We start from the raw sequence: 57004 nt of genomic DNA on the forward strand, positions 1-57004 counted from the left end.
CACCCTGTTCGGCGGCAGCTTGCTGCGCTGGATCGACGAAGAAGCGGCGATCTACGCCATCGTCCAGCTGGGCAACCAGCGTGTGGTGACCAAGTACATCTCCGAAATCAATTTTGTCAGCGCCTCGCGCCAGGGCGACATCATCGAACTGGGCATCACCGCCACCGAGTTCGGTCGCACCTCCATCACCCTGACCTGTGAAGTGCGCAACAAGATCACCCGCAAAAGCATCCTCACCGTGGAAAAAATGGTCTTCGTCAACCTCGGCGAAGACGGGCTGCCCGCACCCCACGGCCGTACCGAGATCAAGTACGTGAAGGACCAGTTCAAGGAAGGCAAAGCTCCCGAGTAACCCCGCAACGGTGTGATTTGCTTTACCAAATCATTCCGCAAGGATCTTTCCGAGGTTCTCTCATCACTCAGGCCTACAACCTGTAGAGAGAGCCTCGTGTATGAAAGTATCCAGTCCCGTTGTACAGAATCAGCCTGCATCGCCGCAAAGCGCCGGCCAGGACGTGAAGACGCCGCTGGTCAAGGACGTGGGCGCGCGCCACTTGAGCCTCTACCGTCACAGCAATGGGCGCGTGGACGTGGTGCTGTCCCCGCCGGCGGCGTCCCACCTCGTACTCAGCGGCGGCGGGGCCAAGGGCATTGCCTTTCCGGGGATGGTGCAGTCACTTGAAGACGCCGGCAAACTCAACGGCATCCAAATGATTTCCGGTTCTTCCGCCGGTGCGATCTCCGCCACGTTGCTCGCCAGTGGCATGGGCGCCAAGGCCTTTGGTGCGCTGTCCAACCGCATCGACCTGCCCAGCCTGCTCAACAGCAAAGACCCGCTGACGGCATGGCTGCAAACCGCCAGCACCAAACTGGGCCAGCTCGCCGGACGACTGCCTGGGCCGGCCGGCAATATTTCCCAGCTGTTGCTGACCATGATGCCGCGCCTGCAAACCGAGGCCCATCCGCTGGAGGAGATGATGCGCAACGAATCGCGCAAATCGATTCTTGCCCACATCGCCGATACGCCCAGGGCCACCCGGCCTGCCGAGGTCATGAACATCGCCGACCGGCTCAGCGCCGGCGGGGCGCCGACCTTTCGTGATCTGGAGGTGTTGAGCCGCCACATCCCGGCGATCAAGCAGCTCAATATCACCGGCACCGGCATGTTCGACGGTCGCCCACAGTTGGTGGTATTCAACGCCAGCCTGACCCCGGACATGGACATCGCCCGCGCCGCGCGGATTTCCGGTTCGTTGCCTGTGTTGTTCAAGAGCCCGACCGAGCAAGGCCATGGGTTCCAGGCGGCCGGCGAGGGCACGGCGTTCCAGGACGGTGGACTGCTGCTCAACACCCCGGCGCCCGGTGTCATTCAACGAACGTTTCCCGAAAGCCCCTTGAGCAAGGACGAGTCGCTGATCGTCAAGTTCGAGTCCGAGGACGCTGCGGCGCCGACTCAGCGCGGCAGTGTTTCCACTCATCTGGGCGACACCCTCACCGGCACGCCGCATACCGCTGCCGGCGCCTATCAGGATGAGCGGCTCAAAGCGTTCGCCGAACAGACGGTCACCTTGCCGCTGAAAACCGATAAGGGCGACTTTCGTGGCCTGCTCAACGGCACCGTCAACTTCACCATGACCCCCGAGCAGAAGCAGCATCTGCAGGCCCAGGCCCGCCAGGCGGTGTCGACGCACCTGGAGACACGCGGCAAGACCCGTGAGCAGCACGGGTTCGCCTCGTTGGATGAGGCGGTGCTGGCGATGGACGACCAGCTGTTGGCAGGCGTGGCGGCTGAACTGAAGAAGGACCCGGCGGCTGCGCAGGTGCTGATGTTTCGCAAGAGCGCGCAACAGGCGCTGCACACCTTGGACGTGGCGATTGCCGAGGCCAATCAGGCCGGCAAGGCGCTGATGATCACGCCGAAAATCGCCTCTGCGCTGCGTAATCTGGATGCACTGGCGCGCAAGCCGGAACACATCGAATGGCTGGGGCGACGGCTTAATGCTTCGGGTCAGCGCAACTTCCAGCAACTGCTGCAAGTGGCCGCCAAGCCGGCATCGGGCACGGCCGCGCCGCTGTCCAAAGTCATGGCCAGCGGCGTGGCGCAGATGCAGCGGCACGACATCGCAGTGAAGGCCGACAACTTTACCCGCGAGGTGATTTACCCGTCGCTGTACCGTCCGGGCCAGCCGGCGGCGAATGTCGAGTTGTTGCAACGCGCGGCACGTGACTTGGGCCAGGCGACGACTCCGAACGAGTTCAACCGGGTGCTCGACGGCATCATCGAGCACTACAAGGCGCGCAATAAACCCTGGAGCAAACCGGGCAGCTCCACCACCGTGGACATGGCCAAGGCCTGGCGCATCAAGGTTTAGTTGGCGGCGTACTGAACAGCCACTGTCGCGGCGTGTCGTAGCTACAGGCACCCCTTGGACTCTGGTACATCATGGCCACACACGAAGACGGCAAGACTCCCAACCTGTCGCGGGAAGAGCAAAAGGATGTGGACGACAACCAGCCACCCCGGGCGGCGGTGCTCCACGAAATCATCCGCACCCAGGGCGACCAGGAACTGGAGCGCAGCGTCGCCGCCCTGTGGTGGTCGGCGCTGGCGGCCGGGTTGACCATGGGCCTGTCGCTGATGGCGATGGGTTTGCTCAATTCGCGCCTGCCGGACGGCGAGGCTTTCAAAGTGATCGCCAGCTTTGGCTACTGCGCGGGCTTTTTGGCGGTGATCCTCGCGCGCCAGCAACTGTTCACGGAAAACACCCTCACCGCCGTATTGCCGGTGATGAGCAAACCTACATGGGCCAATGTCGGGCGGCTGTTGAGGTTGTGGAGCGTGGTGCTGGTGGGCAACCTCTGCGGCACGCTGCTGGTGGCCTACGTGATGCTGCACCTGCCGATCTTCGACACCAAGACCGACCATGCCTTCCTTGAGATCGGCCGCAAGATCATGGAGAACTCCCCCGGCCAGATGTTCGCCAAAGGCATCGTTTCCGGCTGGATGATCGCCACCATGGTGTGGATGATCCCGTCGATGGAAAGCGCCAAGATGTGGATCATCATCCTCATCACCTACCTGATGGCGCTGGGGGACTTCACCCACATCGTCGTCGGCTCCGCGGAAGTGTCGTACCTAGTGTTTGCCGGCGAGTTGCCGTGGAAGGATTTCTGGCTGGTGTTCGCCGGCCCGACCCTGGCGGGCAACATCGTCGGCGGCAGCTTTATCTTTGCGCTGATCAGCCATGCGCAGATCCGCAGTGAGAGCAGCTTGCCCATCGACAGCGATAAACGATGAGCAGAGCGGCTAGGCAAATGAAGGCGGCTTGGCGTTTTTAGTGCTAAACCTCTAACCGCTGTTTAAAACGACAAAAGGAATGAATGATGACGGCCGCTTTCTGGTGTGTATTGATCGCGATTTTTCTGCCTTACCTGTGCACAGGCGTGGCCAAGTTCAGCGGTGGCAAGTTCGGTCCACGGCAGAACCACGACCCTCGTGCCTTCCTCGAAACCCTCGAAGGCTTCGCCAAGCGTGCCCATAACGCGCAGCTCAACAGTTTTGAAGTCACCCCGGCGTTTGCAGCGGCGGTGATCATTGCGCACGTGGCGGGTACCGCCTCGCTGGTGACCATCAACGTGCTGGCCGTGCTGTTTATCACCAGTCGCCTGCTGTACATCATCTGCTACCTGGCCGACTGGGCGATCCTGCGCTCCCTGGTGTGGGCGGTGGGCATGGCGTTGATCGCGAGTTTCTTCTTCGTCTCGATCTGAGGCCATGCACAAACCCCTTGTGGGAGGGCGCAAGTCCCTCCCAGCATTTCATCTAGAGCGTCTCCGGCACCTGGGGCAACGCCGCGCCTTTGGGCCATAACATCCAGATTTGCCCCTGCTGCTTCATGTTCCCGGCCAGTTCGCCGGCCGCCTCGCCGGTGCCCCAGAACAGGTCCGCGCGCACTTCACCGGTGATTGCGCCGCCGGTGTCCTGCGCCGCTACCGGACGCGTAATCGGCGAGCCATCGGGCTTGGTCGTGGACAGCCACAACAGGCTGCCCAGCGGGATCACCTTGCGGTCCACCGCCACGCTGTAGCCGGCGGTCAATGGCACGTTCAGCGAGCCGCGCGGGCCTTCGTTGCTGTCGGGGCGGGCGCTGAAAAATACATAGCTGGGGTTGCTCGCCAGCAGCTCCGGGATGCGTTGCGGGTGTGCCTTGGCCCAGGCGCTGATGGCGCCCATGGTCACGTCTTCCTTTTTCAACTCGCCTTGCTCCACCAGCCAGCGGCCGATCGGGCGATAGGGGTAGCCGTTCTGGTCGCCATAACCGATGCGCAGTTGCCGGCCACCGGCCAGTTGGATGCGGCCCGAGCCCTGGATTTGCAGGAATTGCAGGTCCATCGGGTCTGTCAGCCAGGCAATCGGCGTGGCGCTGGAACCCTGGCCGTTGATGGTGCTGGCGTCGTCATACGGCTTGAGCACGCGCCCTTCGAGGCGACCGCGCAGGCGCTTGCCCTTGAGTTCGGGGTAGATGCTTTCCAGGTTGACGATGATCAGGTCGTCCGGCACGCCATACACCGGCACATGGGCGGTGGCGGTTTTGGTCAGGCTGCCGGGGTAGACCGGTTCGTAGTAGCCGGTGATCAGGCCGTTGGGGGTGTTGTCGGCCGAGCGCAGGCCGAACACATCCAGGCGCTCCTTGAGAAAGCCGCGAACCGCCACGGCATCGCCCGGCACGCCGGTTGCCGCGGCACAGGTCGCGCCCCATATGGGATCGGCCTTCAGGCGTTGGCAGGCACTGCGCCAGGATTCAAAACCGGCCAGCAGGTCGCTGTCGGACACCGCTGGCAAGGCTTCCCACGGTGCGCTCGCATACGTGGCGACGGCGTGGGGTTTCAAAGTTTCATCTTTGCCGGTGTCTTTGCCCGCATCGCAGCCGGCCAGGAGCGCGATCATCGGCAGAGCCCACGCCAGTCGGCGGTTCCAGGCGTTCAAAAGGATTTTCATAGACATCATTCCTGAAGCGATTGCCCGGGATTCAACCCATCCTGGCAACCCTTATTGTTAATAGGGCTATTGGTGTTTACGGGCGGGGCGAGGATACTGGCCGCCGTTTCCCGTGACCCTGAGCCACCATGACTTTTAAAAAATTGACGGTTGTATTGCTGGCCTGCCTGGCCTTGTCCGCCTGCGGCGGTGTCGATCCGAATTCCCCGCTGGGTCAGCGCAAGGCGATCTTCAAACAGATGCTCAAGACCGGCGAAGACCTGGGCGGCATGCTGCGTGGGCGTATCCCGTTCGACGGGGCGAAGTTCGCCGAAGGCGCGGTCAAGCTCGATGCGCTGTCCCATGAACCGTGGAAGCATTTCCCGAGCGTGCGTGAAGAAGATCACACCAGCGCCAAGGACGACGTGTGGCAGAAACAGGCGCAATTCCAGGCGCTGGCCCGCGATCTTGAAGCGGCCACCGGTGAATTGGTGATCGCCAGCCAAGTCCAGCCCTACAAGGTCAGCAACCTGGGGCCTGCGGTGCAGAAAGTCGAAGATGCGTGCAGCGCCTGCCATAAGCAGTTCCGGGACCACTGACGGTTATTACTGGTCGAGTTCTTCTACGGCGTCCTGCAGCTCTTTGCGCGCTTCGGCGAGTTTGTCCTTGCGCTTGTTGATCTTGTCCGCGTCGCCCTTTTTCATCGCCTTGTCGAGGTCGGCCTGACGGCGGCTGACTTCGTGCTTGGCGTCGAGCACCCTGTTTTCCCGCTGCTTTTTCAGGGAGGCGTCGGTGCAATTGGCGGTGACTTCGCTCAGGGCTTTTTCCAGGCCGGCCTGTTGTTCGCTGTTGCCATGGGCCTTGGCCTGTTCGATCTGGGTGCTGATGGCCTGGCGCTTGGCGGCGCAGCCGGTGAGTGGAGCGGCTTCTTCGGCCGCCAACAGCGGCAGGGTCATGAAGCTTGCGACGGTAAACAGGGCAAAAGGGGCGAGAAATTTCATGTGGAACTCCAAGGTCGCAATCTGACGGCAGGATGAATTCTGCCGTTGTTCAAAGGTGGCCGGCTCGGCTTCAAAACCCGTCGATTCCGGCCACGCGTAGTGTTTCAGCCAACGCCTGTACTTGCGGGTCGCGAAAGAAAGCGCTCAGTTGCGCCGCGCGGCCCGGGCCGATGCCATCGGTGGCCAGCCAGTCTTGGGTGTCTTTGGCGACCAGCGTCTGCCAGTTGCCTTGCAGGTTGTTGCGCGCCGCGGGCGGTATGCCCAGGGCCTTGAGCCATTGTGCGAAAGGCCGTTGCCGCGCGCTGTGCAGGCTGTCGAGCAGGCGTTCGCGGCTGCGAGCGCCGAAGCCGTCAATGTTAGCAAGCTCTGCCGCATCGAGGGTCAACCAATCGAGCAAGCCTGCGATTAGACCGGCCTGGATCAATACGTTCCAGGTCTCGCGACCGATGTGCGGCAAGGCCAGGCCCTGGTTGCCGCTGAGCCAGGTGAGGCGGGCCAGCAACTGTTCCTCGCAGCCGGGGTCCAGTTGCCAGCAACTCAAGGCGTGGAAGTCCCGGGGGTTGGGGACAGGCAGTTGCACCCGCGTGCGGTTGCGCAGGATCACGTCATCCAGGCGCGGAATCACCTGGCCCGCCAGGCTGATGGACACTTGGTCGCCAGGGCGGATATCCAGCGCTTGCCAGCGTTTCAAGGAACCGGCGCTGACGCGGCTGATCCGCCGGTCGTCGAGCCGCACCGGCTCCAGTTCCAGCAGAGGCGTGATGCGCCCGGTGCGCCCGATCTTGAAGTGCACGTCGCGCACCCATGCCAGGGCCTTGGTGGCCGGGTATTTCCAGGCGACTGCCCAGTACGGCGAGCCGACCTGCCAACGATCGGCGGGCGCGCGTTGCGCCTGGTGCAGCACCACGCCATCGGTGGCGAAGGGCAGCGGCTGGTTGTACCAATAAGTGCGCCAGTGCGCGGCCTCGGCAATGCCTTGAATGGGCTGGCTGTAGCGCTGGCTGTCGCTGAAGCCCCAGCGTGCCAGGCTGGCCAGGCGCTCGCTGAATGCCTGGGGCCCCTCGGGCCAGGCCCACACGAACAGGCCGATGCCGGCGGCTTCGGTGTCGCTCAACCGGTGACGGTTCATCAGCCCCGCCACCTTGCTGCGCGCATTGAGCCCGCCATGGGCCGACTGCACATGGCCGTCGAGGCGCCAATAGAGTTCGCCTTGCAGTATCAGGTCGATAGGCTCCGGTAGACGCTGGACGATGCCGGGGATTTTACGCGCGCTGGCCGTCCAGTCCTGGCCGAGCCTGCCGTCGCCACGGCTGATGAGCTGGTGCAATGCGCCCTGGCGATACACCAGGGTCACCGCCACACCGTCGACCTTGGGTTGTATCCAGACATTCTGGCGCGTGCCCAGCCAGGTCGCGACGGCCTGCTCATCCAGGCGTTTTTCCAGGCCGGTATGGACGATCGGATGGGACAGGTTGCCGCGTGCGCTGGCCAGCGGGTTGTCAGGCACGGCCGCTGCCTGGGGGAAGCACTGGCGCCAGTGCGCCAGGCGTTGGCGCGCCTGGTCGTAAAGTTCATCGCTGACTGGGGATTGGCCCAGCCGATGGTAGCTGTCGTCCCATAGGGCGATTTGCTCGGCCAGCGTATGGAGTTGCGATCTGGCTGGCTCGGGGCAGTCCTCGGCCCCTGCGAAACCCATTGAAACACTGAGTAGACCCGCGACGAGTAAACGCATCATGAGCTTCCTTGCTCGAAAAGGACGCCCAGCCTAAATGATCCGCTCGGCCACAAAAAAGCCCCGACAGTGCGGGGCTTTTTACGCGGTGTTTCCAGGGGCTCGGACGGCCTGCCCAAGTCCCTGGATACCTTAGGCGATTACAGACCGGCGGCAGTACGCAGGTCGTTGGCGCGGTCGGTTTTTTCCCAGGTGAAGGTGGTGAAGGTGTCGTCGCCGACGGTCTTCTGCCCAGGGGTACGCCCGAAGTGGCCGTAGGCGGCGGTTTCCTGGTACATCGGGTGCAGCAGGTCAAGCATGGTGGTGATCGCGTAGGGGCGCAGGTCGAAGATTTCGCGCACCAGTTTGACGATTTTCTCGTCGCTGATCTTGCCGGTGCCGAAGGTGTTCAGCGAGATCGACGTAGGCTGGGCCACACCGATGGCGTAGGACACTTGAATCTCGCAGCGCTCGGCCAGGCCGGCCGCGACGATGTTCTTGGCCACGTAGCGACCGGCGTAGGCCGCCGAACGGTCGACCTTGGACGGATCTTTACCGGAGAACGCGCCGCCGCCGTGACGGGCCATGCCGCCGTAGCTGTCGACGATGATCTTGCGACCGGTCAGGCCGCAGTCGCCCACCGGGCCGCCGATGATGAACTGGCCGGTCGGGTTGATGTGGAACTGGGTGTCCTTGCTCAGCAGTTCGGCAGGCAGCACGTGCTTGACGATCAGCTCCATCACGCCTTCGCGCAGGTCGGCGTAGGACACGTCCGGGTTGTGCTGGGTCGACAGCACGACCGCGTCGATGCCGACGACTTTGCCGCCTTCATAGCGGCAGGTCACCTGGGACTTGGCGTCCGGGCGCAGCCACGGCAACAGCCCGGATTTACGCGCTTCGGCCTGGCGCTGTACCAGTTGGTGCGAGAAGGTGATCGGCGCTGGCATCAGCACGTCGGTTTCGTTGCTGGCGTAGCCGAACATCAGGCCCTGGTCGCCGGCGCCCTGGTCTTCCGGCTTGGCACGGTCGACGCCCTGGTTGATGTCGGGCGACTGCTTGCCGATGATGTTCATCACGCCGCAGGTCGCGCCGTCGAAGCCCACGTTGGAGCTGTTGTAGCCGATGTCGGTGATCACATCACGGACGATCTGCTCCAGGTCAACCCAGGCGGTGGTGGTCACTTCGCCCGCGATGATCGCTACACCGGTTTTCACCAGGGTCTCGCACGCCACACGGGCGAACTTGTCTTTAGCAATGATGGCGTCCAGCACCGCGTCAGAAATCTGGTCGGCGATTTTGTCCGGATGCCCTTCAGACACGGACTCGGAGGTGAAAAGGGAGTATTCGCTCATCTCGATGTTTTCCTGATATTTACCGATGGTGAGTGTCGCCAGCCGGCCGCTGAAAATGGCGGACCTGGATCTGGAAACCATTACGTAAACCTACATAGAGGCTTTCCCCGGGAACGAGTCCCGCAGCGGTGGCCCAACGGGCCAGATCGTCCTGTTCGAACCCCAACCAGAGATCACCGCAGGCCTCCCTGGCCCAATTCTGGTTGTGGCTGCATAAATCCGTAACCAGCAGGCTACCGCCGGGGTGCAGCAACCCGGCCATGTGCTTGAGCGCGTCGGCGGGTGCGGCGAAATGGTGCAAGACCATGTTCAGCACCACGCAGTCGGCCTTGAGCGTCGGGGTGTTCAGCGCGTCGGCCAATTGCAGGGTGACATTGCCCAACGCCTCGCGCTCGCAGAGCTGGCGCGCCAGGTCGAGCATCGCCGGGCTGTTGTCCAGGGCCGTGACCTGCCTGAACCTGCGCGCCAGGTCCGGCAGGAAACCGCCATCCCCAGGCCCGATTTCCATCGCCGTGGCCTTATCACTGAAGCTCAGCTTGTCGAGCAGCGCCAGTACGCTGTCGCGGTATTGGGGCAAGCCCGCGATCAGGTCCTGTTGGGCGCGAAACTTCTCGGCGACCCGTGCGAAAAAGTCCTGGCTGGCGGCGGCGCGTTGCCCATGGACTTGACCGATGCGCGATTGCACCTCGTGCGGCAGGTTCAGGCTGTCCACTTCTTCGAGCAGCGCGGCGTGCAGCTTGCCGCCCAGCAGGTCGGTGTGGGGCAGGGCGCGGCGATAGAAAATCGCGTTGCCTTCGCGGCGGGTGGCCACCAGGTCGGCCTGGGACAGCACTTTCAAGTGGTGGCTCATGCCCGACTGGCCGATGGCGAAAATCTGCGCCAGCTCCAGTACGCCGAAAGAATCGTTGGCCAGTGCGCGCAATACGTTCAGGCGCAACGGGTCGCCAGCAGCCTTGCATAAGGCAGCCAGGTCATCGCCATCGTCAGGACGCAGGGAGGGCACGGGTAGGTTCATAAGGCCAGCAGTCTAGAGACGGGTGGAAATCCCTGCAAGGCCAATATCAAAAAGTTTTGATATTGATCGATAAGTGGCGGTTATAAGCCGTCGCTATAACTTCCAGGCGAACCCGTGAAAGGTTTCTGCGGATGAATGCCGTGCAAACCACAGGAAAAACACCGCCAAGTGACTATCTGTCATTGCCCGCAGGCGGTGGCTGAGGGAAAATGCCGGTCCTTTTTTCCGTTTCTTTTATTCAGCCCCCAGGAGAACAGCGATGCCCAGCCGTCGTGAGCGTGCCAACGCCATTCGTGCCCTCAGCATGGATGCCGTGCAAAAAGCCAACAGCGGCCATCCCGGTGCCCCGATGGGCATGGCGGATATCGCCGAGGTACTCTGGCGCGACTACCTGAAACACAACCCGACCAACCCGTCTTTCGCCGACCGTGACCGCTTCGTACTGTCCAACGGCCACGGCTCGATGCTGATCTACTCGCTGCTGCACCTGACCGGCTACGATCTCACCATCGACGATCTGAAAAGCTTCCGCCAACTGCACAGCCGCACCCCCGGCCACCCTGAATTCGGCTACACCCCAGGCGTCGAGACCACCACCGGTCCCCTGGGCCAAGGCCTGGCCAACGCAGTCGGTTTCGCGCTGGCGGAAAAAGTCCTGGGCGCGCAGTTCAACCGCCCTGGCCACGACATCGTCGACCACCACACCTACGTGTTCCTGGGTGATGGCTGCATGATGGAAGGCATTTCCCACGAAGTCGCTTCCCTGGCCGGTACCCTGGGCCTGGGCAAGCTGATCGCGTTCTACGATGACAACGGTATCTCCATCGACGGCGAAGTCGAAGGCTGGTTCACCGACGACACCCCTAAGCGTTTCGAAGCCTACAACTGGCAGGTGATCCGCAATGTCGACGGCCACGACCCGGAAGAGATCAAGACCGCCATCGATACCGCCCGCAAGAGCGAGCGTCCGACCCTGATCTGCTGCAAGACCACCATCGGCTTCGGCTCGCCGAACAAGCAAGGTAAAGAAGACTGCCACGGCGCCCCACTGGGTGACGCGGAAATCGCCCTGACCCGTGAAGCCCTGAAGTGGAACTACGGCCCGTTCGAAATCCCGGCCGACATCTACGCCGAATGGGATGCGAAGGAAAAAGGCCTGGCCACCGAAGCCGAGTGGGACCAGCGTTTCGCCGCCTACTCCGCCGAGTTCCCTGAGCTTGCCAATGAACTGGTACGCCGCCTGGCCGGTGACCTGCCTGCCGACTTCGCGGAAAAAGCCTCGGCCTACATCGCCGAAGTCGCGGCCAAGGGCGAAACCATCGCCAGCCGTAAAGCCAGCCAGAACACCCTCAACGCCTTCGGTCCGCTGCTGCCTGAGTTCCTCGGCGGTTCGGCCGACCTGGCCGGTTCCAACCTGACCCTGTGGAAAGGTTGCAAAGGTGTCTCGGCCGAAGACGCCAGCGGCAACTACATGTACTACGGCGTGCGCGAGTTCGGCATGAGCGCCATCATGAACGGCGTGTCCCTGCACGGCGGCCTGGTGCCTTACGGCGCGACCTTCCTGATGTTCATGGAATATGCGCGCAACGCAGTGCGCATGGCCGCGCTGATGAAGAAGCGTGTGATCCATGTCTACACCCACGACTCCATCGGCCTGGGCGAAGACGGCCCGACCCACCAGCCGGTCGAGCAACTGACCAGCCTGCGCACCACGCCGAACCTGGACTGCTGGCGCCCAGCCGACGCGGTCGAATCCGCCGTGGCCTGGAAGCATGCCATCGAGCGCAAGGACGGCCCTTCGGCGCTGATCTTCTCGCGCCAGAACCTGCAACATCAGGTGCGCACCGATGCACAGATCGCCGACATCAGCCGTGGTGGCTACGTGCTCAGGGACTGCGTCGGCGAGCCGGAACTGATCCTGATCTCCACCGGTTCCGAAGTCGGCCTGACCGTTCAGGCCTACGACAAGCTGACCGAGCAAGGCCGCAACGTGCGCGTTGTGTCCATGCCCTGCACCAGCGTGTTCGAAGCCCAGGACGCCGGCTACAAGCAATCGGTCCTGCCGTTGCAGGTCAGCGCACGTATCGCCATCGAAGCGGCGCACGCCGACTACTGGTACAAGTACGTGGGCCTGGAAGGTCGCGTGATCGGCATGACCACCTACGGTGAGTCGGCGCCGGCACCGGCCTTGTTCGAAGAGTTCGGCTTCACCCTGGAAAACATCCTGGGTCAGGCTGAAGAGCTGCTGGAAGACTAAGGCTGTAGAGTGAGGTGGCTGGACTGGCCTCATCGCGAGCAAGCCCGCTCCCACATTTGATCGGATTCACATGGCTTCAAATGTGAACCCATTCCAAGTGTGGGAGCGGGCTTGCTCGCGATAGCAGTCGACCCGCCACCCTATTACCCAAGGTAATCGAGAACCCCATGCCTCAACCGCGTCCCTACAAAGTTGCACTCAACGGCTACGGCCGCATTGGTCGTTGCGTCTTGCGTGCTCTGTTCGAGCGAGGGGCGGCGGCCGGGTTTGAAATTGTTGCGATCAACGATCTGGCCGACATGGCCAGCATCGAATACCTGACACGCTTTGACTCCACCCACGGCCGGTTCCCCGGTGAAGTGCGGGTGGAAGGCGATTGTCTGCATATCAAGGGCCACTGCGTGAAAGTGCTGCGCAGTGCCACCCCCGAGGGCATCGACTGGGCGGCGCTGGGCGTCGACCTGGTGTTGGAATGCTCCGGTGCCTATAACACCCGTGCCGATGGCCAGCGTTTCCTCGACGCCGGCGCGCCGCGTGTGCTGTTTTCCCAGCCGATGGCCAGCGAGGCGGATGTCGACGCCACCATCGTCTACGGCATCAACCAGGATTGCCTGACCGGCGATGAGCGCCTGGTGTCCAACGCCTCCTGCACCACCAACTGCAGCGTGCCGCTGTTGCGCCTGCTGGATCAGGCGATCGGTATCGATTACGTGTCGATCACCACGATTCACTCGGCGATGAACGACCAACCGGTGATCGACGCCTATCATCATGAAGACCTGCGTCGCACGCGCTCGGCGTTTCAGTCGGTGATTCCGGTGTCCACCGGGCTGGCGCGTGGTATCGAGCGACTGTTGCCGGAACTTGCCGGGCGAATTCAGGCCAAAGCCGTGCGGGTGCCGACGGTAAACGTGTCGTGCCTGGACATCACCATGCAAACCGTCAGCGATACCGACGCGGTTGAGGTCAACCGGATTCTGCGCGACGCCGCCACCAGCGGCCCGCTCAAAGGCCTGCTGGCCTACACCGAGTTGCCCCACGCCAGTTGCGATTTCAACCATGACCCGCATTCGGCCATCGTCGATGCCAGCCAGACCCGCGTTTCCGGCCCCCGGCTGGTGAACATCCTGGCCTGGTTCGACAACGAATGGGGGTTTGCCAACCGAATGCTGGACGTCGCAGAACACTATCTGCAAACAGCCTCTCCACAACTTTAGCCTCAGGAATTGCCACCCATGACCGTGTTGAAGATGACCGACCTCGATCTGCAAGGTAAACGCGTACTGATTCGTGAAGACCTCAACGTCCCGATCAAGGACGGTGTGGTCGCCAGCGATGCGCGAATCCTGGCCTCGCTGCCGACCATCAAGCTGGCCCTGGAAAAAGGCGCGGCCGTGATGGTCTGCTCCCACCTGGGTCGTCCGACCGAAGGTGAGTTCTCCGCGGAAAACAGCCTCAAGCCTGTGGCCGACTACCTGAGCAAGGCCCTGGGCCGCAACGTGCCGCTGGTGGCTGACTATCTGGGTGGCGTGGACGTCAAGCCCGGCGACATCGTGCTGTTCGAAAACGTGCGCTTCAACAAGGGCGAGAAAAAGAACAGCGACGAACTGGCCCAGCAATACGCCGCCCTGTGCGACGTGTTCGTGATGGACGCCTTCGGCACCGCCCACCGCGCCGAAGGTTCCACCCACGGCGTAGCCAAGTTCGCCAAGGTCGCGGCCGCCGGCCCATTGCTGGCTGCCGAGCTGGACGCACTGGGCAAGGCCCTGAAGGCGCCGGCCCAGCCGATGGCGGCGATCGTGGCCGGCTCCAAAGTCTCCACCAAGCTGGACGTGCTCAACAGCCTGAGCCAGATCTGCAACCAATTGATCGTCGGCGGCGGCATTGCCAACACCTTCCTGGCCGCTGCCGGTCACCCGGTGGGCAAGTCCCTGTACGAGCCGGACCTGCTCGACACCGCCCGCGCCATCGCCGCCAAGGTCAGCGTGCCGCTGCCGGTGGACGTGGTCGTGGCCAAGGAATTCGCCGAAAGCGCCGAAGCCACCGTCAAGCTGGTTGCTGACGTGGCCGCCGACGACATGATCCTGGACATTGGCCCGCAAACCGCAGCCAACTTCGCCGAACTGCTGAAAGCCTCGCGGACCATCCTGTGGAACGGTCCGGTCGGCGTGTTCGAGTTCGACCAATTCGGCAACGGCACCAAAGTGCTGGCCAAGGCGATTGCCGAAAGCTCGGCATTCTCCATCGCCGGCGGCGGCGACACCCTGGCGGCCATCGACAAATATGGCGTGGCTGACCAGATCTCCTACATTTCTACCGGTGGCGGCGCATTCCTCGAATTCGTCGAGGGCAAAGTCCTGCCCGCCGTGGAAGTGCTGGAAACCCGAGCCAAAGGCTGAGGCTTGTGGCCCGGAAAAGGAGTTTTCCCATGACCAAGTCGTTGGCACTGATGATCGCGGCAGGCCTGTTGGCCGGCTGCGGCAGCACGCCAAGCGCCAAGCCTGCGCCTGGCGCGGCGGTGGCGCCGCAGAAAAAAGGCTGCTACCAGGCTGACTGGCAAGCCGAGACCATGCCGGTGATCAACAAGCGCATCGGCAACGAACGGCTGGATAAATACGACTCTGCGCCCAACGGTCAGGAACAGGGTTGCCCTTGACGGGTCTGATCAACTAACCGACAGCATCGGCGGCCCTGGCCCCGGTGCGAGGATTGGCAATGAAAGGCGTTTTCGCCCTGGCAGCCCTGGCGTTACTGGCCGGTTGCAGCAGCATGAACATGTTCAACAAGGCAGAGCCGGCGGACAAATGGACCACCTGGACCTGCGACAGCAAGGCCGAGGTCAACTGGCGTTTTGCCAACCAGGCCCATAGCGAGGTGGATGTACGCCTCGGCGGTTCGGACCAGGTTTACCGCCTGAAGCAGGACGTTGCCGCCTCGGGCGTGCTGTACAGCAACGACCAACTGGCGTTTCACACAAAAGGTGAGGAAGGCCTGGTTTACTGGGTGGCCACCGACGATCTGATCGGGCGTGGCTGCAAAGCCCCGTAGGCGCAGCTTTAACGATTCAGTCGGTCAGACGTACGAAGCCTGACCGGCAATAACTTGAATAGCAGCCGCCGCTACGGCAGGCTTGCACGATTAACGACCCTCGTCCGGGAGAGACAACACAATGGCACTTATCAGCATGCGTCAAATGCTGGACCACGCAGCCGAGTTCGGCTACGGCGTCCCAGCCTTTAACGTCAACAACCTTGAGCAGATGCGCGCCATCATGGAAGCCGCTGACAAGACCGACTCCCCAGTGATCGTCCAGGCTTCGGCCGGTGCGCGTAAATACGCCGGCGCCCCGTTCCTGCGTCACCTGATCCTCGCCGCGATCGAAGAATTCCCGCACATCCCGGTGTGCATGCACCAGGACCACGGCACCAGCCCTGACGTGTGCCAGCGCTCCATCCAACTGGGCTTCAGCTCGGTGATGATGGACGGCTCCCTCGGCGAAGACGGCAAGACCCCGACCGACTACGAGTACAACGTCCGTGTGACCCAACAAACCGTGGCCATGGCTCACGCCTGCGGCGTTTCGGTCGAAGGCGAGCTGGGCTGCCTGGGTTCCCTGGAAACCGGCATGGCTGGCGAAGAAGACGGCATCGGCGCCGAAGGCGTGCTGGATCACAGCCAGATGCTGACCGACCCGGAAGAAGCTGCCGACTTCGTCAAGAAGACCCAAGTGGACGCCCTGGCCATCGCCATCGGCACCAGCCACGGTGCCTACAAATTCACCAAGCCGCCTACCGGCGACGTGCTGGCCATCGACCGCATCAAGGAAATCCACAAACGCATCCCCAACACCCACCTGGTGATGCACGGTTCCTCCTCGGTACCGCAAGAGTGGCTGGCGATCATCAACCAGTACGGCGGCGACATCAAAGAAACCTACGGCGTACCGGTTGAAGAAATCGTCGAAGGCATCAAGTACGGCGTGCGCAAGGTCAACATCGACACCGACCTGCGCCTGGCGTCCACCGGCGCAATGCGTCGCCTGATGGCCACCAACCCGAGCGAATTCGACCCGCGTAAATTCTTCGGCGCCACCGTGACGGCGATGCGTGATGTATGTATCGCGCGTTATGAAGCGTTCGGCACTGCCGGTAATGCTTCGAAGATCAAGCCGATCTCGTTGGAAGCGATGTACCAGCGGTACTTGAAAGGTGAGTTGAACGCTAAGGTGAACTGAGCCTTGGTCGTTTAAAAAGAAGCCCGCAGCGATGCGGGCTTTTTTTCGGCTGGAATTTGATCAGGCTGCGTCAGGTGTATCGAAGCCCCGGTGTTCGATTACCCGGAATATGTCGCTGACGTCCTGGATTAATAGGCGTGCGGTGTTCGCTACGTTGTTGAGGTCGCGCTCGGCGAAGTCCGGCAGGCTGGAGCAGGCCATCAGGTTGAGGTGTTCGAGGGCGGCGCTGAGGCGTTCGCGCAGGCAGGCGTGGAGCTCGCGCAGCGGGGCGGCGCTGTCGATCAGGAGCACGGGGTAGTCGGTGGCGGTTTCGGTGCAGGGGGTGAAGCGGCGGGGTGGGAGTGGATTGTTCATGGCAAATATTCCTCGTATCTAAAAGGACTACCGCCGTTCGCTGCGAAACGAATGGGTGGTAGCTGTGTGCGGGTTCGCAGACCGAGGATACGAGGAACCCGGCAGACCCGAAGGTCTCCCACACACAGCCACCATAAAGTAGACGCCGAACGCAGAAGCGCTCGCCGTTTCATTCATGCTGCTGGGTACACACGTATCGTTAGGGCTGCGAAACCCTATCGCCGACCAATGCCGGCGACGGGGCGAACTATAAGCGGCGACCCGATCCGCCGCAACGGTCGTGTAGGACGCTGATCCGCGTGTGTGAGCCCGGCTTGTCGTGGCGAGGGAGCTTGCTCCCGTTAGAGTGCGCAGCACTCCCTGGATTGGGGGGCGCTTCGCACCCCAGCGCAAGCAAGCTTGTTCGCCACATTGCGAACTGTCTGTGGGTTTCTCGGATATTGCCTACTCGACATGAGGCCAATCCATTCAGTTGTGATCGATATCCAACTTCGCAAACGTCACCCGCGCGCCTTCCTTGCTGTTGCCACTGTTGTCCTGTACATACACTCCGGCCTTGAAGTACAGCGGCTTGCTGCCCCACGCCGCGCCGATGCGCGCGTTCCACTCGCCGTCGGCGGCGTATACGCTCAGCAACCCGGCTTTGTTGAGGTTGATGACGTAGGTGAAGTTTTTCTCCAGCGGCACGTTGGAGGCGACGATGATGACCCGCCCGTCGCCGTCATCCGGGCGCATGCGCACTTTGGCGACGAGGTTGCCGGTCTGGGTTTTTTCCTTGAATTGGTACTCCAGCTTGATCAGCGGTTTCTGGCTGTCATAGGCGTGGATCTGGCCGATGACCACTTTGCCGGTGGAGGGCACTTGGTTGACGGCCAGGGTGGCGCGCAGGAAATTGTTGGCGTCGGGGTAGGTCCAGTTGCGCAGGCGGCCGTCGGCGTAGGTTTCGCGCAGTTCGCTGCGTGGGTAGATGGCGTTTTCGGTGCGGGTGCCGGTGACCGGTGTCCAGAATTGCACGTTGCTGCCTTCTGCCTGGAAATATTGGTCTTTGAAGCCGCTCAGCAGTTTCGGGGTGTCGATGGTCGCGGGCGGGGAGCCGACCGGAATGCTCAGGTTCCAGGTGGAAAGATCAATCATGGTGTAGGCCTTTTTACAGAGTTGTGTAGGCTATGGCCCTTGGGCCGGACAGGTTCTTTATAGGCGGTCATTACTCACTTGTTAATCAATGACTGACAGGTTATTGGCGTCAGAGGAATGCCAAAAAGCCATGTTTCCCGTAAGCCGTGGGTTGTAGACGCCGACCGTTAGTCGGCTTCCTAACCTTTGGTGCGGTGATGGCACTTAGGTTACTTCTGATTTCCGGTATCCAAGGCTAGAGTGACGCCTCAGTGTCTATCCGGGTTTTATCTCAGAAGTGACCGGGGCAGCTCCTTAAGGATGAGACGTAGCATGGAATGCGCTCCACACCACGGCGATGGCGGTTCGGTTCTTCTGGTAGTCGATGACTACCCGGAAAACCTGATCAGCATGCGTGCGCTTTTGCAACGCGATGACTGGCAGGTGGTGACCGCCGGCTCCGGCCTGGAAGCCCTCGAATTGTTGCTGGTGTATGACGTCGACCTGGTCCTGCTCGATGTGAAGATGCCCGGCATGGACGGTTTTGAAGTGGCCCGCCTGATGCGCGGCAGCCAGCGCACGTGCATGACGCCGATCATCTTTCTCAGTGCCAACGCCCAATCGCCGGCCGCCGTGCTGGAAGGTTATGCCAGCGGCGCGATCGATTACCTGTTCAAACCCTTCGACCCGCATATTCTCAAGCCCAAGGTCCAAGTGTTGCTGGAGCAGCAGCGCAACCGCCGGGCCTTGCAGCGCTTGAGCCATGACCTCGAATCTGCCCGCGCCTTCAATGCCTCGGTGCTGGATAACGCCGCCGAAGGCATTCTGGTGGTGAGTGAGGCGGGCGTGATCGAGTACGCCAACCCGGCGATTTCGCGCCTGCTCAACGCCAAGATCGATGAGTTGCAGGGCCAGGAATTCCTGGGTTTCCTGCAAAAGCCCCACGTACCGGCCTGGCCGGACTCGCAGATGTACGCCGCTTACCGCCTGCACGAAACTTGGCGCCTGCACGATGCCCTCCTGCGCACTGGCCGTAGCCAGCAGGTGCCGGTGGCGTTGTCCTGCGCGCCATTGCCCGCCGAGCAGAGGGCCATGGTGGTGACGGTGCTGGACATGTCCGAAGTGCGCCACTTGCATCAGCAATTGGAGTTCCAGGCGGTCACCGACCCGCTGACCGGGCTGTTGAACCGGCGCGGTTTCCATCAGGCGGTCGAAAGCATCCTGCTGCGCGGCGAGCGTGGGGATCAATCCCTGGTGTTGCTCTACCTGGACCTCGATGGCTTCAAGCGCGTCAACGATTCCCTTGGGCACGATGCCGGCGACCGGGTGCTGCGCTGGGTCTCGGAGCAGTTGCAGAGTTGCCTGCGTTCCTACGACATTCTCGGGCGCATGGGGGGCGATGAATTTACCGCGTTGCTGGAGCTGGAGTTCCCGGAGCAGGCGGCAAAAATTTCGGAAGAACTGATCGAACGGGTGTCTATTTGCCAGCAGGTCGACGGTTTGGATGTGATGCTCGGCGTCAGCATCGGCATCGCTACGTTTCCCGACTGCGGCTCGGACCTCAATGGCCTGCTGCGCGCCGCTGACATTGCGATGTATGAAGCCAAGCGCGCGGGTCGTCAGCAATATCGCTATTACGATCAGGAAATGAACGGTCGCGCCCGCTCGCGCCTGATGCTGGAAGACAGCGTGCGCACCGCGATCGACAACAAGGACTTCACCCTGGTGTACCAGCCGCAGGTGTCCCTGGCGGACGGTCGTTTGCGTGGCGTCGAAGCGCTGTTGCGCTGGCAGCACCCCAGCGTCGGCGATGTGCCGCCGGGGTTGTTTTTGCCGTTGCTGGAAGAGGCGCGGCTGATCAGTCAACTGAGCGCCTGGATTTACCAGCAGGCCGGTGCCCAGCGCCAGGCCTGGCAAACCACTTTTGATGAAGAGTTGGTGTTGAGCGTGAGCCTGAGCAGCAGCCAGTTCAATATGCCCAACCTGGCCAACCAGATGCAGCAGGTGATTGAGCGACATGGGTTGCAGGCACGGCAGCTGGAGGTGGCCATCGGCGAAGACTGCCTGATGAACAACCTGGAAGAAGCCACCAAGCAACTCAAGCTGCTGCGCCACGTCGGGGTGCGTATCGCCCTGGATGATTTCGGTTGTGGGCCGTGTTCCCTGGCGCATCTGCGCGACCTGGCCTTCGACACCCTCAAGCTCGACCCGCAACTGGTCGCACGCCTGCCGGGCTCGGTGCGCGATGCAGCGATGGCGCGCAGCATTATCGAACTGTGCGGGCATTTCGAGGTGCTGGTGGTGGCCGAAGGCGTGGAAACCCCCGAACAGGCGCAATGGCTCAAGGCCAATGGCTGCGCGTTTATCCAGGGGCCCTGGGCGGCGCAGCCGTTGATGGCCGAGGACGTGGTGCACTGGTCGCGCGCCCGCGTCCGTTGAATTCGCTACACTGGCGCCTATCCACGCCCTGTTGCAGACCCCATGACCGCGCTGAAATACCTCCAGGCTTACCCCGCTGCCCTCCAGGAACAAGTGCGCCAACTGATCGCCAAGGACCAGTTGGGCGCCTACCTGGAGCAGCGTTACCCCGAACGCCATGCCGTGCAGAGCGACAAGGCGTTGTACGCCTATGCCCTGGCCTTGAAACAGGAACACCTGCGTAATGCGCCGGCCATCGACAAGGTGCTGTTCGATAACCGTCTGGACCTGACCCACCGCGCCCTGGGCCTGCACACCACGATTTCGCGGATTCAGGGCGGCAATCTCAAAGCCAAGAAAGAGATTCGCATTGCCGCGCTGTTCAAAGAGGCCGCGCCGGAATTCCTGCGCATGATCGTGGTGCACGAGCTGGCGCACTTCAAGGAATCGGACCACAACAAGGCGTTCTATAAACTCTGCGAATACATGATGCCCGGCTACCATCAGGTGGAATTCGACCTGCGGGTGTACCTCACGTATCGCGACCTGCAGGGCAAACCCTGACCGCACAAGGCGACCGACCATGGATGTGAGCAAGACCAAGAGCAGCTTCTACCGCCGCCTGTACGTGGCCTACCTGATCGACAGCGGGCAGGCCAGCAGCGTCCCGGCGCTGACCGACGTCACGGGCATGCCGCGGCGCACCGCACAGGACACGATTGCGGCGTTGGCCGACTTGGATATCGTCTGTGAGTTCGAGCAGGAAGACGGCGCGCGCAACCATGCCGGGCGCTATCGGATTCGTGAGTGGGGGGCGATTGACCGGCGTTGGATCGAGGCGAATCTCAGCCAGATCAAGCGGGTTCTGGATTACCCCTGAGTTCGGCGGTGGCTGGGCCGACATTATCGGGAGCAAGCCCCCTCCCACGGTCGAGGGTGGGAGGGGGCTTGCTCCCGATGGCATCCTCAGGCGCGCCGCATGCCTATATGGGGGATGTCATCCTCCAGGTATTCCTCGCCCGCCACCAGGAAGCCATACCGCGCGTAATACCCCTGCAAATGCGCCTGGGCGCAGAGGAAGATCGGTGTGTCCGGCCAGATATCGTCAATTTGCTTGAGTGCTTCGACCATCAATCGGTGCCCCAGCCCGGTGCCCCTTGCCGCTGGCGCGACGATCACCCGGCCGACGACCACGTCGCCGCCCTGGGTGTCCGGGTCCAACAGGCGCAGGTAGGCCACCAGCTCATCGTCCTTCCAGGCCATCAAGTGGTGGGTATCGCCCAGCAGATCCTGCCCATCGATGTCTTGATAGATGCATTTTTGCTCGACGACGAAAACCTCGTTGCGCAGGCGCAAGATCGCGTAGAGCTGCTCTTTGCCGAGGTCGTTGTGGTGTTTGCAGACCCAATCGACTGTCATGGTGTGTTCTCCCATAGATGTCTGTTCCTGATAGTAGGCGTGGCGGCCAATGCTGTCTAAATCAGCCAGTGTCGCGAATGAAGTCAATTAGCCACTACTGAGTGCGTTCGCGCCCCGTTTCTTTGTGTAATCTGAGCTACTGTTAGATGCTCAGGCGCCGCCTGAGCCAAGGCCACCGCCTGCTTGCCAAGGATTTTGAGCATGCCGCGATTCTCTCGTGCCGTTGCTTTATTTGGAGTGTTGTTGCTGGCGATGCCAGCGCTCGCACAGCGTCTGCGCCTGGTAGCGGATGCCTGGCCACCGTTTACCGACGCCACGTTGATCAATGGCGGTTTGGCCACGGACATCGTCAGCACGGCCCTGGCCCGAGCGGGCTATGCCAGTGAATTCGAACAGGTGCCCTGGGCCCGTGCGCTGATGGGCGTGGGCGACGGGCGCTATGACGTGGTGGTCAACGCCTGGTATGACGAGGCGCGTACGCACCTGGGGCAGTTTTCCGGTGAATACCTGCTCAACCGCGTGCGCCTGATCAAGCGCCGCGACGACCCCATCGACTTCCAGCGTCTTGAGCAATTGCACGACTACCCCATCGCGGTGGTGCGCGGTTATGCCTATTCGGCGGCGTTCGACGGGGATACGCAGTTGCAGAAAGTCCCGGTGCACAACTTCGTCATGGCCGTGCGCATGCTGGCGGCGCAACGGGTGCGACTGACCCTGGAGGATGAGTATGTGGCGCGCTATTACCTGTCACGCGAATCGCCACGGGTGCGCAATGCGGTGGAGTTTTTACCCAAGCCGTTGAGCGAAAACAGCCTGCATATCCTGGTCAGCCTGAAAAACCCCGAGCATGCACAGATCGTTGCCGGGTTTGATCGGGAGATTGCCAAGATGAAGGCCGATGGCAGTTATGAGCGGTTGATGCGCTTGCATGGGATGTGACGGAGCGGGTTTGTCGTGGCAAGCCTCAGGTCGCTTCGGTGTCTTTGATCAAATGCGCCGCCAACGTGCGCAATGGCCCCAACTGTCGGCAAATCAATGCCAATTGCGTCTGCACCAGGCGCTGCCCTTCGTCGATCTCATCCGGCATCTGTTCCAGGTCCGTCGCCAAGGTTTCTTCGGCATCGCTCTGGATCGCAATCGGTTGTTTGTTCGCCAACCCGGTGGCGATTTCGTCGATGCTCGCCGCCAGGCTGTTGCCGGCCTCGTCGATCAGGTGTTCACGCACCTCGGCCGGCAGTTGGGTGCCGCGGTGCGCGCCCAGGCCTGACAAGTAGCTGAGCAGCGTGTGGGACAGCACCAGGAAGCGGAAGCCCACATCGGCTTCCTTACGGAAGTGCCCCGGCTCCATCAGCATGTTCGCCAGGGTGGTGGACAGCGCTGCGTCGGCGTTGTGCGCGTTGCGCCGGGCCAGGCGATAAGCCAGGTCGTCGCGCTTGCCGGCGGCGTATTGCTGCATGATCTGGCGCAGGTAGATGCTGTTGCAGGTCAGGGTGTTGGCCAGCACTTTGTTCAGGCGCCGGCCTTGCCAGTCCGGCAGGAACAGGAACACCGTCAGGCCCGCGATCAGGCTGCCGATCAGCGTGTCGAACAGGCGTGGCAGGAACAGCCCGTAGCCGTCGCCCACCTGGTTGAAGCAGAACAGCACCATCAGGGTGATCGCCGCCGTGGCCAGGGTGTAGCGCGTGGTGCGGTAGATAAAGAACACCAGGCCGGCGGCGATGGCGAACATCGATTGCACCAGCGGGCTGGGGAACAGGTCGAATAGCGCCCAGGCCACGGTCAGGCCGATGGCGGTGCCGATGATCCGCTGGCCGAGTTTGCGCCGAGTGGCGCCGTAGTTGGGCTGGCAGACGAACAGGGTGGTGAGGATGATCCAGTAACCCTGGGAGGCGTGGATCGCATGCAGGGTGCCGTAACCGATGGTCAGCGCCAGGGCCAGGCGCAAGGCGTGGCGGAACAACAGCGAGGTCGGCGTGAGTTGGGTGCGCAGGCGCGTCCACATTTCCTTGAAGTTGCGCGGGGCGCGGTCCAGCAGGTTGCTGTCGGTGGCGTCGGCCAGGGCATCGGGGTTGCTCGCATCGCCCAGCAGGCGGTCGAGGGTCGACAGGTTGGCCGCCAGGGCGCGCAGCGAGCGCAGCAGGCCGCGCCAGGCCGGGTTGCTCTGGACGCGCAGGTGTTCCATGGACGCGTTCAGGTCGCTGAGGGCTTCGGCAAAGCTGGCGTCATAGACGAACGGCTGGCGCAACTGGATCGACTCCGCCAGGGCTTCGCAGGCCTTGCCTTGCTGGCGCAGCAGGCGCTGGCAGCGGAACAGCACGTCGCTGTGGAAGAAGGCGTCGGCCAGGGCGTTGTAGGGATAGTGGGAGGAGCTGGCGCGTTCGTGGATGTCCTGGGCCAGAAAGTACAGTTTCAGATAGCGGCTGACCTTCGAACCGGGGCGACCATTGCCGACGCGGTGCAGGATGATTTCCTTCGCCGCATTCAGCGCCGCCACCACCCGGCCGTTTTGCTGGGCCAGTTCCAGGCGACGGGCTTCCACGTCCAACTGGCGGATCGGTTCGAACAGCGATGACTTGAGCTTGAGGTAGCGTCCCAGTTCACGAAACAGCCGCGCCAGGCTTTGTTGCACCGGCTGGTTGGAAAACAGCACCTGCCACAACACCGAAAGCGCGCCGTACCAGGCGGCACCGGCCACCAGCAGCAGGGGCTCGTGCCAGAAGTCACTGACCGCGCCACCGCGCTGGTCCACGCCGATCATGGTGTAGACCGACAGGATCAGCGTCGCCGAAGCAATCGCACCATAGCGTTCGCCCAGCGCGCCGAGCATGGTCAGGCAGAAACTGGCCAGGGCCAGGGCAATCGCGAAGAGCCAGGGGTAGGGGAACAGCAGCTCCACCGACAGCGCGGCGATGCTGAAACACACCAGCGTCACCGCCAGGGCATTGAGGCGGCCTTGCCAGCTGTCATCGGTCTCGGCCAGGGCGCTGGCGATAATCCCCAGGAACAGCGGGATCAGCAGCGTCATTTCATCTTGATACCAGCACAGCGCCATGCTGCCGGTGAGGGCGATGAAGACCCGAACGCTGTAACTGAATTTATCCAGCGCCCACAGGCGCCGCATGGACTGGTTGAACGAGTTCGATGACATGAAGGCAGGAGTCTTCCGGGACGATGCCGCTAAATTGAGCCAGTAATGACGCCACGGCAAGCGTGGCGATCACATCGGCGAGCAAAATTTATTCCAGTCACCTCATTCTCAATGTGGAATGCTTTTGAATGTGGGAGGTGACTGATACTCCGCTATCGGGAGCAAGCCCCCTCCCACATTTGACCGAGTACATTCTTCAAGCATATTGCGCAGCGGCGTAGCCCGACGCCCAGGCCCACTGGAAGTTGAAGCCACCCAGGTGGCCGGTCACATCCAGCACTTCACCGATAAAGTACAAACCCGGGCTTTTCAGCGATTCCATGGTCTTGGACGACACTTCCCGCGTGTCCACGCCGCCCAGTGTCACTTCGGCGGTGCGATAGCCTTCGGTGCCGGCCGGTACCAGTTGCCAGCTCGCCAGTTTTTGCGCGATATCGGCCACTTCGGCGTGGGTGTACTGCTTCATTGGCTTGGACTCGAACCAGTTCTCGGCCAGCAGGTTGGCCATCTTCTTGGTGAAGATTTCGCCCAGCAGGGTTTTCAGCTCGCTGTTGGGCCGCTCGGCCTGTTGCTGTTGCAGCCAGGTGTGGGCGTCGTGGTCGGGCAGCAGGTTGATCTCCACCGTGTCGCCGGGTTCCCAGTAGGAGGAAATCTGCAAAATCGCCGGCCCGCTGAGGCCGCGATGGGTGAACAGCATGTTCTCGCGAAAGCTCTGGCCGTTGCAGCTGACCAGGCAATCCACAGAAGTACCGGACAACTCGCTGCACAATTCCTTGAGCTGGTCGGTGATGGTGAACGGCACCAGCCCGGCGCGGGTCGGCAGCAGTTCGTGGCCGAATTGCCTGGCCACCTGATAACCGAAGCCGGTGGCGCCCAGGGTCGGGATCGACAGGCCGCCGGTGGCGATCACCAGGGATTCGCAGCGCAACTCGCCCAGGGTGGTCTGCAACTGGTAGCCGCTGTCGAGCTTGGCGATGGTGTCGATCGAGGTGTCCAGGTGCAGGCTCACGCCGGTCTGGATGCACTCGTCGAGCAGCATGCCGAGGATGTCGCTGGATTTGTTATCGCAGAACAACTGGCCGAGTTTCTTCTCGTGGTACGGCACGCCGTGCTTGGCCACCAGCGCGATGAAATCCCACTGGGTATAGCGGGCCAGGGCGGACTTGCAGAAGTGCGCGTTGTGGGAGAGGAAATTCGCCGGCTCGGTGTACATATTGGTGAAATTGCAGCGGCCACCGCCGGACATGAGGATCTTCTTGCCGGCTTTGTTCGCGTGGTCGATCAGCATCACCTTGCGCCCCCGCCCGGCGGCGGTCAGCGCGCACATCAGGCCTGCGGCGCCGGCGCCAATGATCACAACTTCGGTCGAGCGCAAAACGGTGTCCTCATACAAATTCTGATTGGGAATACAGCCAGCCAAATAATGTGGGAGGGGGCTTGCTCCCGATTGCGGTCAGTCAGTCGATAAATGTCTGACTGATACATCGCTATCGGGAGCAAGCCCCCTCCCACATGGGATTTCCATTGTTCAAAAGATCGTTTACAGGATGCGCACGCGCAGCGAGCGGCCTTTGATCTTGCCGTCGTTCAGGCGTTGCAACGCTTGCTTGGCGACGCTGCGGTCCACGGCAACGAAGGCCTGGAAGTCGAAGATCGCGATCTTGCCCACCTGGGCGCCAGGGATGCCGGCCTCACCGGTCAACGCGCCGAGGATGTCGCCCGGGCGCACTTTGTCTTTACGCCCGGCGGCGATGCACAGGGTGCTCATCTGCGGCAGCAGCGGGCCGCCGCTCTGCGGCTTGAGGTTGTCCAGTTGGTCCCAGTTCAGCGGCGATTTCTGCAATTGCTCGATGGCTTGGGCGCGGTGCGCTTCGGACGGCGCCACCAGGCTGATGGCGATGCCGGTCTCGCCAGCGCGACCGGTACGGCCGACGCGGTGGATGTGGATTTCCGAGTCGCGGGCCAGTTCGACGTTGATCACCATGTCCAGTGCGTCGATGTCCAGGCCGCGGGCGGCGACGTCGGTGGCCACCAGCACCGAGGTGCTGCGGTTGGCGAACATCGCCAAGACCTGGTCACGGTCGCGCTGTTCCAGGTCGCCATGCAGGCCCACGGCGGAAATGCCCTTGGCGGTCAGGTGATCCACGGTTTCCTGCACTTGCTGCTTGGTGAAGCAGAACGCCACGCAGGAGGCCGGACGGAAATGCGCGAGCACCTTGGTCACGGCGTCCATGCGTTCTTCCGGGGAGATCTCGTAGAAGCGCTGCTCGATCTGGTCATCGGAGTGGAACGCTTCGGCTTTCACTTGCTGCGGCGCGCGCATGAATTTCGAGGCCAACTGCTTGATGCTCACCGGGTAGGTGGCCGAGAACAGCAGGGTCTGGCGGCGGGCCGGGGTCTTGCTGATGATGTCTTCGATGGCGTCGTAGAAGCCCATGTCGAGCATGCGGTCGGCTTCGTCGAGGATCAGCGTGTTCAAACCGTCCAGCACCAGCGAACCTTTGCGCAGGTGTTGCTGGATACGGCCCGGGGTGCCGACGATGACGTGGGCGCCATGTTCCAGGGACGCGATCTGCGGGCCGAGGGACACGCCGCCGCACAGGGTCAGGACCTTGATGTTGTCTTCGGCGCGGGCCAGGCGGCGGATTTCCTTGGCGACCTGGTCGGCCAGCTCGCGGGTCGGGCACATCACCAGGGCCTGGCAGCCGAAGTAGCGCGGGTTGATCGGGTTCAGCAGGCCGATGCCGAACGCGGCGGTCTTGCCGCTGCCGGTCTTGGCCTGGGCAATCAGGTCCAGCCCTTTGAGGATCACCGGCAAGCTTTGCGCCTGGATCTGCGTCATCTCGACATAACCCAGCGAGTCAAGGTTAGCCAGCATGGCGGCGGAGAGCGGCAAAGTATTAAAAGCGGTGGCGATGGTAGTCACGGGACTGGCTCTGCAAAACAAAATGTCGCGCAGTGTACCAGTCCCGTGGGATTTTCCCTGCAAGTTCTCGACGAGACGCCGGCTAGTGCTCGATGTCGTGTTCGCGGCTGACCGTGCGTTTGCCGTCTTTTGGCGACAGTTGCAGGAAGATCGCCGCCGCCAGCATCGCCATGATGCCCACGGTGAGGAAGGTCAGTTGGAAGGCGCCGAGCACCGTGCTCACCCCGTCGTTGCCGCTTTCGGCGGTGAAGCCGCCGAGCAGCGCGCCGGCGCAGGCCACCCCCAGGCTCAGGGACAGCTGCGCCACCACCGAGAGCAAACTGTTGCCGCTGCTGGCCTGGGCGTCGTCGAGGTCGATCAGGGTGACGGTGTTCATCGCGGTGAATTGCAGGGAATTGATCGCCCCCGCCACCGCCAGCATGGTCAGCAGCAGCGGGTAGGGCGTCTGTTCGCTGACCAGGCCCATGCTGGCCAGCATCAGGCCCAGGGCCAGGGTGTTGCCGGTCAGCACCACGCGGTAGCCGAGGCGTTCGATCAACGGTCGCGCCACCGACTTGGCCACCATCGCCGCCGCCGCCAGGGGCAGCATGCTCATCCCGGCCTGGGACGGCGAATAGCCCAGGGCCACTTGCAGCAGCAATGGCACCAGGAACGGCAGGGCACCGCTGCCCAGGCGCGCGAACAGGTTGCCGAGGATGCCCACCGCGAAGGTGCGGGTCTTGAACAACGTGGGTGAAAACAGCGGATTATCGACATGCCCGGCCCGCAGCCAGTACGCCGCCAGGCACGCCAGCCCGCCGAACAGCAGCAACATCACCCGCAGGTGCGGCAGGTGCAGTTCGCCCAGGCCTTCCATGGCGATGGTGATCAGCACCATCGCCGCGCCGAACAGCAGGAAACCGATGCCATCGAAACGTGTGCGCTCGCTGCCGCGCAGGTCGGGGATCAGTTTCCACACGGCGTAGCAGCCGATCATGCCCACCGGCAGGTTGATCAGGAAGATCCAGTGCCAGGTCAGGTATTGCACCATCCAGCCGCCCATGGTCGGACCGAGCAAGGGGCCGAGCAGGCCAGGGATGGTGATGAAACCCATGATCCGCACCAGCTCGGAGCGGGGATACGCACGCAGGACCACGAGCCGGCCCACCGGCAGCATCAACGCGCCCCCCAGGCCCTGGACCACCCGCGCGCCGACCAGCATGGTCAGGCTGCTGGACAGCGCGCACAACAGCGAGCCGATGCTGAACAGCATGATCGCGCCGAAGAAAATCCGCTTGGTGCCGAAGCGGTCGGCGATCCAGCCCGAGGCCGGGATCAGCAGGGCGACGGTGAGCATGTAGGCGATCACCACCCCTTGCATGCGCAGCGGGTTTTCCGCGAGGTCCTGGGCCATGGCCGGCAAGGCAGTGTTGAGAATCGTCCCGTCCAGGGACTGCATGAAGAAGGCAATCGCGACCACCCAGGGGAGCCAGCGGGCGGTCTTGGCATCGAGCTGGACGGAATTGGGCATAGAGGACCTTTTTGTTAGCAGGCTATGTGTCGGCGATTATGCGCCATTCGTCGCGATCTTTCCCACTGGAGGTTCGTCTAGATCCGACAACACCGCGTGCTCGCCCACCAGGAAATCCAACAGCGCGCGGTGCACCGCCAACGCCGCCTCGCGGGACTCCAAGTCAAGTAAATGCCCGGTGTGTTCGGCCACGGCAAAGCTGCTGCGGCCTACGTACTGCTTGAACAACTGGGCGTCGGCGGCCGGGGTGTATTCGTCCAGCGTGCCGTTGAGAAAGTGCACCGGGGTTTCAATCCGCGTGAGGGCCGGCAGGTAATTGCCGTCGCCCAAGGCCAGGACCTGGTGGATATGAAAACGCGCCTGGCGGTACTCGGTGGTGGCCATGTTCGACAGGTGTCGATGGTTGTTGCGCTTGAGGCGCGGCGAGAGGTATTTGCCGACGGTCTCGTTGAGCAAGTGGCCGACGGCGGATTTGTCATCGGCCTCGATCAGCACGCGCACGCGTTCCACATAGTCGAGCATCGCCGGGTTGAGGTGGGGGGCCAGGGCCATCACCACCGAGCTTTCGATCGAGGGCGGATTGTGCGCCAGGGTCAGCAGCGTCGAGATGCCGCCCCACGAGGCCGACACCAAGTGGTTGACCTGGAAGCGCTCGACCAGGGCGCGCAGGATCTGGACCTCATCGTCCTTGGTCACCAGGTCCAGGTCGGGGTTGTGTTCGCGGGAATAGCCGGAGAACGGCAAGTCGAACAGCAGCACATTGAAATGCTCGGCCAGGCATTTACTGGTGCGGGCGAAGGAGCGTGTGGTGGACAGCGCGCCGTTGACCATCAGCACCGTTTTCTTGTGCGGGTCGCAACCCAGTTGCTCTACGTGGACGTTGTAGTGCTTGAACAGCTTTTCAATGACAAAACTTCCATGGTTCATGTCAACGCTCCAGCTTGCCCTTCCCGGGCAAGGTCATGCTCTCGTGGGTGGGGTGGCGGGGTGCCACCAACCGTTATAACGAGGTTTTTTGCAGGCGACAACAGACCGCCCGCGCAGACTGAGAAGAAGAAGGCTTTCTGTAGGAAGGGCCGAAATAGAGATGTCTGAAATCAATACAAGACACTGTGGGAGGGGGCTTGCTCCCACAGGGATTGGGGTCAGAGGGTCAGGGTCAGGCGTTTGACCAGGGCACCCGGCAACAGGTTGGACGCGGTGTTGCGCTGGCTGTACGTACTGGCCGAGAGCAGCAGTTCGCGCTCGGCGGTCAGGGCTTCCAGCTGGGAACCGAGCAGTTGGTAGACGCTGTCGTCGAAGCGCATGGTGCTGACCGGTGCCTTGATCTCGCCGTCCTCCACCCAGAACGTGGCGAAGCGGGTCATGCCGGTCAGGCGCGCCGCCGGCAGGTCGGAGTAGTTCAGGTACCACAGGTTGCTGATGTACAACCCGGTGCCCAACTGTTTGAGGATATCGGCCTGGGCCAGGGAGCCCGCCGCCATTTGCAGGGCGCTGGGGGATTCGTCGCCGCTGGCGCCGTTGGCGCTCAGGCCATATTCGGCGGCGCTGCGCGAGTTGACCAACTGGCCCTCGGCCTGGCCGGCCTTGATCAGCGTGACATCGCTGCGCGGGTAGCCTTCGGCGGAGAACGCCGGGCTCAGGGAGCCGCTGATCTGTTCGTCCACCGTCACCAGCGGGCTCAACGATTGCTCACCGGCATACAGCCGTTGCAGCGAGCTGCCTTTGCTGGCGATGGCCTGGGCGGAAAACCCACCCCAGGTGATGATGCTGACGATTTCTTCCAGCGCGGCCGGCGCCAGGTAGGCGCGGTACTCGCCGGGCGCCAGGGTGTGCAGCGGGCGGCCAAGGAACGCCAACTGCTCGCGGGCCTGCTGGACGCGGCGGGTGAACTCGGCGCTGTTCCATTCATGTCCGGCGTAGCTGGCTTTCACCGCTTCGCCATTGGCATGGAACAGGCTGAAATCGAAGTTGAAGCTGTTGGCCTGATGCCAGCCGAACGCCCCGTCCGAACTGGCGAAGCCCCGGCTGATCGGGCCGGCGGCGTAGAAGCCGACCAGGTCGACACCGGCGGCAGCCTGGCTGATGTCCTCCAGCACATGGGCCAACTCGGGCAGCGGGCGCGCTTGTTCGTTGTGGTTTTGCCAGGCGGTGTGGTTGAGCAGCAGGTACGGGTCGCCGGGCAGCAGCGGCAGGGTCTCGCGCAGTTGTTGCAGGCCTGCGGCGAGGCGCTGGCGGTCCAATTCCGGTTCGCCGGCCAGGGTGATGTCGAGGTCGGCATGCCGGCCATCGTTGATCAGTTTCAGCGTGAGGCTGGCCTGCTGCACCTGCCCGGCCTGCCGCACCTTGGCGTGGTTGAAGCGCACGAACTCGGACGACTCGGCGGCGTAGCCCAGGTGAAAGTGTTCCTTGTCGGTGATGGCTTGATTGAGCCACTGCACCAATGCCTTGAAGTTGTTCATCAGGCATCTCCTCCGAATACGTCAACGTTGCTGAACACACAGGCCGGCGAGGCATGGCCGACGCGGATCACCTGGTTGGGTTCGCCCTTGCCGCAGTTCGGCGTGCCCAACACCTGGAAGGTGCTGGCGTCGCCCACGGCGCTGAGGTTGCGCCAGAACTGCGCGGAAATCGCCCGGTAGTTGGGGTTTTTCACCACGCCCTTGAGTTCGCCGTGTTCGATCAACTGGCCCCATTCGCAGCCGAACTGGAACTTGTTGCGCGCGTCATCAATCGACCACGAGCGGTTGGTGGACATGAGGATGCCGTGTTCGATGCCACCGATCAGCTGTGCCAGGCTCTGGTCGCCGGCTTCGATGTTCAGGTTGGCCATGCGGTCGATCGGTGGGCGGTTCCAACTGCTGGCGCGGCTGTTGGCGACGCCGCTCATGCCCGCGCGAAATTGTGACAACGCGCCGCCCAGGGGCTTGAGCAGCAGCCCTTCGCGGATCAGGAATTGCTTGCTGGCGGCGGTGCCATCGTCGTCGTGGCTGTAGCTGGCCAGTTGTTCGGGGATGCCGGGGTCGAAGGTCACGTTGAGCAGCGGCGAGCCGTATTGCAGATGGCCGAAGTCGCTGGCCTTCACAAAACTGGTGCCGGCGTAATTGCGTTCGTCGCCGAGGATGCGGTCGAGTTCCAGCGGATGGCCGATGGATTCGTGGATCTGCAGGATCATCTGGTCGGGCATCAGCAGCAGGTCGCGCGGGCCCTGGGGCGTGTTGGGCGCCAGCAGCAGTTGCAGGGCTTCGTCGGCAATGCGCGGCGCGGCGCCGACCAGGCCGAAGCGCTCGATCACATCAAAGCCGCCTTGCTGGCCGAAGTTGCTGCCGCCGAGGGTGCGCGACTGGCTGTCGTTGCCGTCGTAGGCGGTGACGTTGACGCCGGGGAACACGAAGCGCTGGGCCTGGCGCAGTTCGGCCCCGGCGCTGTTGAGGTAGATCTGCTCGACGTGGGTCAGGCCGAGGCTGACTTCCCAGTTCACCAGGCGCTCGTCCCGAGGCACGGACGCAGATTCATCGCCGAGCAATTGGTAGCAGTCGCTCAAGGACGGGAAGGCTTGCTCAAGGTTTGGCGACAGGTAGTCGGCGACGTCGCTGGACACGTGTTGGTCGCGCAGGTCGAGCAGGGCATGGGGGGTTATCCGGCGGGCCTGCTGTTCGGCACGTTCGAGCGCGGCTTGCAGGCCGGACAGGGAAAGGTCGTGGGTCGCGGCATAGGCTTCGACACCGTTGACGCGCACGGTGAGCATGGCGCCTTCGTCGTGGTTCAGGTACGGCGGTGCGGCGACGTTCTTGCGCACCGACAGGGAGTGGCCGGACTCGCGCACGTAGCGCAGGGCGAAGAACTCGGCGCTGGTGCGCAGGGCAGCGAAGTGTTTTTTGAGGGTGGTGTGGTGGTCGAACATGGGGCCTTCCTTGTGGGCGGCTCGGCGCGGGCAGGCGAACAGAGTAGGCCTGGGCTGGAAGCTGATCAAGGGAGGGGGTTTTGTGGTGTTTGTTCGGGCGCTATCGGGAGCAAGCCCCCTCCCACCTTTGACCGAGTTCCAACATGAGAAAGCGGTCACATGTGGGAGATTCTATGTTGCAGGACAACCCTGCAACGGCCGATTCGGTTGGTATTCGCTCTGGTTTTTCATCAGGGCGAACGCCACCCGTGCGAGTTTTCGGGCAAGGATTACCAGGGCCTGAGTCTTCTTGAATCCTCTGGCCAGGTACCCTTCATAAAATGGTTTCCAGGTCGCTGAACGACAGGCGGCCATAGCCGAGTTGTGGGCCAGACGCCGTATTTCCGGATCCCCTTTCTTGGTCAGCCTGCGACTCCCCGTCTTTTTTCCCGAGTCATCGACCCTCAAGTCCATGCCCAAAAAAGCGATGAAGGCATTGCTATCCTTAAACTCGCCACGCAAAAAAGCCGTCGCAAATCCGGTTGCCGTCAGTACTCCGACGCCTTCAATGGCCTTGCAACGCTCGATATTTTCGGCGGCTCCAGCCTCTTTGCTCAGGTCGCGCAGCTTTTTTTGAATGGCCAGATCCGAGTGCTTAAACGTCTCCATCAGACATTTCAGCTCTTCTTCCAGGCGCGGCTCATCGGCCCAGCTCTGAGCCAGACTGACGCGCGCCTTGATCAGTGCTGCCCGTCGATGAAGCAGACTTTGCAGGGCCTTGTAAGCCTTGGGTGGCGGGCTCCAAGCGCGTAACCCACCCTGTTCATGCGCCAGATATCGAGCTAGAAGACGAGCATCGCACGGATCATTTTTAGCTCGTTGGCCGACACCGCGACGGTAATGACTCAAGCGATAACCGTCCACGACGTAGACCTGATGACCCAACTCATGGGCCAACTCAACCGTGTCCAAGTGGTAAATATTGGTGGCCTCGACGGCAATGCCACTTTGGGCGGGCAGCGTCTTGAGCCAGCGTTTGAGTGCTGCTCGATTATTGGGGATGGCTTGTGTGGTTTGCAGATCGGCACGATAGACGAGCACCTCAGCCTTGGCCACATCAACACCCACGACCGTTTGCGAAGTAAGGATTGTCATGACGAATCCTCGGAGCTAGGGTTTAAGAGCTTGTTGGGGTCTACCGTTGCGCTGACTTGTCTCTATCGTCGGCCTTGCCGATGAATTCCTTATTGGCGCTTTTGGGTAGAAGGGGTGGGACGAAGTCTCCCACGGTCTGTACTGGTTAGAGTCAGAATCGGGCTTTTAGTCCCACCCACCCCTTCAAGTCTAAACATACAAGGGGGCTTGCTCCCGATACAGACACCCCGGTGTTTCAGTTACTGCACAATTTCCCGCAACGGCTTGCCCCGTACCGGCGCATCGCCGGCCACGTAGTAGTCGGCGGTGCTGCGCGGCAGCGGTTGGCGGCCGCGGATCTTGTCGGCGATTTTCTCGGCGATCATGATCGTCGGCGCGTTCAGGTTGCCGGTGGTGATGATCGGCATGATCGACGCATCGACCACCCGCAGGCCTTGCATGCCATGCACGCGACCTTCGCCATCCACCACTGCCATCGCGTCGCTGCCCATCTTGCACGAGCAGGACGGGTGGAACGCGGTCTCGGCGTGCTCGCGGATGAACTGGTCCAGTTGCTCGTCGGTTTGCACCTCGATGCCGGGGCTGATTTCGCGGCCACGGAACGGGTCGAGGGCCGGCTGTTGCATGATTTCGCGGGTCAGGCGGATGCCGTCGCGGAATTCCTGCCAGTCCTGCTCGGTGGCCATGTAGTTGAAGAGGATGCTCGGGTAGTCCCGTGGGTTCTTCGACTTCAATTGCACGCGGCCACGGCTCGGCGAGCGCATGGAGCCCATGTGCGCCTGGAAACCATGCTCTTTCACGCCGTTGCTGCCGTTGTAGTTAATCGCCACCGGCAGGAAGTGGTACTGGATGTTCGGCCAATCGAAGTCTTCACGGGTGCGGATAAAACCCCCGGCCTCGAACTGATTGCTGGCGCCGATGCCGGTGCCGTTGAACAGCCATTCGGCACCGATGGCCGGCTGGTTGTACCAGAGCAGCGACGGGTACAGCGACACCGGTTGGGTGCACGCATATTGCAGGTACAGCTCAAGGTGGTCCTGCAGGTTTTCGCCGACGCCGGGCAGGTCGTGGACCACCGGGATGTCGAGGCTTTCCAGCAGTTTGGCCGGGCCGACGCCGGAGCGTTGCAGCAGTTGCGGCGAGGCAATGGCGCCGCTGCACACCAGCACTTCTTTGCGCGCACGGGCTTCGACGTGCTCTTCGGCGGCGCCGATCAGGTAACGCACGCCCACTGCACGCTTGCCTTCGAACAGCACTTTATCGGTGAGGGCGTGGGTGACGATGGTCAGGGTGGAGCGCTTTTTTGCCGTGTCCAGGTAACCGCGCGCGGTGCTGGCGCGACGGCCGTTCGGCGTGACGGTGCGGTCCATCGGGCCGAAGCCTTCCTGCTGGTAGCCGTTCAAGTCTTCGGTACGCGGGTAACCGGCCTGCACGCCGGCTTCGACCATGGCGTGGAACAGCGGGTTGTTGCCGGCCTTGGGCGTGGTCACGCTGACCGGGCCGTCGCCGCCGTGGTAGTCGTTGGGGCCGATGTCGCGGGTTTCGGCTTTACGGAAATACGGCAGGCAGTCGCGGTAGGTCCAGTCTTCCAGGCCGGGCAATTTCGACCAGTTGTCGTAGTCCAGGGCGTTGCCACGGATGTAGCACATGCCGTTGATCAGCGACGAACCGCCCAGGCCCTTGCCGCGTCCGCATTCCATCCGGCGGCCGTCCATGTGGGGCTCCGGGTCGGTCTCGTAGGCCCAGTTGTAGCGCCGGCCTTGCAGCGGGAACGCCAGGGCGGCGGGCATTTGGGTGCGGAAGTCGAGACGGTAGTCGGGGCCGCCGGCTTCCAGCAGCAGGACGGTGACGCCTGGGTCTTCGGTCAGACGGGTCGCCAGGGTGTTACCGGCGGAACCGGCACCCACAATGATGTAGTCGTATTCTTGGGACATAAATGCACCCTCTTGGGAGTGGGGGTCAGGTCTTGGGAAAGCCCCCTCCCACCTTTGACCGAGTTCCAACATGAGAAAGCGGTCAAAGTGTGGGAGGGGGCTTGCTCCCGATAGCGGCCTCAAAGTCAACACAACACTCAGGGCTTAGAACACCGAGGCGTAATCGCCCAACTCGACCTGTACCGATTTGATGCGGGTGAAGTTGTTCAGCGAGCTGATCCCGTTCTCACGGCCCACGCCCGACTGCTTGTAGCCACCGACCGGCATTTTCGCGTCGGACTCGCCCCAGGCGTTGATCCAGCAGATCCCCGCTTCCAGCTGATGAATCACGCGGTGGGCGCGGTTCAGGTCTTTGGTGACCAGGCCGGCGGCGAGGCCGAAGTCGGTGTCGTTGGCGCGGCGGATCACTTCTTCTTCGGTCTCGTAGGTGAGGATGCTCATCACCGGGCCGAAGATTTCTTCACGGACGATGGTCATTTCGTCGGTGCAGTCGGTGAACACGGTCGGGGCCACAAAGGCGCCTTTGGCGAAGTCGCCGTCGGTCAGGCGTTCGCCGCCGCACAGCACGCGCGCGCCTTCAGCCTTGCCCTTGGCGATGTAGCCCAGCACGCTTTCCATGTGGGCGAAGCTGACCAGCGGGCCGAAGTTGGTGGTGTCGTCCTGCGGGTCGCCGATGCGAATGCGTGCAACGCGCTCGGCGATCTTGGCTTCGAACGCCGCTTGCAGGTGCTTGGGCACGAACACGCGGGTGCCGTTGGTGCAGACCTGACCGGAGCTGTAGAAGTTGGCCATCATCGCGATGTCGGCGGCGCGATCCAGGTCGGCGTCTTCGAACACGATCAGCGGCGACTTACCGCCCAGTTCCATGGTCACTTCCTTGAGCGAAGAACTCGAAGCGCTGGCCATGACTTTCTTGCCGGTGTCGGTGCCGCCGGTGAACGAGACTTTCTCGATGCGCGGGTGCTCGGTCAGCCAGGTGCCGACTTCACGGCCGCTGCCGGTCAGCACGTTGAACACGCCGGCCGGAACGCCGGCTTCGGTATAGATCTCGGCCAGTTTCAGGGTGGTCAGCGAGGTCACTTCACTCGGTTTGAAGATCATCGCGTTGCCGGCGGCCAGGGCCGGTGCGGATTTCCACAGGGCGATCTGGATCGGGTAGTTCCACGCGCCGATACCGGCGACCACGCCCAACGGCTCGCGGCGGGTGTAGACGAATGAGGTGTCGCGCAGCGGGATCTGCTCGCCTTCGATGGCGGGCACCAGGCCTGCGTAGTATTCGAGCACGTCGGCGCCGGTGACGATGTCGACGTATTTGGTTTCGGAGAAGGCTTTACCGGTGTCCAGGGTTTCCAGGGCGGCCAGTTCATCGTTGCGCTCACGCAGGATGTCGACGGCGCGACGCAGGATGCGCGAACGCTCCATGGCGGTCATGGCGGCCCAGATTTTCTGACCTTTTTCGGCACTGGCCACGGCACGCTCAACGTCATCGAACGTTGCGCGTTGCACATGGGCGAGGACTTCTCCGTTCGCCGGGTTGATGGCTTCGAAGGTGGCATCGCCGCCCGCGTCGCTGTAGCCGCCGTCAATGTAGAGTTTTTGCAGTTCGAAACGGGCCATAAAGTCCTCGCAAGCGCATAAGTGGTTGGCCCGGTCGGGGAGTCGAGCGGTGATACCGGCTCTAACTCGCCTGCTTGGCCAATTGGAAATCCATGTATTCGTACGCGATCCGTTGCGCCTGCGCCGTGTCGAACTCATCTCCCGACAGGGCGCCGCGCAACCACAAACCGTCGATCAACGCCGCCAGGCCCCGGGCCGCGCTGCGTGCATCAGCCAGCGGCAGCACGCGGCGGAACTGGCAGCACAGGTTGGAATACAGGCGGTGATCGTTGATCCGCTGCAACCTGTGCAATGACGGGTGGTGCATGCTGGTGGCCCAGAAGGCCAACCAGGTTTTCATTGCCGGGCCGTTGACCTGGCTGGCGTCGAAGTTGCCGCCGATGATCACTTGAAGGTGGGCCCGTGGGCTGTCGTCCTTCAAGGCTTGCCGACGTTCATGGACGTTCTCGATCAGCGCGTTCATCAGGTAGCGCATCGTCGCCGCGATCAGGCCGTTCTTGTCCTTGAAGTAGTGGCTGATGATGCCGTTCGAGACACCGGCCAAACGGGCGATCAGCGCAATACTTGCATCCCCCATCCCGACCTGATCGATGGCCGTCAACGTGGCTTCGATCAATTGTTGGCGGCGTATGGGTTGCATACCGACCTTGGGCATGTAGCACCTCTCCTTAGGCCTGGCGACGGGCGATGAGCGTTCGTCGACGTGAGGCCAGTCTATTTTGTTTTGATTGAACGTTCAATCAATAAAAAGTGAGTCGAGCGGCAAATAGTCGCTGCCTACCGGTATTTCCTGTCGGTGGTGAGTGACTTCTGACACCTGCGAAAACCCCTGAAACAAGCCACTTCAGGCGTGTTACCGACTGTTGTGGGGCGGGTATTTTCGGGGTGCCTTTATAACACCCGTCCGTCGACGCCTGAAAAAATCCATGAGGCGGGGGATCGGTGGCCGGGTGTCTTGCGCGAGAAGAGGGGCTTATCGCCGGAGAGCCGGCCTTTGCGGGGGGAAATGGCGGTAAAAAAAACGCCGCGAAGATCGCGGCGTTTTCATGTCGGGTGAATCAACCCAGGTTCTTGCCCAGCAGGGCATGGTAGAGCTCAGTGTCACCGAGAATCCCCACCACCCGGTTGTTGTCATGCAACACCAGCTTGTTCCCGGTCTGGTAGCGGATCTGCAAGGCGTCGCGCATGCCGATATTGGAGTCCACCAGTGTCGGTACGCGGCCCAAACCTTCCACCGGTTGCCCCGGTACCCAGTTCTGCAGGTTCACCACTGCGCCATTCTGGCGTGCACCCTGGAGGGTGTTGCCTTCGGCCAGGTCCAGCCACGAGTCGTTGCCGGGGTCGAGGCACACCGAGCCGTTGATGCGTTTGCAGTTGTCCAGGGTGCGCATCAGGCTGCGACCGCACAGCACGTTCAGCGGGTTGGTGTGGGCGACGAAGGTGCGCACATAGTCGTCGGCCGGGTTCAGCACAATCTCTTCCGGCACGCTGTACTGGATGATCTTGCCGTCTTTCATGATTGCGATACGGCTGCCGAGTTTGAGGGCTTCGTCGAGGTCGTGGCTCACGAACACGATGGTCTTGCTCAGCTTGCGTTGCAGCTCCAGCAACTCGTCCTGCAGGCCCTGGCGGATCAGCGGGTCGAGGGCGGAGAAGGGTTCGTCCATCAGCAGGATGTCGGCGTCCATTGCCAGGGCGCGGGCCAGGCCGACGCGTTGTTGCATGCCGCCGGACAGTTCGTCGGGTTTTTTGTTGCGCCACTGGGCCAGGCCCACCAGCTCGAGTTTTTCATCCACCAGCTTGCGCCGGTCTTTCTCCGGGCGGCCCTGCATCTCGAGGCCGAAGCTGATGTTCTCGCGCACCGTCAGCCAGGGCATCAGGGCGAACTTCTGAAACACCATGGCGATGCGTTTGGTGCGCATCATTTTCAGCTCGGCGGGAGTGCAGGAGGCGATGTCGATCTGGCGCCCCTCATGCTCGACGAACAGCTGGCCACGGCTGACGGTATTGAGGCCGTTGATGCAGCGCAGCAGGCTCGACTTGCCGGAACCCGACAGGCCCATCAGCACGCAGATCTCGCCTTTCTCGATATCCAGGCTGGCTTTTTCCACGCCGACGATCTGCCCGGTCTTTTTCAGGATCTCGTTACGGCTCATGCCCTGGTCCAGCAGCTTGAGTGCGTCACGCGGGTCTTTGGAGAAGATCACATCGACATTGTCGAATCGGATAATGCTCATGCATCACCCCCTACTTTGGCGTCGGGTTGTTTACAGATGCGGTCGAGCATGATGGCCAGCAACACGATCGCCAGGCCGGCTTCGAAGCCCAGGGCGATGTCGGCGGTGTTCAGCGCGTTGACCACCGGTTTGCCGAGGCCGTCGGCGCCCACCAGGGCGGCGATCACCACCATCGACAACGACAGCATGATGCATTGGGTAATGCCGGCGGCAATGCTCGGCATGGCGTGGGGCAGTTCAATGCGCGAGAGCAACTGACGGCGCGAGCAGCCGAAGGCCTTGCCGGCGTCCATCAACTCTTGCGGTACATCGCGGATACCCAGGTAGGTCAGACGGATGGGCGCGGCAATCGCGAACACCACCGTGGAGATCAAACCAGGCACCACACCCAGCCCGAAGAGGGTCAGGGTAGGGATGAGGTAGACGAAGGTCGGCACGGTCTGCATCAGATCGAGTACCGGCCGCATCATGGTGTAGAACATCGGTTTGTGCGCGGCAACAATGCCCAGCGGCACGCCGATGACCACGCAGACCAGGGTGGCGAACAACACCTGCGCGAGGGTTTCCATGGTTTCCTGCCAGTACCCCAGGTTCAGGATCAGCAGGAAGGAGGCGATGACGAATACGGTCAGGCCCCATTTGCGTTGAATGAAGTGAGCGAGTAGCGCAATCAGACCGATCAATGCCAGTGGATTGAACCAGGTCAGCGCGAACGTCACGCCGTGGATCATCGTTTCCAGGGTCGATGCGATTGCGTCGAAGTAGTTGGCACCATGTTTGGTCAACCATTCGACGAAGGCAGCGATGTACTGGCCTAGTGGGATTTTTTGTTCAGTCAGCATGGTAGTGAATGTCCACATGCGAAGGGGAAAACATCCCGGGCCAGCGCACCGGCCCGGGGTCAGCAGGGATTACTTGGCGAGGTAGGCTTTGACGGCCTCCAGGCCTGGTTTGCCATCGACGGTGGTGACACCGGCGAGCCAGGTGTCGAGCACTTGCGGGTTCTTTTTCAGCCAGGCCTTGGCGGCGGCGTCGGGTTTCATCTTGTCGTCCAAGACGTTACCCATCAGCGTGCTTTCCATGTTCAGGGTGAACGACAGGTTTTTCAGCAACTGGCCCACGTTGCTGCATTCCTGGGTGTAGCCCTTGCGTACGTTGGTATAGATGGTGGCCTGGCCGTAGTTGGGGCCGAACGAGTCGTCACCGCCGGTCAGGTACTTCATCTTGAAGCGGGTGTTCATCGGGTGCGGTTCCCAGCCGAGGAACACGATGGCCTGGTCGCGCTTGGTGGCGCGTTCCACCTGCGAGAGCATCCCCGCTTCGCTGGACTCGACCACTTTGAAGCCGGCGGTTTTCAGGCCGAAGGCGTCTTTGTCGATCAGGGTCTGGATGGTGCGGTTGCCGTCGTTACCCGGCTCGATACCGTAGATCTTGCCGCCCAGCTCGTCCTTGAATTTGACGATGTCGGCGAAGTCTTTCAGGCCCTTGTTGTACAGCGCCTCGGGGACCGCCAGGGTGTACTTGGCGTTCTCCAGGTTGGCGCGCACGGTTTCCACGGTGCCGGCATCACGGTACGGCTTGATGTCGTTTTCCATGGTCGGCATCCAGTTGCCGAGGAAGATGTCCATGTTCTTGCCGTCGGCCAGGGACTTGTAAGTCACCGGTACCGAAATCATCGTGGTGCGCGGCTTGTAGCCAAGGCCCTTGAGGATTTCGCTGGTGGTCGCGGTGGTGACGGTGATGTCGGTCCAGCCGACATCGGAGAAGTTGACGGTCTGGCATTGTGCCGGTTCTGCAGCGTGCGCCAGGACTGGCAGACTCAGCATGGCGGCCAACAACAACGAGGGTGAACCTTTCATCTGGGTAGACTCCTGTGTTTTTTCTGACGGCATTTGCCGCGCTTTATAAGGGTTGCGGTTGGAGCATGCGATAACAGCTCTGGCACGGTGTCTTGCAAACGAGTCGAGACTGATCATGTACCAGCGAAAATCTGACGCCTACAGGGGGCGTCGTATCCAGTACAGGCAGAGTCGTATCCAGTGTCGGTCAGGTCGCTTACAGATTTTTCCCAGGGAAAAACCCGGCTTTTCGCCCATCTGCACCGCTAAAAACGCCCAGAAAAGTCGATCCCACGGCAGCGACGCGGATGAGCATGGGTGCGTCGGTGTGAGACGCCGCAGGCGGCAGGAAAAGCTTGATGATGCCGCCATCTGGGCGATCTGAGCGTAGCACCTCGTTCAAGCCTGGCCGTGCTTATCGAGGAGTTGTACTGCAATGGCTATCAGTGTTTTCGACCTGTTCAAGATCGGCATCGGGCCGTCGAGTTCTCACACCGTCGGTCCCATGCGCGCCGCGGCGTTGTTCGTTCAGGCACTGCGTGAACGTGGAGTGCTGGAACAGGTCCGGCGCGTCGAAGTCCAGCTGTATGGCTCGTTGTCGGCCACCGGCATCGGCCACGGCAGCGACACCGCCACCATCATGGGCCTGATGGGCGAGTGGCCGGACGCGATCGACCCGACGCAGATCGGCCAGCGGATCCATACCCTGCGCGAAACCGAGACCCTGCTGCTGGACGGGCGCCTGCCGGTGCCGTTCGTGTGGACGCGGGACATGCGCCTGCTCGACGAAAACCTGCCGTTCCATCCCAATGCCATGACCCTGGTAGTGGACGGCGATGATGGCGAATTGCACCGCGACACTTACTACTCGGTCGGCGGCGGTTTCGTCGTCGATGAGGCCCAGGCCCGGAGCGGCGTGGCCGACATGGACCGCACCGAGTTGCCCTATGATTTTTCCAGCGCGGTGGAGCTGCTGCAGTTGTGCAAGACCCACAACCTGCGCGTCGCCGAGTTGATGCTGGCCAACGAAAAGACCTGGCGCTCCGAAGATGAGATCCGCAGTGGCCTGATGAAACTCTGGCGCGCCATGCAAGCGTGCGTGGAGCAGGGCCTCAAGCACGAAGGTATCCTGCCCGGTGGCCTGAACGTGCGCCGCCGCGCCGCCAAGTTGCACCGCAGCCTGCAGGAGTTGAACAAGCCCAATGTGATCGGTTCGACCTTGAGCGCGATGGAGTGGGTCAACCTGTTCGCCCTGGCCGTCAACGAAGAAAACGCCGCCGGCGGACGCATGGTCACCGCGCCCACCAACGGCGCGGCAGGGATCATTCCGGCGGTGCTGCACTACTTCATGAAATTCAGCGACGACGTCACCGAAGCCAACGTGGTCGACTACCTGCTCAGCGCGGCGGCGGTGGGCATCCTGTGCAAGAAAAACGCCTCGATCTCGGGGGCCGAAGTGGGCTGCCAGGGCGAGGTGGGTTCCGCCTGCGCCATGGCCGCCGCGGGGCTTGCCGAGATCCTTGGCGCCACCCCGGAGCAGTTGTGCAACGCCGCCGAAATCGGCCTTGAACACAACCTCGGCCTGACCTGCGATCCGGTGGGCGGGCTGGTGCAAGTGCCGTGCATCGAGCGCAATGCGATTGCCGCGGTCAAGGCGATCAACGCCGCGCAGATGGCCCTGCGCGGCGACGGCCAGCACTTCATCTCCCTGGACCGGGTGATCCGCACCATGCGCGATACCGGCGCGGATATGCACGACAAGTACAAGGAAACGTCGCGAGGTGGGCTGGCGGTGAGTGCGGTTGAGTGTTGAGACCGAGTTGTCTGCATCGGGAGCAAGCCCCCTCCCACATTTGACAGTATTCCCACATCTGAACTTGTGAACACAGTCAGTGTGGGAGGGGGCTTGCTCCCGATAGCGGTGGTCCACTCAACACTGCTCACAAAGTGAACACTCAAACCAAAACCGCCACCTTTTAGCGCGTCGCAAACAGATAAGTAGCTCCCGAACGATTTCCCCGTCGACCGCCCGTCAGATGTGCCTGTGGTGACAGACTCTTCCTACGCGCTGAAAGTGCCTTCCCACAAGTGCTACCGAACTGCTCACACCCCTTGGACAGGCCCGCTCTGGCACCCGATTCGGGCCATATCCCGCACTTCCTGCGTGGGCTTATATAGACGCCTCATGAGGTCGTTTTCAGGATTTGTTGAATAGCCATTCAATTTTAGGCATGGCATTTGCTCTATCCATTCAAAGCCTTTCTCTGCACTGGAGCGAGGCGCAATAACAAGAGCCTCGCCTGAGGCCATCACCTGTTTTGTGTGAGGAGATACCGCGATGACGTCGTTCAACTCAGGGGCCCAACCCCAGAACCGTGCGCCTCAATCCATCGGCTTTTTGCTGCTGGACAATTTCACGCTGATTTCTCTGGCTTCAGCCGTTGAACCGCTGCGCATGGCCAATCAGCTGTCCGGTCGCGAGTTGTATCGCTGGACAACCCTGAGTGTCGACGGCAACCAGGTCTGGGCCAGCGACGGTCTGCAAATCACCCCCGATGCTTCCATGCACAAAGCCCCGGCCCTGGACACTGTGATTGTGTGCGGCGGCGTGGGTATCCAGCGCACCGTTACCCGTGAACATGTGTCGTGGCTGCAAAGCCAGGCGCGCCAGTCCCGCCGCCTTGGCGCGGTATGCACCGGCAGCTGGGCGCTGGCCTGTGCCGGCCTGCTCGATGGGTTCGATTGCAGCGTGCACTGGGAATGCCTGGCGTCGATGCAGGAAGCCTTCCCGCGCGTAACGATGAGCACCCGCCTGTTCACCCTCGACCGCAACCGCTTCACCAGCTCCGGCGGCACCGCGCCGCTGGACATGATGCTGCACCTGATCAGCCGCGACCACGGGCGTGAACTGTCGGCGGCGATCTCCGAGATGTTTGTGTACGAACGCATTCGCAACGAACAGGATCACCAGCGTGTGCCGCTCAAGCACATGCTTGGCACCAACCAGCCGAAGCTGCAGGAAATCGTCGCGCTGATGGAAGCCAACCTCGAAGAGCCTATCGACCTCGACGAACTGGCGGTCTACGTCGCCGTGTCGCGGCGCCAGCTGGAGCGGTTGTTCCAGAAATATCTGCACTGCTCGCCGTCGCGCTACTACCTCAAGCTGCGCCTGATTCGCGCGCGTCAGCTGCTCAAGCAAACGCCGATGTCGATCATCGAAGTGGCGTCGGTGTGCGGCTTCGTGTCCACGCCGCACTTCTCCAAGTGCTACCGCGAATACTTCGGCATTCCGCCACGGGATGAGCGCGTCGGTTCCAACACGACTCAACAAGTGGCGATGATCCCGATTCCCCAGGTGCTGACCTTGTCACCGTTGGCGGGGCCGATGTCGGCATTGAGCCAGGCGCGTAATGAATCGACGTTTGCCAGCGTAAGGCTGTAGACCGCGTTGCCTGCATCGGGAGCAAGTCGAATCGTCGCACCGCCCCTCCCACACGGACTGCATTCACACGTCGAAATTTGTGAACACAGTTAAAGGGGGCTTGCTCCCGATAGCGGTCTGTCAGGCTTTGGTGTTCTGTTTGAACTGCATCAACGCCGGCAACAATTGCTTATCGATGGCCTGACGCACCGCCGGCAGAATCGTCGCGCTGCCGGTGTACATCTGCTCGACCATGCCCTTGAGCGCCTTGGCCCGCGCTTCGCTCAAACCGCGTACCGCACATTCACAGGCCTGTTCGGCACTGGCGCCGCTGGACACCTCGAAACCCAACGAGCGTAGTTGGTTCAGCAGGTCATCCTGGTCAATCAAATCCGCGTGCATCATGACGTTTATCCTGGTTAGGGGAGCGGGGATTGACATGGATTCTGGTAGCCGTCGACGCCCTCGGCAAGGGCGTAACCGGGGAATGACTTGGATGGCTATGAACAGGTCGTTTTTTGGGACTTTTTTGTTTTGGATGTCCATTTTGAGAGGGTGATGGGCAAGGGATAGCTCGCTTGATTGTTTGGCATTAGGATTGCCACAGTTCAAACGCACAGAATGCCTATAAGCTGTTCACACGAGTGGGCTTTTACCCGCTTTGTTGACGCTTAACCCAGCCCAGGCTCTCAGGCAAATCAGAAGGTAATGCAATGCTAAAACTCTTGTCTCTCAAAGGTGTCGGCCCTGCTGAAAAGTTTGGTCCGGTTGAGTTCGCGCCTCGCCTCAATTTCATTACGGGTGACAATGGTCTTGGTAAAAGCTTCCTGCTGGATGCTGCCTGGTGGGCTTTGACGCGGACATGGGCGCGTGGGTCAGAGGCTATTCCTAGAGAATCGTCGAGATCGGCCAGTATTGAGTTCGCGTTTAGCAAGGTGACGACTGGGGACAAAGCAGGCGAAGTCCATTTCAAGGACGGTTTTTGGCGGCAGCCGAAGGCGCGTCCATCCATTCCTGGAATCGTTATCTATGCGGGGGTGGACGGTAGCTTTTCTGCTTGGGATCCTGCGCGTAATTACTGGACTGATCAACAGGCGGGGACTGAAGAAAAAATTCGGGCATTTAACTTTTCTCCAGATGAGGTGTGGAACGGTGCTGTGTCCGAAAAAGGTACCAATATCTGCAATGGCTTGATTCATGATTGGGTCCGATGGCAGCGGACCGCAAGTGACTCGTCCTTCAAGGAGTTGACTGTGGCATTGGATGCGCTGTCTCCCTCGGGTATCGAAAAGTTATCGCCTGGGGAGCCTTGCCATATTGGTCCTCTGGATGAAACCGAATACCCGACATTGCGAATGCCTTATGGCCTTGACGTTCCACTGGTTCATGCTTCTGCAGGTATGCGTCGAATTGCTGCATTAGCCTACATGATTGTTTGGACTTGGAACGGTCATAAGCGAGCATGCAAACAGCGAAAAGTTAACCCTGCCAAAGAGATCATCTTTCTGATCGACGAAGTCGAGTGCCATTTGCATCCGCAATGGCAGCGTCGAATCGTCCCTGCCCTGCTTAAAGTGGTAGAGGAAATGACGCAAGAGAAGGTGGCCGTGCAGCTAATTGTGGCAACCCACTCCCCGTTGGTATTGGCATCTGCCGAGCCTGAATTTATTGAAGAAAAAGATGCGGTTTTCAACATCCATCTTGACCGAGGACAGGCCAAAATCACCAAAGAGGTCTGGTCCAAGCAGGGCGATGTGGTGAACTGGTTGGTGTCGGATGTTTTTGGTTTGCAACAGGCCCGCTCGGTGGCAGCGGAGGAAGCTATCGAAGCCGCCGAAGCCTGGATGCGTGACGATAAGGACGCGTTGCCGGAAAACTTGGCAACGCAATCAGCTATTCATCAAGAACTGGTTCGTGTTTTGCCCGGCCTTGATGATTTTTGGCCGCGATGGATAGTGTCTCAGGGAAAACCTGAGAAAGAGTCGAAAGGAAAAAGGTCATGACGCCCGTTTTGAACCCTATTCCAGAGCCTGAAAAATTTGACGAGAAATGTCGCAAGCCAGGTGGCCTCTGGTTGAGAGCACACCCGACAGCCGAGCGGCCGAGAGACTTGTGGTCCCCTTTCAGGCATGCGCTTGCCGATGGGTTTGATGATCGATGTGGTTATGCCGCAATGTATATTCCCAGCGGTACAGTCGATCACGGCATCAGTTTCAACGAAGACCCGTTGCTCGCCTATGAGTGGTCGAACTACCGATTTATTGATGGATGGATCAATAGCTCCAAAAGTAAGCAGGTGGCTGCTGATTTGTTGGACCCCTTTGAAGTGCAGGAGGGGTGGTTTGAGATCAGTTTGCCGTCTCTCCAACTGGTATTAACTGACGCGGTTCCTGCGGAATTTAGAGCTCGCGCTGAAAACACCCTGAAAAAGCTACCGCTCAGGGATGATGAGCGGATATTGAGGCCTCGACGCAAATGGCTGAGCCTTTACGAGAAGACCGGAAATTTAGAAATGCTCCGTGAAATGGCTCCTCTTATCGCTACCGCTGTTGAAAAGAAACTGGCCTTGGAAGCGGCCCATGCGCCAGCGCCGGGGAATCAGTGAACCACCGTAGCAATCACTCCGATTAAGTACGGAAAACGATACCCGCGGCGGTGCTTTGCAGGGTGGCTCCTGATTATTTCCTGGCTGGCAGGCCGATGACGCGACCGAGCAGGGCGGGGCGCGGCAGGTCGGTTTGTGCGGCGTCGATGGCGGCGAGCGCTGCCAAGGTCGCTGCGGTGAACGGCGCTGAACGCGGCCCGGCGAGATCGACGTGCAGCAGCATCTGTTCATTGCCGGCCAGTTCCCGTGCTTCGCCGACCCGATGCAGGCTGTGATACAGATGCAGGCGCTTGGCGTCATGGCCGATCAGTTGCGTGTGCACCTCCACCTCGGTCCCGAGTTTCACTTCGTGCAGGTAATTCAGGTGCAGTTCCAGGGTGAACAGCGAATGGCCGCTGGCTTCGCGGTTGTCGCTGTCCAGGCCGAGGATGTCCATCAACGCGTCGGTGGCGTAGCTGAAGATCAGCAAATAGAACGCGTCGCGCAGATGGCCGTTGTAATCCACCCAGGCGGGCTGGACCTGGGTGGTGTAGGTGGTCAATGCAGGCATTGTCGGGTTCCCGTTATTCGGCGAAGGTCATGCCGTGTTTTTCCTTGGTGGTTTTCACCGCGTCCAGCACCGCCAGCAGGCAATCGTCACGATAGCGCTCCAGCGCCGGAATGCTGTGGGTGCCCAGTTGATCGGTGGTGCCATCGACCACATCGTCGATCAATTTGTCGGTCAGCTCCGGCGCCGGCAGGTAGGTCCACGGCAACTGCAGGGCCGGACCGAATTGCGCCATGAAGTGACGCATGCCGGCATCGCCGCCGGCCAGGGTATAGGTGAGAAAGGTGCCCATGAACGACCAGCGCAAGCCGGCGCCAAAGCGGATTGCGTCGTCGATTTCACCGGTGGTGGCCACACCGTCATTCACCAGGTGCAGCGCCTCGCGCCACAACGCTTCAAGCAGGCGGTCGGCGATAAAACCGGGGACTTCCTTGCGCACATGCAGCGGGCGCATGCCGAGGGATTCATACACCTGGATCGCGGCCTGGATCGCCTCGGGCGCGGTGTGTCGACCGCCGACCACTTCCACCAGCGGCAACAGGTAGACCGGGTTGAACGGGTGGCCGACCACGCAGCGTTCCGGGTGGGTCGAGCCTTCGTAGAATTCACTCGGCAACAGGCCCGAGGTGCTGGAGCCGATCAGGGCATTCGGCTTGGCCGCCGCACTGATCTTGCTGTGCAGTTCGAGTTTCAAGTCCAGGCGTTCCGGGGCGCTTTCCTGGATGAAGTCGGCGTCTTTCACGCACGCCTCGATGGTGTCGACAAAACGCAGGCGGTCTTGGGACGCGCCGGGGGCCAGGCCCTGTTTCTCCAAGGCGCCCCAGGCGTTGGCGACACGTTTGCGCAGCGCGGCTTCGGCGCCGGGCGCGGGGTCCCAGGCCACCACGTCGAGGCCGTGGGCTAGGGCGCGGGACACCCAGCCGCTGCCGATGACACCGCTGCCGAGGGCGGCGAAGGTTTTGATCTCAGTGATAAAGCGCATGGCGACATTCCTGAATGATGGAGTGAATCTCTGTGGGAGGGGTTAGCCGCGTTTTTTCAGGCCCATTTTTATGCGCCCTTCGGCTGGGGTCAGGACCCGCGCGCCGAGGCGGCTGAGGATTTCACTGGCGCGTTCCACCAGTTGACCGTTGGTGGCCAGCACGCCCTTATCCAGCCACAGGTTGTCTTCCAGCCCGACCCGCACGTTGCCGCCCAGCAGCACCGCTTGCGCCGCCATCGGCATCTGCATGCGGCCGATACCGAAGCCGGCCCACACTGCGCCGGCCGGCAGGTTGTCGACCATGGCCTTCATGGTGGTGGTGTCGGCCGGCGCGCCCCATGGGATGCCCAGGCACAGTTGGAACAGCGGGTCGTCGAGCAGGCCTTCCTTGATCATCTGTTTGGCGAACCACAGGTGGCCGGTGTCGAAAATTTCCAGCTCGGCCTTTACGCCCAATTCCTGGATGCGTTTGGCACCGGCCCGCAACTGCGCCGGGGTGGACACGTAAATGGTGTCGCCATCGCCGAAGTTGAGGGTGCCGCAATCGAGGGTGCAGATTTCCGGCAGCAGTTCTTCCACATGGGCCAGGCGTGTCAGCGGGCCGACCAGGTCGGTGTTGGGACCGAAGGCCATGGGGTTCTCGCCGCCGCCGATCTCCAGGTCGCCGCCCATGCCGGCGGTGAGGTTGACGATGATGTCGATGTCGGCCTCGCGAATGCGCTCCATCACTTCACGGTACAGGGCCACGTCGCGGCTGAACTTGCCGGTCTCGGGGTCGCGCACATGGCAGTGCACCACGGTGGCGCCGGCCTTGGCGGCTTCCACGGCGGCGGCCGCGATTTGCTTGGGGGTGACCGGCACGTGGGGGCTTCTGGCGGTCGTGTCGCCAGCACCGGTGAGTGCGCAGGTGATGATGACGTCGTGGTTCATGGGGCAGGTTCCTTACAGGCGTGGTGGTGCCGTTCGCGATCGGAAATGACCGCGAACGGTGATTCAGAAGAATTTATTTGCTGGTCAGTTGCAGGTTGGCGGCAGCCGGTTTGCCGTCGAAGGTGGTCACGCCTTCGAGCCAGCGCGCCTGGTCTTGCGGGTGATCCTTGAGCCACTGCCTGGCGGACTCGAAGGCGTCCTTGTGATCCAGCAACGGCTGCATCATTCGGCTCTCATCGGCGGCGGTGAAGGTCAGGTTGGTCAGCAGCTTGTGGATGTTGGGGCACTGCTGGGCATAGGTCGGCGTGGTGACGGTCCAGACGGTGGCCATGCCTTCGTTCGGGCCCAGGGCATTGTCGCTGCCGGTGAGGTAAGTCATGGCGATGTTGACGTTCATCGGATGCGGCGCCCAGCCGAAGAACACCACGGCTTCCTTGCGCCGCACCGCACGGTCGACGGCGGCGAGCATGCCGGCTTCGCTGGACTCCACCAACTGGAACTTGCCCAGGCCGAACTGGTTCTTGGCGATCATCGCCTTGATCTGGGTATTGGCGCCCGAGCCTGGCTCGATGCCGTAGATCTTGCCGCCCAGTTCTTTCTCGAACCTGGCGATGTCGGCGAAGGTTTTCAGGCCCTTGTCCGCCAGGTACGTCGGCACGGCGAGGGTGGCGCGGGCGTCTTCCAGGCTCGGTTTGTCGAGGACTTTGACTTGCCCTGCGTCGACGAACGGCGTGATGGTCTGGGTCATCAACGGGTTCCAGTAGCCGAGGAACAGGTCCAGGCGCTGGTCGCGGATGCCGGCGAAGATGATTTGCTGGGAGGCGCTGGTCTGTTTGGTCTTGTAGCCGAGGCCGTCGAGCAACACTTGGGTCATGGCGCTGGTGGCGATTACGTCGGTCCAGTTCACCACGCCCATGCGCACGTTCTGGCAGGATGGCGCGTCGGCCGCCAGGACATTCGTACTCAAGATGGCGCTGGCGCTGAGTGCGAGCACGCAGCGGCGGATCAGTCGATTCATGGAGGTTCCCTCGGCAGGTCGTTATTGTGGGGGCCGGCGTCTTTGTGCGCCGTGGGATCACGTTACGCAGCTTGAGGGGCGACAAAACGCACGGCGGCGACCCGCTCTTGCACTGCAGCGACCTGTCCTCTTGAATCCGTCCATGAACGGGAGTATCACAGGGCCACGCTGCCCGTCCTACGAGAGCGCCACCATGTCCCAGGATGTCCACTTTTTGCTGATGCCGGGCTTCTCGGCCATCGGCTTTATCTCGGCGCTCGAACCGCTGCGGGTGGCCAACCGTTTTCGCGGCGAGCTGTACCGCTGGCACATCTTGAGCGCCGACGGCGGCGCGGTGCTGGCGAGCAATGGCATGTCGGTCAACGCCGACGCGGCGCTGGAACCGCTGAAAAAAGGCGCGACCCTGCTGGTGGTGGCCGGCTTCGAGCCGCTGCAGTTCGCCACCCCCGCGCTGGAGCATTGGCTGCGTCGCCTCGACCATGACGGCGTGACCCTCGGCGCCATCGACACCGGCGCCTGCATCCTCGCCGAAGCCGGCCTGCTCGACGGCCATCGCCTGACCCTGCACTGGGAAGCCATCGACGCCTTCAAGGAGTCCTACCCCCATCTGACGGTGACCCAGGAACTCTTCGAGATCGACCGCCGTCGCATCACCTGCGCCGGCGGCACCGCCTCCATCGACCTGATGCTCGACCTGATCGCCCAGGCCCACGGCCCGGAGCTGGCGATCCAGGTTTCCGAACAATTCGTGCTGGGTCGCATCCGCCCGCGCAAGGACCACCAGCGCATGCAGATCGTCACGCGCTACGGCATCAACAACAAGAAACTGGTGCAGGTGATCGGCGAGATGGAACAGCACACCGAACCGCCCCTGAGCACCCTAGCCCTGGCTGACGCGATCAAGGTCACGCGGCGCCAGTTGGAGCGGCTGTTCCGCCTGCACCTGAACGACACGCCGAGCAACTTCTACCTCGGCCTGCGCCTGGAAAAAGCCCGGCAGTTATTGCGCCAGAGCGACATGAGCGTGCTGGAGGTGAGCATTGCGTGCGGGTTTGAGTCGCCGTCGTATTTCACCCGCAGCTATCGGGCGCGGTTTGCCAAGTGCCCACGGGAGGATCGGCGACGGGAGGTGGTTTGACCGGCGATTATAGTCAATTATACTCACGACTATAATTTATAGTTCATTCAATAATTGAGTATAAAAGCATGTCCAAGCCCAGCGGTTTTGTGTTCCGCCGCCCCGCGCTGGCAAGCAGTATTGCCGATGGCCTGGTGGGGGCCGGTTTGCAGGATTTCACCTCCGGCCTGTTTCTCGCGGCGCCGCGTCGCACCGGCAAAAGTACCTTTATGCGCGAAGACCTGATCCCGCACTGCCAGGCCCGTGGCTGGCTGACGGTGTATGTCGACCTGTGGGCCGACAAAGAAAAAGATCCCGCCGAGCTGATTTCCAGCGCGATTGCCGGGGCACTGGTGCCTTTCGAAAAGGGCATTCGCAAGCTGGCCAAGCAGGTCGGCATTGAAAAACTCAACTTCCTGCGCACCTTGTCCTGGGACTTCACCAAACCCCAGTTGCCCGTGGGAGCAACGCTCACACAGGCGTTGGAATTGCTTCACAGCGCCGCCGAGAAAACCGTGGTGCTGGTGATCGACGAAGCCCAGCACGCACTCACCAGCGAAGCGGGCATCAACGCCATGTTTGCCCTCAAGGCCGCGCGCGACCAGCTCAACCAGGGTCGCGAAGGCGAGGGCAGCGGCCTGCACCTGGTGTTCACCGGGTCCAACCGCGACAAGCTCGCCCATTTGGTCCTGGGCAAAAGCCAGCCGTTCTTCGGGTCCAGCATCACGCCATTTCCGTTGCTGGGAAAAGAGTTCACCCAGGCGTACACCGCGCACCTCAACGCCCACTTGGCCAAGACCAATCAATTCAATGCCGCCGACATTGATGAAGCGTTCGAGTTGGTGGGCCGGCGCCCGGAAATGCTGCGCACCATCGTGGGCGAAGTGGCGCTGGAGTTGGGCGAGGCGAGCCAACTCGGGCAACTGCTGCACAGCCGCGCCGAGCTGCTGCGCGCTGGCGTGTGGACCGAATTCGAAAGCGCCTGGAACGCCCTGACCTTGCCCCAACGAGCTGTATTGCAAGTGATGGTCGAGCGCTCACAAAGCAACGAACCGTTCGCACCGTTTACCGACAGCACCCTTACCGCAGTCAGCAAGGCCCTGGAGGACATGGGCAGCGATGCGGTTCCGGGCACCCAGACCATCCAGGCCTGCATCGATGCCCTGCGCGATAAGGAGCTTGTATGGAAATCGAGCCGGGGCGGGTATGCCCTGGAAGACAAAACCTTCGGCGACTGGCTGCTGCACAAGCGCCGTACGCTGGGCTAAAGACACCCCAAAACCCCGGTGGCAGAGGGTTATTTTTTCAGCAGGGCCGAACACGCAGCCTTGTAGGCCTCGTGCTGGTATTTGTTCAGCGTCGTCGGCAGCTCGAAATTGTGCTTCTTGTACTGCGCATTGAGGGTCTGCGGCGACAGCAGCGTCACTTCAACCCCGTCGAGCAACTGAAACACCCCTTCAATCTTGAATGTCGTCGGCCCACCGGCGAATTCACCTTTCTTGCTGCGCTTCTTGATGGCGATGCGTTCGATGGCGTTGGCCTGCACAAACGCCTTCACCTGAGCGGCGAAGGCTTTGACGTTGGCGGCGTCATCGTCGTCTTCCAGGGCGATTTTCTTGCTGGCCAGGGCGACATGGCTCAGCGCCTGGTTATCCAGGGAGGCGACAGCGATGATGGCTTCGCTGCCTTTGATTTCGATGCCGCAGGTTTTCATGAAAGGCCTTGGGTCCCGTGAAAGTGGCGGGGATTGTCGCTTATTCCTGCCCGATCGACTCCAGAAACTCCGACCGCTCATCGCTCATCCGCGCCAGGCAGTCGTTCAGCTCGATGGCATAGGCCTTGGTCCCCGTCACCGCCGGGAAGGTGTCCACCGCGCAATCGGCGTCGCGCAGTTTTTCCCACTTCTGCTGGGCATCCTTCAGACGGGCGGTAATGTCCGCCAGTTTTGACTTGTCGCTGCCATAGGTCGAACCCATGCGTTCGAGCAGCCCTTGATAGTTATCCTTGAGCAATTGCTCGGCGGTGGTTTTGTTGTAGGTGGCGCATTCCAGGGTTTGCTTGTCGTTTTCGATGCCGTCGCACGGCGTGCTGTCGGTGTCTTCGGCGGCGTGGACGCCGGTTGCGATGAGTGCCAAAGCCAGGAAAATCGATTTCATTGCGCCGTCTCATATCGGTGGATGCGTGAATTCTGGCTCAAGCGTAAGACAAAGAACAGTCGCCAGACAGACGTGTCTTAGCGACCTTCGTCGCGGATTGACGCTTTCGGCAATTCCCCTGTCGTTTTTGCACCCGGTCCGGTCGGCCCCTGGGCATATGCTGGCCCCAAAGCGCCGGCAGACGATTCGGCGCATGAATCGCCAATAAGGGGACGCCTGATGAGCCCAGCGCAATTACACGCAGACAGCATCGTTATCGACGGGCTGATTATTGCCAAGTGGAACCGCGAGCTGTTCGAGGACATGCGCAAGGGTGGCCTGACCGCCGCCAACTGCACCGTGTCGGTGTGGGAAGGCTTCCAGGCCACGATCAACAACATCGTGGCCAGCCAGACCCTGATCCGCGAAAACAGTGACCTGGTAATCCCGGTGAAAACCACCGCCGACATCCTTAAAGCCAAGGAACAGGGCAAGACCGGCATCATCTTCGGCTTCCAGAACGCCCATGCCTTCGAAGACCAGCTCGGCTACGTCGAGATCTTCAAGCAGCTCGGCGTCGGTGTGGTGCAGATGTGCTACAACACCCAGAACCTGGTGGGCACCGGCTGCTACGAGCGCGACGGTGGCCTGTCGGGTTTCGGGCGCGAGATCGTCGGCGAGATGAACCGCGTCGGCATCATGTGCGACCTGTCCCACGTCGGCTCCAAGACCAGCGAAGAAGTCATCCTCGAATCGAAAAAACCGGTGTGCTACTCCCACTGCCTGCCGTCCGGGCTCAAGGAGCACCCGCGCAACAAGTCCGATGCAGAACTCAAATTCATCGCTGACCACGGCGGCTTTGTCGGCGTGACCATGTTCGCGCCGTTCCTGGCCAAAGGCATCGATTCGACCATTGACGACTACGCCGAAGCCATCGAATACACCATGAACATCGTCGGCGAAGACGCCATTGGCATCGGCACCGATTTCACCCAGGGCCATGGCCAGGATTTCTTCGAAATGCTGACCCATGACAAAGGCTACGCCCGCCGCCTGACCAGCTTCGGCAAGATCATCAACCCCCTGGGCATCCGCACCGTGGGCGAGTTCCCCAACCTCACCGAGACCCTGCTCAAGCGCGGCCACAGCGAACGCGTGGTGCGCAAGATCATGGGCGAGAACTGGGTCAACGTCTTGAAGGACGTGTGGGGCGAATAAGCCGACCGCACCCTCGGGCAACACCACCACGAATTTTTCTGGAGTTAAGTTTCCATGGCCAAGATCGCCCCGCAATTACCCATCGAAGTCGACAGCGAAACCGGTGTCTGGACTTCCGACGCCCTGCCGATGCTGTACGTGCCGCGTCATTTCTTCGTCAACAACCACATGGGCATCGAAGAAGTGCTGGGCGCCGAAGCCTATGCCGAGATTCTCTACAAGGCCGGCTACAAATCCGCCTGGCACTGGTGTGAAAAAGAAGCCGAATGCCACGGCCTGGAAGGCGTCGCGGTGTTCGAGCACTACATGAAGCGCCTGTCGCAACGCGGCTGGGGCCTGTTCAAGATCCAGGACATCGACCTCGACAAAGGCACCGCCAGCGTCAAGCTCGAACACTCGGCCTTCGTCTACGTGTACGGCAAGGTCGGGCGCAAAGTGGACTACATGTTCACCGGCTGGTTCGCCGGCGCCATGGATCAGATTCTGCAAGCCCGCGGCAGCAACATCCGAACCGTGGCCGAACAAGTCTACGGCGGCTCCGAAGAGGGCCACGACGACGGCCTGTTCACCGTCAAGCCGTTGTAAGTCGAGGAATCCTGCCATGGCTTTCGAAGCAATGTTCGCGCCGATCCAGATCGGCAAACTGACCATCCGCAACCGCGTGCTCAGTACCGCCCACGCCGAGGTGTACGCCACCGATGGCGGCATGACCACCGACCGCTATGTGAAGTACTACGAAGAGAAAGCCAAGGGCGGGATCGGCCTGGCCATCTGCGGCGGCTCCTCGGTGGTGGCCATCGACAGCCCCCAGGAATGGTGGAGCTCGGTGAACCTGTCCACCGACCGCATCATCCCGCACTTCCAGAACCTGGCCGACGCCATGCACAAGCATGGCGCCAAGATCATGATCCAGATTACCCACATGGGCCGT

53 protein-coding genes (2 of these 53 cut by a window edge) are annotated in these 57004 nt (G+C 61.7%); 24 read left to right on the top strand and 29 right to left on the bottom strand.

The window, feature by feature from the left end:
- The 4 genes from BLR63_RS24600 to BLR63_RS24615 form a co-directional block, all read left to right on the top strand.
- Window positions 1-352: the 3' portion of an acyl-CoA thioesterase gene (locus BLR63_RS24600; RefSeq protein WP_010565916.1), read on the top strand. Its footprint begins 53 nt before the window's first position; the window shows 352 of its 405 coding nt (coding positions 54-405); its start codon lies beyond the left edge, outside the window; its stop codon occupies window positions 350-352.
- A 100-nt stretch (window positions 353-452) separates the two neighbouring features.
- Window positions 453-2372, top strand: a complete 1920-nt coding sequence (locus tag BLR63_RS24605) for a patatin-like phospholipase family protein (protein WP_010565917.1) — start codon at window positions 453-455, stop codon at window positions 2370-2372.
- Between the two features lie 71 nt (window positions 2373-2443).
- On the top strand, window positions 2444-3298 hold the full coding sequence (locus tag BLR63_RS24610) for a formate/nitrite transporter family protein (protein ID WP_010565918.1): 855 nt from the start codon (window positions 2444-2446) through the stop codon (window positions 3296-3298).
- 86 nt (window positions 3299-3384) lie between these two features.
- Window positions 3385-3771, top strand: coding sequence for an MAPEG family protein (locus BLR63_RS24615; protein ID WP_010565919.1), 387 nt, complete (start codon window positions 3385-3387; stop codon window positions 3769-3771).
- Between the two features lie 52 nt (window positions 3772-3823).
- Here the strand turns inward: BLR63_RS24615 and mltA are convergent, their stop codons facing one another.
- Complete coding sequence (mltA, locus tag BLR63_RS24620; protein WP_010565920.1) at window positions 3824-4999, bottom strand: murein transglycosylase A; 1176 nt, start codon at window positions 4997-4999, stop codon at window positions 3824-3826.
- A gap of 128 nt (window positions 5000-5127) precedes the next feature.
- Between mltA and BLR63_RS24625 the strand changes: the two genes are divergently transcribed.
- Window positions 5128-5577, top strand: coding sequence for a c-type cytochrome (locus tag BLR63_RS24625; RefSeq protein ID WP_010565921.1), 450 nt, complete (start codon window positions 5128-5130; stop codon window positions 5575-5577).
- 6 nt (window positions 5578-5583) lie between these two features.
- Here the strand turns inward: BLR63_RS24625 and BLR63_RS24630 are convergent, their stop codons facing one another.
- The 4 genes from BLR63_RS24630 to BLR63_RS24645 form a co-directional block, all read right to left on the bottom strand.
- Window positions 5584-5979, bottom strand: a complete 396-nt coding sequence (locus BLR63_RS24630; RefSeq protein WP_010565922.1) for a DUF1090 domain-containing protein — start codon at window positions 5977-5979, stop codon at window positions 5584-5586.
- A gap of 70 nt (window positions 5980-6049) precedes the next feature.
- Window positions 6050-7714 (bottom strand): NAD-dependent DNA ligase LigB, encoded by a 1665-nt coding sequence (gene ligB, locus BLR63_RS24635; RefSeq protein WP_042947066.1) that lies wholly within the window; start codon window positions 7712-7714, stop codon window positions 6050-6052.
- 137 nt (window positions 7715-7851) lie between these two features.
- Window positions 7852-9042 (bottom strand): methionine adenosyltransferase, encoded by a 1191-nt coding sequence (metK, locus tag BLR63_RS24640; protein ID WP_010565924.1) that lies wholly within the window; start codon window positions 9040-9042, stop codon window positions 7852-7854.
- Window positions 9043-9061: 19 nt separating this feature from the next.
- Window positions 9062-10057 carry an ArsR/SmtB family transcription factor gene (locus BLR63_RS24645; RefSeq protein WP_010565925.1) on the bottom strand — a complete coding sequence of 332 codons (996 nt, stop codon included), beginning with the start codon at window positions 10055-10057 and terminating at the stop codon, window positions 9062-9064.
- Window positions 10058-10316: 259 nt separating this feature from the next.
- Here BLR63_RS24645 and tkt point away from each other — a divergent pair, with 259 nt between their 5' ends.
- The 6 genes from tkt (at window position 10317) to fba (ending at window position 16548) form a co-directional block, all read left to right on the top strand.
- A complete protein-coding gene (gene tkt, locus BLR63_RS24650; protein WP_010565926.1) occupies window positions 10317-12314 on the top strand; it encodes a transketolase in 1998 nt (665 codons plus the stop codon).
- 167 nt (window positions 12315-12481) lie between these two features.
- Window positions 12482-13531: an erythrose-4-phosphate dehydrogenase gene (gene epd, locus BLR63_RS24655; RefSeq protein WP_010565927.1), complete on the top strand. Its 1050-nt coding sequence runs from the start codon at window positions 12482-12484 to the stop codon at window positions 13529-13531.
- Between the two features lie 18 nt (window positions 13532-13549).
- On the top strand, window positions 13550-14713 hold the full coding sequence (locus BLR63_RS24660; protein WP_010565928.1) for a phosphoglycerate kinase: 1164 nt from the start codon (window positions 13550-13552) through the stop codon (window positions 14711-14713).
- A gap of 29 nt (window positions 14714-14742) precedes the next feature.
- Window positions 14743-14970 (top strand): hypothetical protein, encoded by a 228-nt coding sequence (locus tag BLR63_RS24665; protein ID WP_010565929.1) that lies wholly within the window; start codon window positions 14743-14745, stop codon window positions 14968-14970.
- Between the two features lie 59 nt (window positions 14971-15029).
- Window positions 15030-15362 (top strand): MliC family protein, encoded by a 333-nt coding sequence (locus tag BLR63_RS24670; protein WP_010565930.1) that lies wholly within the window; start codon window positions 15030-15032, stop codon window positions 15360-15362.
- Between the two features lie 121 nt (window positions 15363-15483).
- Window positions 15484-16548, top strand: coding sequence for a class II fructose-bisphosphate aldolase (gene fba / locus BLR63_RS24675; protein ID WP_003177554.1), 1065 nt, complete (start codon window positions 15484-15486; stop codon window positions 16546-16548).
- 60 nt (window positions 16549-16608) lie between these two features.
- On the opposite strand, the gene BLR63_RS24680 is transcribed toward fba, so the two are convergent.
- On the bottom strand, window positions 16609-16902 hold the full coding sequence (locus BLR63_RS24680; RefSeq protein ID WP_010565931.1) for a hypothetical protein: 294 nt from the start codon (window positions 16900-16902) through the stop codon (window positions 16609-16611).
- Between the two features lie 468 nt (window positions 16903-17370).
- Window positions 17371-18036 carry a polysaccharide lyase family 7 protein gene (locus BLR63_RS24685; protein WP_010565932.1) on the bottom strand — a complete coding sequence of 222 codons (666 nt, stop codon included), beginning with the start codon at window positions 18034-18036 and terminating at the stop codon, window positions 17371-17373.
- Window positions 18037-18348: 312 nt separating this feature from the next.
- On the opposite strand from BLR63_RS24685, the gene BLR63_RS24690 reads away from it, so the two are divergent.
- The 3 genes from BLR63_RS24690 to BLR63_RS24700 are packed head-to-tail and all read left to right on the top strand — an operon-like array spanning window position 18349 to window position 21313.
- Window positions 18349-20454, top strand: coding sequence for a putative bifunctional diguanylate cyclase/phosphodiesterase (locus BLR63_RS24690; RefSeq protein WP_010565933.1), 2106 nt, complete (start codon window positions 18349-18351; stop codon window positions 20452-20454).
- A 42-nt stretch (window positions 20455-20496) separates the two neighbouring features.
- The gene (locus BLR63_RS24695) at window positions 20497-20997 is read left to right on the top strand and encodes a M48 metallopeptidase family protein (protein WP_010565934.1); all 501 of its coding nucleotides are present in this window, start codon (window positions 20497-20499) and stop codon (window positions 20995-20997) included.
- A 19-nt stretch (window positions 20998-21016) separates the two neighbouring features.
- Entirely contained in the window at window positions 21017-21313 is a 297-nt protein-coding gene (locus tag BLR63_RS24700; RefSeq protein WP_010565935.1) for a winged helix-turn-helix domain-containing protein, read from the top strand.
- 86 nt (window positions 21314-21399) lie between these two features.
- Here the strand turns inward: BLR63_RS24700 and BLR63_RS24705 are convergent, their stop codons facing one another.
- Window positions 21400-21852 carry a GNAT family N-acetyltransferase gene (locus BLR63_RS24705; protein ID WP_010565936.1) on the bottom strand — a complete coding sequence of 151 codons (453 nt, stop codon included), beginning with the start codon at window positions 21850-21852 and terminating at the stop codon, window positions 21400-21402.
- Window positions 21853-22053: 201 nt separating this feature from the next.
- On the opposite strand from BLR63_RS24705, the gene BLR63_RS24710 reads away from it, so the two are divergent.
- Window positions 22054-22791 (top strand): substrate-binding periplasmic protein, encoded by a 738-nt coding sequence (locus BLR63_RS24710; protein WP_010565937.1) that lies wholly within the window; start codon window positions 22054-22056, stop codon window positions 22789-22791.
- A 25-nt stretch (window positions 22792-22816) separates the two neighbouring features.
- Here BLR63_RS24710 and yccS read toward each other — a convergent pair whose 3' ends face one another.
- The 14 genes from yccS to BLR63_RS24785 all read right to left on the bottom strand — a co-directional run bounded on the left by yccS (window position 22817) and on the right by BLR63_RS24785 (window position 42121).
- Window positions 22817-25000: a YccS family putative transporter gene (yccS, locus tag BLR63_RS24715; RefSeq protein ID WP_010565938.1), complete on the bottom strand. Its 2184-nt coding sequence runs from the start codon at window positions 24998-25000 to the stop codon at window positions 22817-22819.
- A 196-nt stretch (window positions 25001-25196) separates the two neighbouring features.
- Window positions 25197-26375 carry a BaiN/RdsA family NAD(P)/FAD-dependent oxidoreductase gene (locus tag BLR63_RS24720; protein ID WP_010565939.1) on the bottom strand — a complete coding sequence of 393 codons (1179 nt, stop codon included), beginning with the start codon at window positions 26373-26375 and terminating at the stop codon, window positions 25197-25199.
- Window positions 26376-26540: 165 nt separating this feature from the next.
- A complete protein-coding gene (dbpA, locus tag BLR63_RS24725; RefSeq protein ID WP_231998194.1) occupies window positions 26541-27878 on the bottom strand; it encodes an ATP-dependent RNA helicase DbpA in 1338 nt (445 codons plus the stop codon).
- A 130-nt stretch (window positions 27879-28008) separates the two neighbouring features.
- Complete coding sequence (mdtD, locus tag BLR63_RS24730) at window positions 28009-29436, bottom strand: multidrug transporter subunit MdtD (RefSeq protein ID WP_010565941.1); 1428 nt, start codon at window positions 29434-29436, stop codon at window positions 28009-28011.
- A gap of 36 nt (window positions 29437-29472) precedes the next feature.
- On the bottom strand, window positions 29473-30363 hold the full coding sequence (locus tag BLR63_RS24735; protein ID WP_010565942.1) for an alpha/beta fold hydrolase: 891 nt from the start codon (window positions 30361-30363) through the stop codon (window positions 29473-29475).
- A gap of 218 nt (window positions 30364-30581) precedes the next feature.
- A complete protein-coding gene (locus tag BLR63_RS24740; protein ID WP_010565943.1) occupies window positions 30582-31898 on the bottom strand; it encodes a TldD/PmbA family protein in 1317 nt (438 codons plus the stop codon).
- Window positions 31898-33340, bottom strand: a complete 1443-nt coding sequence (locus tag BLR63_RS24745; protein WP_010565944.1) for a TldD/PmbA family protein — start codon at window positions 33338-33340, stop codon at window positions 31898-31900. The genes BLR63_RS24740 and BLR63_RS24745 overlap by 1 nt, the downstream gene beginning before the upstream one ends.
- 171 nt (window positions 33341-33511) lie before the next feature.
- On the bottom strand, window positions 33512-34474 hold the full coding sequence (locus tag BLR63_RS24750) for an IS110 family transposase (RefSeq protein ID WP_010568165.1): 963 nt from the start codon (window positions 34472-34474) through the stop codon (window positions 33512-33514).
- A gap of 239 nt (window positions 34475-34713) precedes the next feature.
- The gene (gene betA / locus BLR63_RS24760) at window positions 34714-36408 is read right to left on the bottom strand and encodes a choline dehydrogenase (protein WP_010565945.1); all 1695 of its coding nucleotides are present in this window, start codon (window positions 36406-36408) and stop codon (window positions 34714-34716) included.
- A 144-nt stretch (window positions 36409-36552) separates the two neighbouring features.
- Entirely contained in the window at window positions 36553-38025 is a 1473-nt protein-coding gene (gene betB, locus BLR63_RS24765; protein ID WP_010565946.1) for a betaine-aldehyde dehydrogenase, read from the bottom strand.
- Between the two features lie 61 nt (window positions 38026-38086).
- Window positions 38087-38680: a transcriptional regulator BetI gene (gene betI, locus BLR63_RS24770; RefSeq protein ID WP_010565947.1), complete on the bottom strand. Its 594-nt coding sequence runs from the start codon at window positions 38678-38680 to the stop codon at window positions 38087-38089.
- 403 nt (window positions 38681-39083) lie between these two features.
- A complete protein-coding gene (gene choV, locus BLR63_RS24775; protein WP_010565948.1) occupies window positions 39084-40262 on the bottom strand; it encodes a choline ABC transporter ATP-binding protein in 1179 nt (392 codons plus the stop codon).
- Window positions 40259-41104 carry a choline ABC transporter permease subunit gene (choW, locus tag BLR63_RS24780; protein WP_010565949.1) on the bottom strand — a complete coding sequence of 282 codons (846 nt, stop codon included), beginning with the start codon at window positions 41102-41104 and terminating at the stop codon, window positions 40259-40261. Before choW ends, choV begins: the two co-directional genes overlap by 4 nt.
- A 69-nt stretch (window positions 41105-41173) precedes the next feature.
- Window positions 41174-42121, bottom strand: a complete 948-nt coding sequence (locus BLR63_RS24785) for a choline ABC transporter substrate-binding protein (protein ID WP_010565950.1) — start codon at window positions 42119-42121, stop codon at window positions 41174-41176.
- A 415-nt stretch (window positions 42122-42536) separates the two neighbouring features.
- On the opposite strand from BLR63_RS24785, the gene BLR63_RS24790 reads away from it, so the two are divergent.
- Both BLR63_RS24790 and gbdR read left to right on the top strand, forming a co-directional pair.
- Window positions 42537-43913 carry an L-serine ammonia-lyase gene (locus BLR63_RS24790; RefSeq protein ID WP_010565951.1) on the top strand — a complete coding sequence of 459 codons (1377 nt, stop codon included), beginning with the start codon at window positions 42537-42539 and terminating at the stop codon, window positions 43911-43913.
- A gap of 525 nt (window positions 43914-44438) precedes the next feature.
- Window positions 44439-45542 (top strand): choline metabolism transcriptional regulator GbdR, encoded by a 1104-nt coding sequence (gene gbdR, locus BLR63_RS24795; protein WP_010565952.1) that lies wholly within the window; start codon window positions 44439-44441, stop codon window positions 45540-45542.
- A gap of 120 nt (window positions 45543-45662) precedes the next feature.
- Here gbdR and BLR63_RS24800 read toward each other — a convergent pair whose 3' ends face one another.
- Window positions 45663-45926 carry a hypothetical protein gene (locus BLR63_RS24800; RefSeq protein WP_010565953.1) on the bottom strand — a complete coding sequence of 88 codons (264 nt, stop codon included), beginning with the start codon at window positions 45924-45926 and terminating at the stop codon, window positions 45663-45665.
- A 308-nt stretch (window positions 45927-46234) separates the two neighbouring features.
- On the opposite strand from BLR63_RS24800, the gene BLR63_RS24805 reads away from it, so the two are divergent.
- Both BLR63_RS24805 and BLR63_RS24810 read left to right on the top strand, forming a co-directional pair.
- Window positions 46235-47524, top strand: a complete 1290-nt coding sequence (locus BLR63_RS24805) for an AAA family ATPase (RefSeq protein ID WP_010565954.1) — start codon at window positions 46235-46237, stop codon at window positions 47522-47524.
- On the top strand, window positions 47521-48126 hold the full coding sequence (locus BLR63_RS24810) for a hypothetical protein (RefSeq protein ID WP_010565955.1): 606 nt from the start codon (window positions 47521-47523) through the stop codon (window positions 48124-48126). The genes BLR63_RS24805 and BLR63_RS24810 overlap by 4 nt, the downstream gene beginning before the upstream one ends.
- A 73-nt stretch (window positions 48127-48199) precedes the next feature.
- On the opposite strand, the gene BLR63_RS24815 is transcribed toward BLR63_RS24810, so the two are convergent.
- The 4 genes from BLR63_RS24815 to BLR63_RS24830 form a co-directional block, all read right to left on the bottom strand.
- Window positions 48200-48676, bottom strand: coding sequence for a thioesterase family protein (locus tag BLR63_RS24815; RefSeq protein WP_010565956.1), 477 nt, complete (start codon window positions 48674-48676; stop codon window positions 48200-48202).
- Window positions 48677-48689: 13 nt separating this feature from the next.
- Window positions 48690-49655, bottom strand: a complete 966-nt coding sequence (locus BLR63_RS24820) for an L-carnitine dehydrogenase (RefSeq protein ID WP_010565957.1) — start codon at window positions 49653-49655, stop codon at window positions 48690-48692.
- 42 nt (window positions 49656-49697) lie between these two features.
- On the bottom strand, window positions 49698-50585 hold the full coding sequence (locus BLR63_RS24825) for a BKACE family enzyme (protein ID WP_010565958.1): 888 nt from the start codon (window positions 50583-50585) through the stop codon (window positions 49698-49700).
- Between the two features lie 73 nt (window positions 50586-50658).
- On the bottom strand, window positions 50659-51603 hold the full coding sequence (locus BLR63_RS24830; protein WP_010565959.1) for a choline ABC transporter substrate-binding protein: 945 nt from the start codon (window positions 51601-51603) through the stop codon (window positions 50659-50661).
- Window positions 51604-51796: 193 nt separating this feature from the next.
- On the opposite strand from BLR63_RS24830, the gene BLR63_RS24835 reads away from it, so the two are divergent.
- Window positions 51797-52741: a GlxA family transcriptional regulator gene (locus BLR63_RS24835; protein ID WP_010565960.1), complete on the top strand. Its 945-nt coding sequence runs from the start codon at window positions 51797-51799 to the stop codon at window positions 52739-52741.
- 68 nt (window positions 52742-52809) lie between these two features.
- Complete coding sequence (locus tag BLR63_RS24840; protein WP_010565961.1) at window positions 52810-53988, top strand: ATP-binding protein; 1179 nt, start codon at window positions 52810-52812, stop codon at window positions 53986-53988.
- A gap of 29 nt (window positions 53989-54017) precedes the next feature.
- Here the strand turns inward: BLR63_RS24840 and BLR63_RS24845 are convergent, their stop codons facing one another.
- Together BLR63_RS24845 and BLR63_RS24850 are read right to left on the bottom strand one after the other, a co-directional pair.
- The gene (locus BLR63_RS24845; RefSeq protein ID WP_010565962.1) at window positions 54018-54434 is read right to left on the bottom strand and encodes a DUF3010 family protein; all 417 of its coding nucleotides are present in this window, start codon (window positions 54432-54434) and stop codon (window positions 54018-54020) included.
- A gap of 40 nt (window positions 54435-54474) precedes the next feature.
- Window positions 54475-54876, bottom strand: a complete 402-nt coding sequence (locus tag BLR63_RS24850) for a lysozyme inhibitor LprI family protein (protein WP_010565963.1) — start codon at window positions 54874-54876, stop codon at window positions 54475-54477.
- 219 nt (window positions 54877-55095) lie between these two features.
- On the opposite strand from BLR63_RS24850, the gene BLR63_RS24860 reads away from it, so the two are divergent.
- The 3 genes in view from BLR63_RS24860 to dgcA are tightly spaced (at most 54 nt apart) and all read left to right on the top strand, a layout consistent with a single transcriptional unit that may run on beyond the window.
- On the top strand, window positions 55096-56073 hold the full coding sequence (locus tag BLR63_RS24860; protein ID WP_010565964.1) for a dipeptidase: 978 nt from the start codon (window positions 55096-55098) through the stop codon (window positions 56071-56073).
- Between the two features lie 54 nt (window positions 56074-56127).
- A complete protein-coding gene (locus BLR63_RS24865) occupies window positions 56128-56658 on the top strand; it encodes a DUF5943 domain-containing protein (RefSeq protein ID WP_010565965.1) in 531 nt (176 codons plus the stop codon).
- Window positions 56659-56674: 16 nt separating this feature from the next.
- On the top strand, window positions 56675-57004 hold the 5' portion of the coding sequence (gene dgcA, locus BLR63_RS24870; protein WP_010565966.1) for a dimethylglycine demethylation protein DgcA. The gene runs 1731 nt beyond the window's last position; 330 of the gene's 2061 nt are visible here — the first part of the coding sequence; its start codon is at window positions 56675-56677; its stop codon lies beyond the right edge, outside the window.

Origin of the sequence: Pseudomonas extremaustralis, from assembly GCF_900102035.1 — a bacterium.
GTDB lineage: Bacteria > Pseudomonadota > Gammaproteobacteria > Pseudomonadales > Pseudomonadaceae > Aquipseudomonas > Aquipseudomonas extremaustralis.

Coding starts and splice junctions, on each gene's coding strand:
- BLR63_RS24605 (WP_010565917.1), top strand. CDS start 453: ATGAAAGTATCCAGTCCCGTTGTACAGAATCAGCCTGCATCGCCGCAA.
- BLR63_RS24610 (WP_010565918.1), top strand. CDS start 2,444: ATGGCCACACACGAAGACGGCAAGACTCCCAACCTGTCGCGGGAAGAG.
- BLR63_RS24615 (WP_010565919.1), top strand. CDS start 3,385: ATGACGGCCGCTTTCTGGTGTGTATTGATCGCGATTTTTCTGCCTTAC.
- mltA (WP_010565920.1), bottom strand. CDS start 4,999: ATGAAAATCCTTTTGAACGCCTGGAACCGCCGACTGGCGTGGGCTCTG.
- BLR63_RS24625 (WP_010565921.1), top strand. CDS start 5,128: ATGACTTTTAAAAAATTGACGGTTGTATTGCTGGCCTGCCTGGCCTTG.
- BLR63_RS24630 (WP_010565922.1), bottom strand. CDS start 5,979: ATGAAATTTCTCGCCCCTTTTGCCCTGTTTACCGTCGCAAGCTTCATG.
- ligB (WP_042947066.1), bottom strand. CDS start 7,714: ATGATGCGTTTACTCGTCGCGGGTCTACTCAGTGTTTCAATGGGTTTC.
- metK (WP_010565924.1), bottom strand. CDS start 9,042: ATGAGCGAATACTCCCTTTTCACCTCCGAGTCCGTGTCTGAAGGGCAT.
- BLR63_RS24645 (WP_010565925.1), bottom strand. CDS start 10,057: ATGAACCTACCCGTGCCCTCCCTGCGTCCTGACGATGGCGATGACCTG.
- tkt (WP_010565926.1), top strand. CDS start 10,317: ATGCCCAGCCGTCGTGAGCGTGCCAACGCCATTCGTGCCCTCAGCATG.
- epd (WP_010565927.1), top strand. CDS start 12,482: ATGCCTCAACCGCGTCCCTACAAAGTTGCACTCAACGGCTACGGCCGC.
- BLR63_RS24660 (WP_010565928.1), top strand. CDS start 13,550: ATGACCGTGTTGAAGATGACCGACCTCGATCTGCAAGGTAAACGCGTA.
- BLR63_RS24665 (WP_010565929.1), top strand. CDS start 14,743: ATGACCAAGTCGTTGGCACTGATGATCGCGGCAGGCCTGTTGGCCGGC.
- BLR63_RS24670 (WP_010565930.1), top strand. CDS start 15,030: ATGAAAGGCGTTTTCGCCCTGGCAGCCCTGGCGTTACTGGCCGGTTGC.
- fba (WP_003177554.1), top strand. CDS start 15,484: ATGGCACTTATCAGCATGCGTCAAATGCTGGACCACGCAGCCGAGTTC.
- BLR63_RS24680 (WP_010565931.1), bottom strand. CDS start 16,902: ATGAACAATCCACTCCCACCCCGCCGCTTCACCCCCTGCACCGAAACC.
- BLR63_RS24685 (WP_010565932.1), bottom strand. CDS start 18,036: ATGATTGATCTTTCCACCTGGAACCTGAGCATTCCGGTCGGCTCCCCG.
- BLR63_RS24690 (WP_010565933.1), top strand. CDS start 18,349: ATGGAATGCGCTCCACACCACGGCGATGGCGGTTCGGTTCTTCTGGTA.
- BLR63_RS24695 (WP_010565934.1), top strand. CDS start 20,497: ATGACCGCGCTGAAATACCTCCAGGCTTACCCCGCTGCCCTCCAGGAA.
- BLR63_RS24700 (WP_010565935.1), top strand. CDS start 21,017: ATGGATGTGAGCAAGACCAAGAGCAGCTTCTACCGCCGCCTGTACGTG.
- BLR63_RS24705 (WP_010565936.1), bottom strand. CDS start 21,852: ATGACAGTCGATTGGGTCTGCAAACACCACAACGACCTCGGCAAAGAG.
- BLR63_RS24710 (WP_010565937.1), top strand. CDS start 22,054: ATGCCGCGATTCTCTCGTGCCGTTGCTTTATTTGGAGTGTTGTTGCTG.
- yccS (WP_010565938.1), bottom strand. CDS start 25,000: ATGTCATCGAACTCGTTCAACCAGTCCATGCGGCGCCTGTGGGCGCTG.
- dbpA (WP_231998194.1), bottom strand. CDS start 27,878: ATGCTGGCTAACCTTGACTCGCTGGGTTATGTCGAGATGACGCAGATC.
- mdtD (WP_010565941.1), bottom strand. CDS start 29,436: ATGCCCAATTCCGTCCAGCTCGATGCCAAGACCGCCCGCTGGCTCCCC.
- BLR63_RS24735 (WP_010565942.1), bottom strand. CDS start 30,363: ATGAACCATGGAAGTTTTGTCATTGAAAAGCTGTTCAAGCACTACAAC.
- BLR63_RS24740 (WP_010565943.1), bottom strand. CDS start 31,898: ATGAACAACTTCAAGGCATTGGTGCAGTGGCTCAATCAAGCCATCACC.
- BLR63_RS24745 (WP_010565944.1), bottom strand. CDS start 33,340: ATGTTCGACCACCACACCACCCTCAAAAAACACTTCGCTGCCCTGCGC.
- BLR63_RS24750 (WP_010568165.1), bottom strand. CDS start 34,474: ATGACAATCCTTACTTCGCAAACGGTCGTGGGTGTTGATGTGGCCAAG.
- betA (WP_010565945.1), bottom strand. CDS start 36,408: ATGTCCCAAGAATACGACTACATCATTGTGGGTGCCGGTTCCGCCGGT.
- betB (WP_010565946.1), bottom strand. CDS start 38,025: ATGGCCCGTTTCGAACTGCAAAAACTCTACATTGACGGCGGCTACAGC.
- betI (WP_010565947.1), bottom strand. CDS start 38,680: ATGCCCAAGGTCGGTATGCAACCCATACGCCGCCAACAATTGATCGAA.
- choV (WP_010565948.1), bottom strand. CDS start 40,262: ATGAGCATTATCCGATTCGACAATGTCGATGTGATCTTCTCCAAAGAC.
- choW (WP_010565949.1), bottom strand. CDS start 41,104: ATGCTGACTGAACAAAAAATCCCACTAGGCCAGTACATCGCTGCCTTC.
- BLR63_RS24785 (WP_010565950.1), bottom strand. CDS start 42,121: ATGAAAGGTTCACCCTCGTTGTTGTTGGCCGCCATGCTGAGTCTGCCA.
- BLR63_RS24790 (WP_010565951.1), top strand. CDS start 42,537: ATGGCTATCAGTGTTTTCGACCTGTTCAAGATCGGCATCGGGCCGTCG.
- gbdR (WP_010565952.1), top strand. CDS start 44,439: ATGACGTCGTTCAACTCAGGGGCCCAACCCCAGAACCGTGCGCCTCAA.
- BLR63_RS24800 (WP_010565953.1), bottom strand. CDS start 45,926: ATGATGCACGCGGATTTGATTGACCAGGATGACCTGCTGAACCAACTA.
- BLR63_RS24805 (WP_010565954.1), top strand. CDS start 46,235: ATGCTAAAACTCTTGTCTCTCAAAGGTGTCGGCCCTGCTGAAAAGTTT.
- BLR63_RS24810 (WP_010565955.1), top strand. CDS start 47,521: ATGACGCCCGTTTTGAACCCTATTCCAGAGCCTGAAAAATTTGACGAG.
- BLR63_RS24815 (WP_010565956.1), bottom strand. CDS start 48,676: ATGCCTGCATTGACCACCTACACCACCCAGGTCCAGCCCGCCTGGGTG.
- BLR63_RS24820 (WP_010565957.1), bottom strand. CDS start 49,655: ATGCGCTTTATCACTGAGATCAAAACCTTCGCCGCCCTCGGCAGCGGT.
- BLR63_RS24825 (WP_010565958.1), bottom strand. CDS start 50,585: ATGAACCACGACGTCATCATCACCTGCGCACTCACCGGTGCTGGCGAC.
- BLR63_RS24830 (WP_010565959.1), bottom strand. CDS start 51,603: ATGAATCGACTGATCCGCCGCTGCGTGCTCGCACTCAGCGCCAGCGCC.
- BLR63_RS24835 (WP_010565960.1), top strand. CDS start 51,797: ATGTCCCAGGATGTCCACTTTTTGCTGATGCCGGGCTTCTCGGCCATC.
- BLR63_RS24840 (WP_010565961.1), top strand. CDS start 52,810: ATGTCCAAGCCCAGCGGTTTTGTGTTCCGCCGCCCCGCGCTGGCAAGC.
- BLR63_RS24845 (WP_010565962.1), bottom strand. CDS start 54,434: ATGAAAACCTGCGGCATCGAAATCAAAGGCAGCGAAGCCATCATCGCT.
- BLR63_RS24850 (WP_010565963.1), bottom strand. CDS start 54,876: ATGAAATCGATTTTCCTGGCTTTGGCACTCATCGCAACCGGCGTCCAC.
- BLR63_RS24860 (WP_010565964.1), top strand. CDS start 55,096: ATGAGCCCAGCGCAATTACACGCAGACAGCATCGTTATCGACGGGCTG.
- BLR63_RS24865 (WP_010565965.1), top strand. CDS start 56,128: ATGGCCAAGATCGCCCCGCAATTACCCATCGAAGTCGACAGCGAAACC.